Annotated in this window: 48 protein-coding genes and 1 tRNA gene (1 of these 49 cut by a window edge); 24 read left to right on the forward strand and 25 right to left on the reverse strand. The window is 73.2% G+C overall.

What is annotated here, in order from left to right:
* The 6 genes from ACZ67M_RS06155 to ACZ67M_RS06180 all read left to right on the forward strand — a co-directional run.
* Positions 1-762, forward strand: a 762-nt coding sequence (locus tag ACZ67M_RS06155; RefSeq protein WP_469849759.1) for a substrate-binding domain-containing protein, incomplete at its 5' end; no start/stop codon positions are given.
* Between the two features lie 151 nt (positions 763-913).
* Positions 914-2,329 (forward strand): ABC transporter substrate-binding protein, encoded by a 1,416-nt coding sequence (locus ACZ67M_RS06160; RefSeq protein WP_392017877.1) that lies wholly within the window; start codon positions 914-916, stop codon positions 2,327-2,329.
* Positions 2,330-2,396: 67 nt separating this feature from the next.
* On the forward strand, positions 2,397-3,356 hold the full coding sequence (locus ACZ67M_RS06165; protein ID WP_122616397.1) for a carbohydrate ABC transporter permease: 960 nt from the start codon (positions 2,397-2,399) through the stop codon (positions 3,354-3,356).
* Positions 3,357-3,373: 17 nt separating this feature from the next.
* A complete protein-coding gene (locus ACZ67M_RS06170; protein WP_125489809.1) occupies positions 3,374-4,249 on the forward strand; it encodes a carbohydrate ABC transporter permease in 876 nt (291 codons plus the stop codon).
* Positions 4,250-4,374: 125 nt separating this feature from the next.
* Positions 4,375-5,979, forward strand: a complete 1,605-nt coding sequence (locus ACZ67M_RS06175; protein ID WP_469849762.1) for a glycoside hydrolase family 13 protein — start codon at positions 4,375-4,377, stop codon at positions 5,977-5,979.
* 117 nt (positions 5,980-6,096) lie between these two features.
* Positions 6,097-7,878 (forward strand): ATP-binding SpoIIE family protein phosphatase, encoded by a 1,782-nt coding sequence (locus tag ACZ67M_RS06180; RefSeq protein WP_392105119.1) that lies wholly within the window; start codon positions 6,097-6,099, stop codon positions 7,876-7,878.
* Positions 7,879-7,881: 3 nt separating this feature from the next.
* Here ACZ67M_RS06180 and ACZ67M_RS06185 read toward each other — a convergent pair whose 3' ends face one another.
* Positions 7,882-9,762 (reverse strand): ABC transporter ATP-binding protein, encoded by a 1,881-nt coding sequence (locus ACZ67M_RS06185; RefSeq protein ID WP_469849765.1) that lies wholly within the window; start codon positions 9,760-9,762, stop codon positions 7,882-7,884.
* A gap of 198 nt (positions 9,763-9,960) precedes the next feature.
* On the opposite strand from ACZ67M_RS06185, the gene ACZ67M_RS06190 reads away from it, so the two are divergent.
* Positions 9,961-10,860: a lysylphosphatidylglycerol synthase transmembrane domain-containing protein gene (locus ACZ67M_RS06190; protein ID WP_469850677.1), complete on the forward strand. Its 900-nt coding sequence runs from the start codon at positions 9,961-9,963 to the stop codon at positions 10,858-10,860.
* 26 nt (positions 10,861-10,886) lie between these two features.
* On the opposite strand, the gene ACZ67M_RS06195 is transcribed toward ACZ67M_RS06190, so the two are convergent.
* From ACZ67M_RS06195 to ACZ67M_RS06205, 3 genes are all read right to left on the reverse strand, one after another.
* A complete protein-coding gene (locus ACZ67M_RS06195; RefSeq protein WP_469849767.1) occupies positions 10,887-12,110 on the reverse strand; it encodes an NAD(P)/FAD-dependent oxidoreductase in 1,224 nt (407 codons plus the stop codon).
* The gene (locus ACZ67M_RS06200; protein ID WP_469849769.1) at positions 12,107-13,513 is read right to left on the reverse strand and encodes an FAD-dependent oxidoreductase; all 1,407 of its coding nucleotides are present in this window, start codon (positions 13,511-13,513) and stop codon (positions 12,107-12,109) included. The genes ACZ67M_RS06195 and ACZ67M_RS06200 overlap by 4 nt, the downstream gene beginning before the upstream one ends.
* Before the next feature lie 118 nt (positions 13,514-13,631).
* Positions 13,632-15,071 (reverse strand): FGGY family carbohydrate kinase, encoded by a 1,440-nt coding sequence (locus tag ACZ67M_RS06205; RefSeq protein WP_469849771.1) that lies wholly within the window; start codon positions 15,069-15,071, stop codon positions 13,632-13,634.
* Positions 15,072-15,345: 274 nt separating this feature from the next.
* Here ACZ67M_RS06205 and ACZ67M_RS06210 point away from each other — a divergent pair, with 274 nt between their 5' ends.
* From ACZ67M_RS06210 to ACZ67M_RS06230, 5 genes are all read left to right on the forward strand, one after another.
* On the forward strand, positions 15,346-16,347 hold the full coding sequence (locus ACZ67M_RS06210) for a hypothetical protein (protein WP_385798451.1): 1,002 nt from the start codon (positions 15,346-15,348) through the stop codon (positions 16,345-16,347).
* 32 nt (positions 16,348-16,379) lie between these two features.
* Complete coding sequence (locus ACZ67M_RS06215) at positions 16,380-17,924, forward strand: amino acid permease (protein WP_329473443.1); 1,545 nt, start codon at positions 16,380-16,382, stop codon at positions 17,922-17,924.
* A gap of 233 nt (positions 17,925-18,157) precedes the next feature.
* Positions 18,158-19,282: a mechanosensitive ion channel family protein gene (locus tag ACZ67M_RS06220; RefSeq protein WP_392105176.1), complete on the forward strand. Its 1,125-nt coding sequence runs from the start codon at positions 18,158-18,160 to the stop codon at positions 19,280-19,282.
* Positions 19,283-19,319: 37 nt separating this feature from the next.
* Positions 19,320-21,539 carry an NADP-dependent isocitrate dehydrogenase gene (locus tag ACZ67M_RS06225; RefSeq protein ID WP_385798258.1) on the forward strand — a complete coding sequence of 740 codons (2,220 nt, stop codon included), beginning with the start codon at positions 19,320-19,322 and terminating at the stop codon, positions 21,537-21,539.
* Between the two features lie 83 nt (positions 21,540-21,622).
* On the forward strand, positions 21,623-22,420 hold the full coding sequence (locus tag ACZ67M_RS06230) for an N-formylglutamate amidohydrolase (protein WP_469849773.1): 798 nt from the start codon (positions 21,623-21,625) through the stop codon (positions 22,418-22,420).
* Between the two features lie 20 nt (positions 22,421-22,440).
* Here ACZ67M_RS06230 and ACZ67M_RS06235 read toward each other — a convergent pair whose 3' ends face one another.
* From ACZ67M_RS06235 to ACZ67M_RS06245, 3 genes are all read right to left on the reverse strand, one after another.
* A complete protein-coding gene (locus ACZ67M_RS06235; RefSeq protein ID WP_361368301.1) occupies positions 22,441-22,962 on the reverse strand; it encodes a hypothetical protein in 522 nt (173 codons plus the stop codon).
* The gene (locus ACZ67M_RS06240; RefSeq protein ID WP_361368299.1) at positions 22,959-23,534 is read right to left on the reverse strand and encodes an RNA polymerase sigma factor; all 576 of its coding nucleotides are present in this window, start codon (positions 23,532-23,534) and stop codon (positions 22,959-22,961) included. The genes ACZ67M_RS06235 and ACZ67M_RS06240 overlap by 4 nt, the downstream gene beginning before the upstream one ends.
* Positions 23,535-23,605: 71 nt before the next feature.
* Positions 23,606-25,039, reverse strand: coding sequence for a S8/S53 family peptidase (locus tag ACZ67M_RS06245; RefSeq protein WP_392105131.1), 1,434 nt, complete (start codon positions 25,037-25,039; stop codon positions 23,606-23,608).
* Between the two features lie 200 nt (positions 25,040-25,239).
* Here ACZ67M_RS06245 and ACZ67M_RS06250 point away from each other — a divergent pair, with 200 nt between their 5' ends.
* Complete coding sequence (locus ACZ67M_RS06250) at positions 25,240-28,017, forward strand: CHAT domain-containing protein (protein WP_469850679.1); 2,778 nt, start codon at positions 25,240-25,242, stop codon at positions 28,015-28,017.
* Between the two features lie 18 nt (positions 28,018-28,035).
* Here the strand turns inward: ACZ67M_RS06250 and ACZ67M_RS06255 are convergent, their stop codons facing one another.
* A complete protein-coding gene (locus ACZ67M_RS06255) occupies positions 28,036-29,850 on the reverse strand; it encodes a LuxR family transcriptional regulator AbsR2 (protein ID WP_469849775.1) in 1,815 nt (604 codons plus the stop codon).
* 72 nt (positions 29,851-29,922) lie between these two features.
* Here ACZ67M_RS06255 and absR1 point away from each other — a divergent pair, with 72 nt between their 5' ends.
* Complete coding sequence (gene absR1 / locus ACZ67M_RS06260) at positions 29,923-31,002, forward strand: beta-glucuronidase AbsR1 (RefSeq protein WP_392105135.1); 1,080 nt, start codon at positions 29,923-29,925, stop codon at positions 31,000-31,002.
* A gap of 170 nt (positions 31,003-31,172) precedes the next feature.
* Here the strand turns inward: absR1 and ACZ67M_RS06265 are convergent, their stop codons facing one another.
* A complete protein-coding gene (locus tag ACZ67M_RS06265) occupies positions 31,173-31,847 on the reverse strand; it encodes a glutathione S-transferase C-terminal domain-containing protein (RefSeq protein ID WP_469849777.1) in 675 nt (224 codons plus the stop codon).
* Positions 31,848-31,987: 140 nt separating this feature from the next.
* Positions 31,988-32,061, reverse strand: a tRNA-Pro gene (locus ACZ67M_RS06270).
* A 207-nt stretch (positions 32,062-32,268) separates the two neighbouring features.
* Between ACZ67M_RS06270 and ACZ67M_RS06275 the strand changes: the two genes are divergently transcribed.
* A complete protein-coding gene (locus tag ACZ67M_RS06275) occupies positions 32,269-33,228 on the forward strand; it encodes a bile acid:sodium symporter family protein (RefSeq protein WP_385798305.1) in 960 nt (319 codons plus the stop codon).
* Between the two features lie 154 nt (positions 33,229-33,382).
* On the opposite strand, the gene ACZ67M_RS06280 is transcribed toward ACZ67M_RS06275, so the two are convergent.
* The 6 genes from ACZ67M_RS06280 to ACZ67M_RS06305 all read right to left on the reverse strand — a co-directional run bounded on the left by ACZ67M_RS06280 (position 33,383) and on the right by ACZ67M_RS06305 (position 39,049).
* Entirely contained in the window at positions 33,383-34,708 is a 1,326-nt protein-coding gene (locus ACZ67M_RS06280) for an MFS transporter (RefSeq protein ID WP_469849778.1), read from the reverse strand.
* 123 nt (positions 34,709-34,831) lie between these two features.
* Entirely contained in the window at positions 34,832-35,782 is a 951-nt protein-coding gene (locus ACZ67M_RS06285; RefSeq protein WP_361367821.1) for a VOC family protein, read from the reverse strand.
* Positions 35,763-36,878: a 4-oxalomesaconate tautomerase gene (locus ACZ67M_RS06290; protein ID WP_469849780.1), complete on the reverse strand. Its 1,116-nt coding sequence runs from the start codon at positions 36,876-36,878 to the stop codon at positions 35,763-35,765. Before ACZ67M_RS06290 ends, ACZ67M_RS06285 begins: the two co-directional genes overlap by 20 nt.
* The gene (locus ACZ67M_RS06295; RefSeq protein ID WP_392017829.1) at positions 36,875-37,588 is read right to left on the reverse strand and encodes a 4-carboxy-4-hydroxy-2-oxoadipate aldolase/oxaloacetate decarboxylase; all 714 of its coding nucleotides are present in this window, start codon (positions 37,586-37,588) and stop codon (positions 36,875-36,877) included. Before ACZ67M_RS06295 ends, ACZ67M_RS06290 begins: the two co-directional genes overlap by 4 nt.
* Positions 37,585-38,352, reverse strand: coding sequence for a PIG-L deacetylase family protein (locus ACZ67M_RS06300; protein WP_392017826.1), 768 nt, complete (start codon positions 38,350-38,352; stop codon positions 37,585-37,587). Before ACZ67M_RS06300 ends, ACZ67M_RS06295 begins: the two co-directional genes overlap by 4 nt.
* 46 nt (positions 38,353-38,398) lie before the next feature.
* A complete protein-coding gene (locus ACZ67M_RS06305) occupies positions 38,399-39,049 on the reverse strand; it encodes a GntR family transcriptional regulator (RefSeq protein ID WP_361367809.1) in 651 nt (216 codons plus the stop codon).
* A 156-nt stretch (positions 39,050-39,205) separates the two neighbouring features.
* Between ACZ67M_RS06305 and ACZ67M_RS06310 the strand changes: the two genes are divergently transcribed.
* On the forward strand, positions 39,206-39,559 hold the full coding sequence (locus ACZ67M_RS06310) for a cupin domain-containing protein (protein WP_469849783.1): 354 nt from the start codon (positions 39,206-39,208) through the stop codon (positions 39,557-39,559).
* 107 nt (positions 39,560-39,666) lie between these two features.
* A complete protein-coding gene (locus ACZ67M_RS06315; protein ID WP_469849785.1) occupies positions 39,667-40,830 on the forward strand; it encodes a Gfo/Idh/MocA family protein in 1,164 nt (387 codons plus the stop codon).
* Here the strand turns inward: ACZ67M_RS06315 and ACZ67M_RS06320 are convergent.
* Together ACZ67M_RS06320 and ACZ67M_RS06325 are read right to left on the reverse strand one after the other, a co-directional pair.
* Positions 40,808-41,452, reverse strand: a complete 645-nt coding sequence (locus ACZ67M_RS06320) for a TMEM175 family protein (RefSeq protein WP_469849787.1) — start codon at positions 41,450-41,452, stop codon at positions 40,808-40,810. The genes ACZ67M_RS06315 and ACZ67M_RS06320 overlap by 23 nt on opposite strands.
* Before the next feature lie 63 nt (positions 41,453-41,515).
* Positions 41,516-42,550: a LacI family DNA-binding transcriptional regulator gene (locus ACZ67M_RS06325; protein WP_469849789.1), complete on the reverse strand. Its 1,035-nt coding sequence runs from the start codon at positions 42,548-42,550 to the stop codon at positions 41,516-41,518.
* A gap of 181 nt (positions 42,551-42,731) precedes the next feature.
* Between ACZ67M_RS06325 and ACZ67M_RS06330 the strand changes: the two genes are divergently transcribed.
* On the forward strand, positions 42,732-43,736 hold the full coding sequence (locus tag ACZ67M_RS06330) for a Gfo/Idh/MocA family protein (RefSeq protein WP_469849790.1): 1,005 nt from the start codon (positions 42,732-42,734) through the stop codon (positions 43,734-43,736).
* Positions 43,737-43,765: 29 nt separating this feature from the next.
* On the opposite strand, the gene ACZ67M_RS06335 is transcribed toward ACZ67M_RS06330, so the two are convergent.
* The 5 genes from ACZ67M_RS06335 to ACZ67M_RS06355 form a co-directional block, all read right to left on the reverse strand.
* The gene (locus tag ACZ67M_RS06335) at positions 43,766-44,179 is read right to left on the reverse strand and encodes a VOC family protein (RefSeq protein ID WP_392017816.1); all 414 of its coding nucleotides are present in this window, start codon (positions 44,177-44,179) and stop codon (positions 43,766-43,768) included.
* Between the two features lie 113 nt (positions 44,180-44,292).
* Entirely contained in the window at positions 44,293-45,195 is a 903-nt protein-coding gene (locus tag ACZ67M_RS06340) for a sugar phosphate isomerase/epimerase family protein (RefSeq protein ID WP_361367789.1), read from the reverse strand.
* Position 45,196: 1 nt separating this feature from the next.
* Positions 45,197-46,243, reverse strand: a complete 1,047-nt coding sequence (locus ACZ67M_RS06345; RefSeq protein ID WP_469849792.1) for an ATP-binding cassette domain-containing protein — start codon at positions 46,241-46,243, stop codon at positions 45,197-45,199.
* Between the two features lie 5 nt (positions 46,244-46,248).
* Positions 46,249-47,325, reverse strand: coding sequence for an ABC transporter permease (locus ACZ67M_RS06350; protein ID WP_392105158.1), 1,077 nt, complete (start codon positions 47,323-47,325; stop codon positions 46,249-46,251).
* Positions 47,325-48,347, reverse strand: coding sequence for a sugar ABC transporter substrate-binding protein (locus ACZ67M_RS06355; RefSeq protein ID WP_122616427.1), 1,023 nt, complete (start codon positions 48,345-48,347; stop codon positions 47,325-47,327). Before ACZ67M_RS06355 ends, ACZ67M_RS06350 begins: the two co-directional genes overlap by 1 nt.
* Positions 48,348-48,581: 234 nt before the next feature.
* On the opposite strand from ACZ67M_RS06355, the gene iolC reads away from it, so the two are divergent.
* From iolC to ACZ67M_RS06380, 5 genes are read left to right on the forward strand one after another with little or no spacing between them, the layout of a single operon-like run.
* Positions 48,582-49,544 carry a 5-dehydro-2-deoxygluconokinase gene (iolC, locus tag ACZ67M_RS06360; protein WP_361367781.1) on the forward strand — a complete coding sequence of 321 codons (963 nt, stop codon included), beginning with the start codon at positions 48,582-48,584 and terminating at the stop codon, positions 49,542-49,544.
* Between the two features lie 13 nt (positions 49,545-49,557).
* Positions 49,558-50,445, forward strand: a complete 888-nt coding sequence (locus ACZ67M_RS06365) for a Cgl0159 family (beta/alpha)8-fold protein (RefSeq protein ID WP_385798326.1) — start codon at positions 49,558-49,560, stop codon at positions 50,443-50,445.
* A gap of 23 nt (positions 50,446-50,468) precedes the next feature.
* On the forward strand, positions 50,469-51,365 hold the full coding sequence (gene iolB / locus ACZ67M_RS06370; protein ID WP_469849795.1) for a 5-deoxy-glucuronate isomerase: 897 nt from the start codon (positions 50,469-50,471) through the stop codon (positions 51,363-51,365).
* The gene (gene iolD, locus ACZ67M_RS06375) at positions 51,362-53,236 is read left to right on the forward strand and encodes a 3D-(3,5/4)-trihydroxycyclohexane-1,2-dione acylhydrolase (decyclizing) (protein WP_469849796.1); all 1,875 of its coding nucleotides are present in this window, start codon (positions 51,362-51,364) and stop codon (positions 53,234-53,236) included. Before iolB ends, iolD begins: the two co-directional genes overlap by 4 nt.
* 32 nt (positions 53,237-53,268) lie before the next feature.
* The gene (locus ACZ67M_RS06380) at positions 53,269-54,054 is read left to right on the forward strand and encodes a GntR family transcriptional regulator (protein WP_385798332.1); all 786 of its coding nucleotides are present in this window, start codon (positions 53,269-53,271) and stop codon (positions 54,052-54,054) included.
* A 27-nt stretch (positions 54,055-54,081) separates the two neighbouring features.
* On the opposite strand, the gene ACZ67M_RS06385 is transcribed toward ACZ67M_RS06380, so the two are convergent.
* Positions 54,082-55,458 carry a sensor histidine kinase gene (locus ACZ67M_RS06385; protein ID WP_469849798.1) on the reverse strand — a complete coding sequence of 459 codons (1,377 nt, stop codon included), beginning with the start codon at positions 55,456-55,458 and terminating at the stop codon, positions 54,082-54,084.
* Positions 55,455-56,141, reverse strand: coding sequence for a response regulator transcription factor (locus tag ACZ67M_RS06390; protein WP_385798336.1), 687 nt, complete (start codon positions 56,139-56,141; stop codon positions 55,455-55,457). Before ACZ67M_RS06390 ends, ACZ67M_RS06385 begins: the two co-directional genes overlap by 4 nt.
* 138 nt (positions 56,142-56,279) lie before the next feature.
* Between ACZ67M_RS06390 and ACZ67M_RS06395 the strand changes: the two genes are divergently transcribed.
* Positions 56,280-56,455: the start of a UDP-N-acetylglucosamine--N-acetylmuramyl-(pentapeptide) pyrophosphoryl-undecaprenol N-acetylglucosamine transferase gene (locus tag ACZ67M_RS06395; RefSeq protein ID WP_385798454.1), read on the forward strand. It continues 955 nt past the right edge of the window; 176 of the gene's 1,131 nt are visible here — the first part of the coding sequence; its start codon is at positions 56,280-56,282; its stop codon lies off the right edge, out of view.

A 56,455-nucleotide genomic window follows, 5' to 3' on the forward strand; every position in this document is an offset into this window, starting at 1 on the left:
CAGCAGGGGCTGACGCCGGTGCTGTGCACGCAGACCAAGGGCGGCGTCTCCGAGGCCGACTACGTCGAGCTGCTGCTCCAGCAGCAGGTCTCGGGGGTCGTCTTCGCCGGCGGCGGTCTCTTCGCCCAGGCGGACGCGCCGCACGACCACTACCGGCTGCTCGCCGAGCGCAACATCCCCGTCGTGCTCATCAACGCCTCCATCCCGGATCTGGACTTCCCGTGCATCGCGTGCGACGACGCGGTGGCCGTGGAGCAGTCCTGGCGGCACCTGGCATCCCTGGGCCACGAACGCATCGGCCTGGTGCTGGGCCCGTCGGACCACATCCCGTCCCGCCGCAAGCTGGCCGCGGCCCGGGAGGCCGCCGTGGCCGCGCACGCCGAACTGCCGGACGAGTTCGTGGAACGCGCCATGTTCTCCCTGGAAGGCGGCCAGGCCGCCGCCGCCCGCCTCCTGGAGCGCGGCGTCACCGGCATCATCTGCGCCAGCGACCCCCTCGCCCTCGGCGCCGTCCGCGCCGCACGACGACGCGCACTCCACGTCCCCCACGACGTCTCCGTCATCGGCTACGACGACAGCGCCTTCATGACCTGCACCGAACCACCCCTCACCACCGTCCGCCAACCCATCGAAGCCATGGGACGCGCCGCCGTCGACCTCCTCTGCGCCCAGATCCAAGGCACCGAAGTCCCACACAGGGAGCTGCTGTTCGAACCGGAACTCGTCGTTCGGGGATCTACCGCGCAGGTTGGGACCCGGTAGCGGATCCTCAACTTCTTCGGTCGACTGTCAAGCAATTACGAAATCAGCGCGAGATATTGCGTTCACTTGTTCGCGGTGGTTGAGTGAGCGGCGCCCCACAACGCATCGGCGGTGGGGCGCCTTCCACGTTCATGCCCGAAGGGGACCACCCATGAGAAGTGCTCGGTTCCGCCGTACTCGCCGTGCCGGCGCCATCACGCTCGTCTCCGCTCTCACCCTGACCGCTCTGGCCGCCTGCGGCACGAGCAGCAGTGACGACGGCGGCGGTTCCGAAAGCGGCAACGGGTCCTCCGACCCGGCTGCTCCGCTGGACCCGAAGACCAAGGTCACGATCACCATCGACTGCATGCCGCCGACGGCGAAGGCGGCCGAGCTGAAGGAGTGGAAGGAGGACGTCAAGGAGTTCAACAAGACCTACCCCAACGTCACGATCGAGGGCCGCTCCACCCCCGGCCAGTGCCTGGAGCCGCCGCGCTTCACCGCGATGCTCAAGGCCAAGTCGCAGCCCGACGTCTTCTACACCTACTTCACCGACCTGCCCCAGGTGCTGGACAACGACGGCGCCGAGGACATCACGGCGTACGTCAACGACAAGACCGTCCCCGCCCTCAAGGACATCGACCCGAACGTCCTGGGCTCGCTCAAGCACGAGAACAAGCTCTACGGCCTGCCCACCAGCAACTACACGATGGGCCTGCTGATCAACCGCAAGCTCTTCGAGAAGGCCGGACTGGACCCGGACAACCCGCCGCGCACCTGGGACGAGGTCCGCACCGCCGCGAAGAAGATCGCCGGTCTGGGCGACGGCATCGCCGGCTTCGGCGAGTACAGCGCGGGCAACACCGGTGGCTGGCACTTCACCGCCCAGATGTACAGCCGCGGCGCCCAGGTCGTCGACGAGAGCGGCAAGAAGGCGGCGTTCAACAACGAGACGGGCAAGCAGGTCGCCGAGAACCTCCACGCCATGCGCTGGGAGGACGAGAGCATGGGCAAGACCCAGCTGCTCAAGTGGGGCGACCTCCAGAAGCAGATCGCCACCGACAAGCTCGGCATGTTCCTCGCCGCGCCGGACGACATCACCTACATGGTCCAGCAACTCGGCGCCGACTACGCGAACTTCGGCATGGGGCCGATTCCGGGTGAGAAGAACACGCTGGCCGGCGGCAACAACTACATGGTCAAGAAGGGCATCTCGTCCGACAAGATCAAGGCGGCCGTCGCCTGGCTGAACTTCCAGAACCTCACCGTCGGTGAGGGGCAATTCAACTGGGCCCGCAAGAAGACCGACAAGCTCCCGGTCGGCCTCCCGCAGCCCAACTTCTGGCTGAACGAGTCCAAGACGAAGGACGACGGGGCCCGCATCGAGCACGCCACGATGCCGGTCGAGAACTTCAAGAGCTTCATGGACAACCCGGTGCCGGGCATGGCCGAGCCGCCGAAGGCGCAGGAGGTCTACAAGGTCCTGGACAACGTGATGTCCGGCATCCTCACCAACAAGGACGCCGACATCGACAAGCTGCTCTCCAGCGCGGAGAAGCAGGTCGACCAGGTTCTGGCCACGCAGTGACCGGCTCCCTCGGGGGGCGGGCCGCACCGCCCCCCGGGGCCCATGAGATCAGTCCCAAGGAGCGACGATGTCGGCCCCCAGCCTGACCCCGAGCAAGGCGGCGAGAGCCCGCCACGCCCAGCCGCCGGTGGACGGCCCGCCCCCGCGCGGCGGGTCCTTCGGCAGGAGTCTGAAGCGCAACCTGACCGCGCACGGCTTCCTGATCGGAGCGGTCCTCTGCTTCGCGTTCTTCTCCTGGTACCCGATGGTCCGGGAGTTCCTCCTCGCCTTCCAGAAGACGGACCAGGGCGAGGTCTCCTGGGTCGGCCTGGACAACCTGCGAACGGTCTTCAACGACCCGGCCTTCTGGCAGGCGTGGCGCAACACGCTGCTGTTCACCGTGCTGGCCCTCGTCCTCGGCTTCGCGGTGCCGTTCGTCGTCGCGCTCGTCATCAACGAACTCAGGCACGGCAAGGGGTACCTGCGGCTGCTGGTCTACCTGCCGGTGATGCTCCCGCCGGTCGCCGCGGTCCTGCTCTTCAAGTACCTGTACGACCCCGGTTACGGGCTGCTCAACGAACTGCTCGGCTCGGTCGGGCTGCCCGAGCAGCAGTGGCTCCAGGACCCCGACCTCTCGATGCTGTCCGTGGTCATCGCGTCGACGTGGATGAACATGGGCGGCGCGGCGCTCATCTACCTCGCCGCGCTCCAGGGCATCCCGGGCGAGCTGTACGAGGCGGCGGAGCTGGACGGGGCCGGACTGCTGCGCAAGGTCTGGCACGTGACGATCCCGCAGACGCGGCTCATCCTCTCGCTGATGCTGCTGATGCAGATCATCGCCACCATGCAGGTCTTCGTGGAGCCCTTCCTGCTCACCGGCGGGGCCGGGCCCGAGGGCTCGACCACCACCGTCGTCTACCTCATCTACCAGTACGCCTTCAACTTCAACAACTACGGCGCCGCGGCCGCCCTCGGCCTGCTGCTCCTCGTGCTGCTGGCCGGTTTCTCGGCGGCGTACGTGAAGCTCAACCGCGCCGAGGACGAGTAGGCCGGGGGAATCCACCGATGTCCACACGCACGCTCATCTCGCCGGCCCAGCTCGCCCGGCCCCGCGGCAAGGTCCTCTACTGGGTGACGTTCGGCGGTGTGATCACGCTGTTCACCGTGGTCTTCCTGGGCCCCATGTACTGGATGGTCTCCAGCGGGTTCAAGGACACCCAGGAGGTCGTCCGGACGCCGCCGACGCTGGTCCCCGAGTCCTTCGAACCGGACAACTACTCGCAGGCCTGGAACGTCATGGACCTGGCCGGCCTGCTGGGGAACACGCTGTACTACGCGTTCGGCGCGCTCGCCTTCCAGCTGGTGCTCGACGTGGCGGCGGCCTACTCGCTGTCCAAGCTCCGGCCGGTCTTCGGCAAGGCCATCCTCGGCATGATGCTGGCGACGCTGATGATCCCGGCGACCGTCCTGGTCGTACCGCAGTACCTGACGGTGCTCGACGTGCCGATCTTCGAGCGCAACCTGCTGAACACGCCGTGGGCGATCTGGCTGCCCTCGGTGACCAACGCGTTCAACATCTTCCTGCTGAAGCGGTTCTTCGACTCGATCCCCAGGGAACTGCTCGACGCCGCCTCGATGGACGGCGCCTCCCCGATGCGCACCCTGCGGTCGATCGTCCTGCCGATCTCGCGGCCGATCCTCGGCGTGGTGTCCATCTTCGCGATCGTGGGCGTCTGGAAGGACTTCCTCTGGCCCATGCTGACCCTGCCCGACCCGGCCAGGCAGACCCTGAACGTGGGGATCTACTCGCTGTCCAACGGGGTGCCCGTCAACGTGCTGATCGCCGCGCTGACCATGGCCTCACTGCCCACGCTCATCATCTTCCTGATCTTCCAGCGCAACATCATGAGCGGACTCACCGCCGGAGGGCTCAAGGGCTGAGGCAGCGCGCCCCGCCCTCCTCCGCCCCGCCGGCCCGTCCCGTCAACCTTCGCCGCCGGCCCGTCCGACGCCCCGCACTGTCCGGGCCGGCGGCGAAGATCCACCCTGCCCGAAAGGACCGTCACGTGGCAGCCCCCACCTCGCACCGCACCGAAGACTGGTGGCGCGACGCCGTCATCTACCAGGTGTACCCCCGCAGTTTCGCCGACGGCGACGGCGACGGCACCGGTGACCTCGCGGGCGTCCGGGCGCGACTGCCCTACCTCGCCGAACTCGGGGTCGACGCCGTCTGGTTCACGCCCTGGTACGTCTCCCCGCTGGTCGACGGCGGCTACGACGTCGCCGACTACCGCACCATCGACCCGGCCTTCGGCACCCTCGGCGAGGCCGAGAAACTCATCGCCGAGGCACGGGAGATGGGCATCCGCACCATCGTCGACATCGTCCCCAACCACGTCTCCGACCAGCACGCGTGGTTCCGGGCGGCGCTGGCCGCCGGTCCGGGCAGCGCGGAGCGGGAGCGGTTCCACTTCCGGCCGGGCCGCGGCGAGAACGGTGAACTGCCGCCCAACGACTGGCCCTCCCAGTTCTCCGGCCGCACCTGGACCCGGGTCCCGGACGGCGAGTGGTACCTGCACCTGTTCACGCCGGAACAGCCCGACCTCAACTGGGCCCATCCGGAGGTGCGCCGGGAGCATGAGGAGATCCTGCGGTTCTGGTTCGAGCGCGGGGTGGCGGGTGTCCGCATCGACTCCGCCGCGCTGCTCGCCAAGGACCCCGCGCTGGCGGACTTCGTGGAGGGCGTCGACCCTCACCCGTACATCGACCAGGACGAGCTGCACGACATCTACCGCTCCTGGCGGACCGTCGCCGACGAGTACGGGGGCGTCTTCGTGGGCGAGGTGTGGCTGCCCGACGCCGAGCGCTTCGCACGGTACCTGCGGCCCGACGAACTGCACACGGCCTTCAACTTCAACTTCCTGTCCTGCCCCTGGGACGCGGGGCGGCTGCGTCGCACCATCGACGACACGCTGGCCGAGCACGCTCCGGTCGGCGCCCCCGCCACCTGGGTGCTGTGCAATCACGACGTGACCCGGACGGTGACCCGGTACGGCCGCGAGGACACCGGTTTCGACTTCGCGAAGAAGGCGTTCGGGACCCCGACCGACCCGGCCCTCGGCACCCGGCGCGCCCGTGCGGCCGCCCTGCTGACGCTGGCCCTGCCGGGCTCCGTCTACGTGTACCAGGGGGAGGAACTCGGCCTGCCCGAGGCCGATGTCCCGCGCGGGAGCATCCAGGACCCGATGCACTTCCGCTCCGGGGGCACCGATCCGGGCCGGGACGGCTGCCGGGTACCGCTGCCCTGGGTGGCCGACGCGCCGTACTGCGGTTTCGGCTCCGAGACCGAGCCCTGGCTGCCGCAGCCGGAGGGCTGGGCGCGGTACGCGGCGGACCGGCAGGCCGCGGATCCGGGGTCGATGCTGGCGCTCTACCGCGAGGCGCTGCGGCTGCGGCGCTCCGCCGAGGGCTTCGGTGACGGTCCGCTGGACTGGCTGCCCGCCCCCGACGGGGTCCTCGCGTTCCGGCGCCCCGGCGGTCTGGTGTGTGTGGTCAACCTGTCGGCCGCGCCGGTCGAGCTGCCCGCGCACGGCTCCCTGCTGCTCGGCAGCCGGCCGCTGGACGAGGACGGCCGGCTGTCCGTCGACGCGGCGGTGTGGCTGCGCGGCTGAGCCGTCCCCGGGCCGGTTCCCCGGTCGGCGCTCCCCCGCCGATCGGGGCCTCGCCGTCGCCCCTGGACCGGGGGCGAGGCAGAATCAGGGGCAGGAGGCCGTGGGAGGAGGCGAGGCGTGCGGGAGCGACCGTGGCTGAGCGGGGTGCGGCGCCCCCCGAATCCCCTCGTGAGCGGGCACCGGGCGGCGCGGGGGGCGCTGCGGTCGATGACGGAGGCGCTGGGCGCGCGACGCCGGCTGGCCTGGCTGAACGCGGCGGACCTGAGCATCGGCACCACGCTCGACGTGCGGCGGACGGCGGAGGAGCTGGCCGGCTTCGCCGTGCCGGAGCTGGCCGACGGCGCCGCGGTGGACCTGCTGGACTCGGTACTGCGGTTCCAGGAGGGCGACCGGGTCTCCGGAGGGGGCGCGCCGCGGCTCAGGGCCATGGCGGTGTCGGAGGTCGAGGGCCTGAACCTCGCGCCCGATCCGGTGGGCGAGCTGTCGGTGCACACCGCCGACCGGCTGGGGCAGCGGTGCCTCACCACCCGCCGGCCGGTGCTGGTGACCCGGATGACGCGGGCGGACTTCGCCGTGATCGCGCCCTCGCGCGAGTCGTCGGACATCATGCGCCGGGCGGGCGTCCACTCCTACCTGGCGGTGCCGTTGATCGCCCGCGGGGTGCTGCTGGGGCTCGCCGACTTCGTACGGGCGGGCCGCCGGGCGCCGTTCAGCCGGACCGACGTGGCCCTGGCCATGGAGCTGGCGTCCAAGGCCGCCGTGTACATCGACAACGCCCGGCTCTACGGGCGCGAGCGCGAGCACGTGGTGACGCTTCAGCGGGCCCTGCTCCCGCGGTCCAGCCCGAGCACTCCCGGGCTCGACGTGACCTCGTGCTACGACCCGGCGGCGGACCCGGCCGCGGTGGGCGGCGACTGGTTCGACGTGGTCGCGCTGCCCAGCGGGCGTACCGCCCTGATGGTGGGCGATGTGATGGGCCGTGGTCTGGCCGCCGCGGCGACCATGGGGCGGCTGCGGACGGTGGCCCGGACCCTGATGGCGCTGGACATCGCGCCCGAGCGGCTGCTGGCCCGCCTCGACCTGGCCGCCCGCGACCTGGAGGAGGACCAGGTCGCCACCTGTCTGTGCGCGGTGTACGACCCGTACGGCGGCACCTTCCGCGTCTCCAGCGCCGGTCACCCGCCGCCGCTGCTGACCGGGCCCGACGGTGCCTCCGCGTTCCTGGAGGTGCCCGCGGGGGCGCCGCTGGGGGCGGGGGTGATCCCGTACGACGTGGTCGAGCGGCGGGTGCCCGAGCGGACCCGGCTGACGCTGTTCACGGACGGGCTGGTCAGATCGCGTACGGCCGATCTGGGCACGCAGTTGGAGCGGCTGCGCGTGGCGGTCGGCGAGGGCCTGCCCGCCGACGGGACCGAATGCCGGGCGGTCGCCGAGCGGATCGGCGGTGACCGGTCGGACGACGCGATCGTCCTGGCGGCCCTCGCCCTTCCGCTCGGTCCGGAGTGCGACGTGTACGTGCGTCCGCTGCCGCCGGACGGCAAGGCCGCGGGACAGGCCCGTGCGGCGGTGCGCGAGCAGTTGCAGCGGTGGGGTCTGGAGGAACTGGTCGACACTACGGAGCTGGTGGTCAGTGAGTTGGTCGGCAACGCCCTGCGGTACGGGAACGCCCCGGGTGAGCTGCGGCTGCTGCGGCACGAGCGGCTGTCGGTGGAGGTCTCCGACTCCGGCCCCGACCTGCCGCAGATCCAGCACGCGGACGTGAGCGACGAGAGCGGGCGGGGTCTTCAGCTGATCAACATGCTGTGCCGGCGCTGGGGTTCGTGCCGCACCCCTGACGGCAAGGTGGTCTGGGCGGAGCAGGACCTGCCGGTGCGGGCCGGGGTGTCCGGCCCGCGGTAGCGGCTAGGCGGCCTTGTCCATCGTGCGGCGGGCGAACTGGGTGCGGTGCAGTTGGGCGTAGCGGCCCTGGGCGGCGAGGAGTTCCTCGTGGGTGCCGCTCTCCACGATGCGGCCGGCCTCGACGACCAGGATGCGGTCGGCCGCGCGGACGGTGGACAGCCGGTGCGCGATCACCAGGGCGGTCCTGTCCGCCAGGGCTTCGGTGAGGGCCTCCTGGACGGCCGCCTCGGAGGTGTTGTCGAGGTGGGCGGTGGCCTCGTCGAGGATGACGACGCGCTGGCGGGCGAGGAGCAGCCGGGCGATGGTCATGCGCTGGCGTTCGCCGCCGGAGAGCCGGTAGCCGCGCTCGCCGACCACGGTGTCGAGGCCGTCGGGCAGGGACCGGACGAGGTCGGTCAGGCGGGCGCGGCGCAGCGCGTCCCACAGTTCGGTGTCGCTCGCCCCGGGGCGGGCCAGCAGCAGGTTGGCGCGGACCGTGTCGTGGAAGAGGTGGCCGTCCTGGGTGACCATGCCGACGGTGTCGCGCAGCGAACGGGCGCTCAGGTCGCGGACGTCGACGCCGCCGACGCGGACGGTGCCGCCGTCGGTGTCGTACAGGCGCGGCAGCAGGCCGGCGATGGTGGACTTGCCGGCGCCGGAGGAGCCGACGAGGGCGATGGTCTGTCCGGGTTCGGCGCGGAAGGAGAGGCCGTGCAGGACCTCGTCGCCGCCGCGGGTGTCCAGGGAGGCGACCTCTTCGAGGGAGGCGAGGGAGACCTTGTCGGCGGCCGGGTAGCCGAAGCGGACGTCGTCGAACTCGACGGCGACCGGGCCGTCGGGGACCGGGCGGGCGTCGGGCTTCTCGTCGATGAGCGGGGTCAGGTCCAGCACCTCGAAGACCCGCTCGAAGCTGACGAGGGCGCTCATGACCTCCACGCGGGCCCCGGCGAGCGCGGTGAGCGGCGCGTAGAGGCGGGTGAGCAGCAGGGCCAGGGCGACGACGGCGCCGGGGTCCAGGCTGCCGCGCAGGGCGAGGAAGCCGCCGAGGCCGTAGACGAGGGCGAGGGCCAGGGCGGAGACGAGGGTGAGCGCGGTGATGAAGGCCGCCTGTGCGGTGGCGGTGCGCACTCCGATGTCGGCGACGCGGCGTGCCCGGTCGGCGAATTCGGCGGACTCGTCCTCGGGGCGGCCGAAGAGTTTGATCAGGGTGGCGCCGGGTGCCGAGAACCGCTCGGTCATCCGGGTGCCCATCGCGGCGTTGAGGGCGGCGGCCTCGCGCTGCATGCGGGCCATGCGGCGGCCCATCCGCCGGGCGGGGAGCACGAACACGGGGAGCAGCGCGAGGGCGAGCAGGGTGATCTGCCAGGACAGGGTGAGCATCACGGCGAGGGTGAGCACGAGGGTGACGAGGTTGCTGACGACGCCGGACAGGGTGTTGCTGAAGGCGCGCTGGGCGCCGATGACGTCGTTGTTGAGCCGGGAGACCAGCGCGCCCGTACGAGTACGTGTGAAGAACGCGACGGGCATGCGCTGCACATGATCGAACACGGCCGTGCGCAGATCGAGGATGAGCCCCTCCCCCAGCGTCGCCGAGATCCTGCGGGAGAGGATGCCGAGCACCGCCTCGGCGACCGCGATGAGGGCGATGAGCAGGGCGAGGCGGACCACCCTGCCCTCGTCGCCGCCCGACACGATCGCGTTCACGACGCGTCCGGCCAGGACGGGGGTGGCGACGGCGAGGAGTGCGGTCACCACCCCGAGCAGCACGAACCTGACGATGCGGGTGCGGTGCGGGCGGGCGAAGGCGCCGATGCGGCGCAGCGTGGCGCGGGCGAGGGGCCGGCGCTCCTGCTCGGCGTTCATGACGCTGTGCAGTTGGGTCCAGGCTGTGGTCTCCATGCTCATGCGGAGGACGTTAGGACCTCAAGCAACCTTGAGGTCAAGGCGGCGCCGCCCGCGGTCCGTAAGCCGTCGTCCGCGCGTCGGCCATCCGTAGTTGGCGCGGCTGGGGGAATGTCTTGTGGTGTGACGACAGCGGTACGACTCCCACGCCTCCCCGAGAAGCCGCTCCTGCGCCGGGTTCCGGTCCGCCGGATCCTGTGCGTGCTTCCGCTGCTGCTGGTGACCGTGGTCGCGGTGCGGCACCGGTCGGTGCTCGCCGAGGGCTTCGGTCATCTCGCCACGGCCCGCTGGCCGTGGCTGCTGGCGGCGGCCGGTGCGACCTGTCTGACCTGGGTGGCCGCCGCCTGCACCCGGCAGGGCGCGGTGGTGGAACGGCTGCCCCGACGGCGGCTGCTGGCCACGCAGTTCGCGGCGGGCGCGGCCAACCACCTGCTGCCGACGGGCCTGGGCGCCAGCGCGGTCAACCTGCGGTTCATGGCGGTGTGCGGGCTGCCGCTGGCGCGGTCCTCGGCGGCTCTCGCCCTGTATCTGCTGGCGGAGAGCGTGGGCCGGCTCGCGCTGCTGGGCGTGCTGTTCCTCCTGTTCCCCGGCGCGCTGCGGCTCGGCACGCTGCTGCCCGAGGGGGCGGTGGGACCGCTGCTGGCGGTCGCGGGTGCGGTGCCGGTGGTCGCGGCGGGGGTGCTCGTGCTGGTGCCGCGGCTGCGCGGGGCGGTGGTCTCGTTCCTGCGGACGGCGCTCGGCGAGGCCCGCTCGGTGCACCGTCTCCCGGCGCGGGCGGTGGCGCTGTGGGGCGGCGCGTTCGCGTTCCCCGCGCTCCAGGCGTCCGCGCTGGTCCTGGTGGGCCGGTCGCTGGGGCTGCCGGTGCCGGTCGCGCACATGGCGGTGGCGTATCTGGCGGCGACCGTCGCGGTGGCGCTGGTGCCGACGCCGGGCGGTATCGGCTCGGTCGAGGCGGCGCTGGTCGTCGCGCTGGTGGCGGCGGGCGGTCCGGCGGCGGTGGCGACGGCGGTGGTGCTGGCGTTCCGGCTCCTGACGGTCTGGCTGCCGCTGCTGCCGGGGGCGTTGACGCTGGCCGCGCTGGTGCGGATGCGGGTGATCTGAGGGCTGCCGGGCGCTCCGGGTGCCGGTCAGGCGACGGTGACGCGTACCGGTCCGCCGCCGGGGTCGACCCGGTGCGTCCAACGGGCCGTCAGGGTCAGCGGGCGGTGCGGGACGGCGGTGGTGAGCGGGAGGCGGGCGCGGTGCAGCGGGCGGCCGTCCTGGGTGACGTACAGGACGGGGCGGGTCAGTGGGATCGCGGTGCGCAGGAGGTAGGGGAGGCGGTCGGCGGGGGTGACGCGGTTCGGGGTGACGCGGAGCAGGGGTGGTCCGGCGAGGAGGGGGACGGCGGCGGGTCCGTCGTCCGGCGCGGGTGTAAGGAGCCGGTGGTGTACGGCGGTCGCGGCGTGGACGCCTTCGCGGGCCGCGGTGGCGGCGCTCTCGACGGCGTGCAGCACACTGCCGGCGGCGAAGACGCCGGGGCGGGTGGTCCGCAGGGCGCCGTCCACGGCGGGGCCGCCGGTGCCGGGGTCGAGGGTGAGCGCGCCACGCCGGGCGAGTTCGTGCTCGGGGACGAAGTCGCCGGTGAACACGACGGTGTCGCAGCGGAGGGTGGCCGTGCGGCCGTCGCGGTGGCGGACGCGCACGCCCGACAGGCGTCCGTGGCCGAGGAGTTCGGTGACCGTGGTGCCGGTGAGGACCGGAGTGCGGTGCCGCAGCCGGGTGTTCAGGGTGGTCGCGGGGCGGGCCGGGGCCCGGGGCAGTTCCGTGAGCAGTGCCACCACCTCGGCTCCGGCGGCGCGTACGGTGTCGGCGGCGGCGTGCGCGACGGCTTCCGCGCCGACGATCACCGCGCGGTCGCCGATGTGCTGCCCATAGTGGTGCACGGCCCGCTGGAGTTCGCCGGTGGTGTAGACGCCGGCGGGGCGGGTCCCGGGGACGAGGCGGGCGGCGCGGGGGCGTTCGCGGGCGCCGGTGGCCAGGAGGACGGCCCGGGCGGCGATGGTCTCGGCGCCCCGGGGTCCGACGGTGGCGAGGGTGCGGGGCCCCGCCCAGTCGAGGGCGGTGACGCCGGTCCGTACGTCCGCTCCCGCGCGGACCGCCGCGTCGGCGAGCAGCCGGGCGTGGGCGGGGCCGGTCCGCGTGTGCGGCCAGGTGCCGAAGCCGCGGTGCGCGCAGTGGACCGGCGCTCCCCCGGGCCACCGTTCGCGCTCCAGGACCTCGACGCGCGCGCCGGTCGTCGCGAGCCGGGTCGCGGCCACGAGTCCGGCGGGGCCCGCCCCCACCACCAGGACGTCGACCTCGCGCGTCATCGCCGTGCCTCCTCGAACAGTTCCCGGACCGCGGCCCCGCAGTAGAAGCCCTGGCAGCGGCCCGCCCGGGCGCGGGTGCGGCGGCGCAGTCCGTCGAGGCCGCGGGGCGGGATCGTACTGGCGAGGGCGTCGCGGATCTCGCCCCGGGAGACGCGCTCGCAGTGGCAGACGAGGACGCCGTACTCCGGGTCGGCGGCGACCAGGTCGGGCCGTTGGTGGGGGCGCGGGCACGTCTCGCCGAGGGAGGGCATGCGCACCGGCTCCGGGGGGCGTCGCGGTCCGAGGTCGAGTCCGGTGCCGGCGAGGAGGCCGGTGACGTGCTCGGCGATGGCGAGGGAGGCGGTGAGGCCGGTGGAGCGGATGCCGCCCACGGTGACGCAGCCCTGGCCGGGGTGGGCGGTGATCCGGTAGTCGTCGTGCTCGGTGGCGGCGCGCAGGCCGGCGTAGACGGCGGTGACCTCCTCCTCCAGCAGCGCGGGGAGGATCCGGCGGCCCTGCTCGCGCAGGCGGCGCAGGCCCTCGGCGGTGGACTCGGTGGCGGCCTTGTCGTCGAGGTCCTCGGCGGTGGGCCCGAGCAGGACGTTGCCGTGCACGGTGGGGGCGACCAGGACGCCCTTGCCGAGCGCGGTGGGGACGGGGAGGAGGATGTGCCGGACGAGTGCGCGGGCGAACGTGTCGTGGACGATGAGCTGGCCCCGGCGCGGGGTGACGGTGAAGTCGTCGTGGCCGAGTTGCCGGTCGAGGGTGTCGGCGTGCAGTCCGGCGGCGTTGACGAGGCGGCGGGCGCGGACGGTGCCGCGCGGGGTGGTCAGGTGGTGGACGCCGTCGTGGTGTCCGGCGTGTTCGACGGGCGCCTCGAGGTGCAGGTGGACGCCGGCCCGGACCGCCTGGGTGGCGTACGCCAGGGTCGTCGTCCACGGGCAGATGACGCTCTCGCCGGGCACGTGCAGGGCGCCGAGCGCGCCGGGTCCGAGGTGGGGTTCGCGGGCGTAGAGGTCGGCGGGGCCGAGGACGCGGGTGTCGTGGTACTCGTTGCGCGCGGCCTTCTCGGCGAGGCGGGGCAGGGCGGCGAGCTGTTCCTCGTCCCAGGCGACGAGCAGCGCGCCCACGGGCTCGACGGGGATGCCGGACTCGGCGGCGTACGCGGCGAGTTGGCGGGAGCCGGTCCGTACGAGCCGGGCCTCCAGGGAGCCGGGCACGGCGTCGAAGCCGGTGTGCAGGATGGCGGTGTTGGCCTTGGAGGTGCCCTGTCCGACGTCGTCCCGCGCCTCGACGAGCGCGACACGCAGCTCCGGGTGGTGCGCGAGCCGGCGGGCGATCGCGCACCCGACCACTCCGGCACCGACGATCACCACGTCGTACGGGTCCTCGGGGAGAGTGCCGGAGGCGGTGACCGTCGTCATGCGGGGCTCCGTCCGGTACGGGCGCCCGTCCCGAGCGGTTCCCGGCGGGCGTCACGCCGACCGCGGCGGCGCGCGTCGTGCCGGGCCCCCGGCGAGCGGCGCACCCATCCGATGCCCGTCATGCCGGCCCCCGGGCCAGCAGTACGTCGACGGCGCCGCGGAAGCGCGCGCGGCGGGAGGCGGCCTCGTCGGCGGTGACGCGGGGCTCGTAGACGGTGGTCGGGCCGGTGGCGGGCAGTGCGGAGGCGAGCGTCAGGGCCGGGTCCGCGCCGAGGCGGGCCAGCGCTCCCACGCCGAGCGCGGTGGCGTCCGGCAGGGCGGACACCTCCACGGGGAGTTGCAGGAGGTCGGCCTGGGTCTGCATGAGGAGCGCCGAGCGGGTGAGTCCGCCGTCGGCGCGGAGCACCTTCAGGTTGGTGCCGAGGTCGCCGGCCACCGCGTCGGCGAGTTCGGCGACCTGGGCGGCGATGCCCTCGCACAGGGCGCGCACCAGGTGGCCGGGGGCGGTGTCCAGGCCGAGACCGGTGAGCGAGCCGCGCAGGTCGCCGCGCCACCAGGGGGCGGCGAGGCCGGCCAGCGCGGGGACGAAGGTGACGCCGCCGCTGTCCGGCACGGTGGCGCCGACGGGGTCGAGGTCGGCGGCGCCGGTGATGACGCCGAGGCCGGTGAGCCAGCGCACGGCGGATGCGGCCGTGTACACCTGTCCGTCCAGGCAGTACTCGGTGCGTCCGCCCAGCCGCCAGGCGACGCAGCCGGCCAGGCCCGAGGCGCCCCGTCGCGGGGTGTGGCCGGTGTGGGCGAGGAGGAACGCGCCGGTGCCGTAGGTGCACTTGGCGGTGGCGGGCTCGGTGACACGCTGGGCGAGCAGGGCCGCCTGCTGGTCGACGGCGAGTCCGGTGAGCGGGAGTTCTGGTCCGAAGGCGCTGGTCGTGCCGACCGGACCGGCGTTGTCGACGACGTCCGGAAACGGCTCGTCGGCGAGGCCGTACAGCTCCAGGGCGCGGGGCGACCAGTCGGCGCGGTCGAGGTCGAGGAGCTGGGTGCGGGAGGCGGTGGCGGCGTCGGTGACGTGGGCGCCGGTGAGCCGGTGGATCAGCCAGCTGTCGGAGGTGGAGATCCGGCCGTCGCGGGTGAGGTGGCGTCGGATCCAGGCCATTTTCGGCGCGGCGAAGTACGGGTCGAGCGGCAGACCGGTCAGGTGGCGCAACTCGTCGGCCCGGGGTGAGAGTTCGGTGCAGATCGGTTCGGCCCTGCGGTCCTGCCAGACCAGGGCGCGGGTGAGCGGGCGGCTGGTCTCCGGGTCCCAGGCGAGCACGGTCTCGCCCTGGTTGGCCAGGCCCAGCGCGGTGACGGGCCGCCCCGACGCGGCGAGGGCCTGACGACCGGCGTCGACCACCGAGCCGTACAGCTCCTCCGGGTCCACCTCGACCAGGCCGCCCGGCAGGTGGCGGGGGTGGACCTCGGCGAATCCGGTGCCGACGACACCGCGTTCGGGGCAGATCACCAGGGCCTTGGTGCCGGACGTGCCCTGGTCGACCGCGAGCACCGCACCGGTCATCGCGTCCCTTCCCGCCTCCCCCGCCGAGGGGCTCGGCGATCACTGCGGGCCAGCCTGCCGCCGGGCGCGGACCCGCGTCAAGAGTGACTGGTGCGGCGTCAATTCGCCCTGGTAGGCGCGGATTTGCACGGCTGTGCCGAATCCGAACAGAGGCGGAACCTCCGCCTCTATAGTGTCCGCCGACCGCACGACCGCTTCACCGCCGCCCAGGGGAGGGCTGTTTGTCACGCCACGCTGCCGTCCCGCCCGTACCACTCCCGGCAGCGGGCGCATGATGGCCCGGGACGGGGCCCTGCCCGCCTACGACCCCGCGGGCCACGACACCGGACTGCGCTCGGCCCTCCAGGAGCTGCGGGCCGGACGCTGGATGTCGATGCGCGCCCTGCTCGACGAGACCACGTCCTGGTCGCGGTGGACGCAGCGCACCCAGGTGCTGGCCGCGTCCGCCGCCGGTACCGACGTGGTGCGGGCCTGGCTCACCGAGGAGCCGCACAGCGTGCCGGCCGCGGTGATGCACGCCCGGGTCGTCGTGGAGCGCGCGCTGCGGGCGCACCGCGAGGACCACCCGCGCACGCGGGAACTGTGGCTCCAGGCCTGGCACGCCTGCGACGCGGCGACCCGTTCGGCGCCGTACGACCCGGTGCCGTGGGTGTGCCTGCTGGCGCTGGCCCGGCTGGACGAGGAGCAGCGCTGGGACGAGCACCGGATGGCGCCGCCGGAACCCATGCTGCCGGCGGGGCCGTGGGGGCTGCTCGCGCAGGCCGGCAAGCGGGACCCGTACAACCGCGAGGCGCACCACCGCATGCTCCAGTTCCTGTATCCGCGGGGCGGCTCCGAACGGCTCGCGCAGGCCGCGGGGTTCGCGCAGTGGGCGGCGGGGTCGGCGCCGCCCGGCTCGGCGCTGCACGTGCTGCCGCTGTACGTGCGGGTGGAGCGCTACCGGCGCTCGGGCGGGCGGGAGGCCGCCCTCGACCTGCACTGGGTGGCGGAGGACGCCACCCGGGAGGCGCGGCAGGCGTACCACTCCTGGTTCGCCCTGACCCCCCACGACGAGCGGTCCCAGCTGGACATGAACCACCTGGCGCACGCCCTGTGGGGCGCCCTGCGGTTCTCGGAGGCGGACCGGGTGTTCGACGCGCTCGGCCCCTACTGGACGCCGCAGCCCTGGGCCTGCCGGGTCCCGGGGACGGGCTCCTCCCAGCGGGCGGTGGAGGTCTTCCTCCAGGCCCGCACGCGCAGCCGCTCGGCCGCCCACGGCGGTGGCCGCCAACCCTGACCCCCCACACCCTTCCGTTCCGGAGGTTTCGTATGTCCCGCCCTTCCGAACCGTCCGTCCCGGGGCCGCGCGCCGGGTCCGGCGCCGCGACCGACGAGGAGCAGCGCCTGCGCGAACTCGGCTACCGGCCGGTGCTGGCCCGCCGCATGGGCGGCTTCGGCAACTTCGCGATCAGCTTCTCGGTGATCTCGATCCTGTCCGGCTGCATGACCCTGTACGGCTTCGGCATGGGCACCGGCGGCCCCGCCGTGATGCTGTGGGGCTGGGCGGGCGTCGGCCTGTTCGTGCTCTGCGTCGGGATGGCGCTGGCCGAGGTCACCAGCGCGTATCCGACGTCCGGCGCGCTGTACTACATGGCCGACCGGCTCGGCGGGCGCCGCTGGGGCTGGTACACGGGCTGGCTGAACCTGCTGGGGCTGCTCGGCGCGATCGCCGGGATCGACTACGGGGCGGCCCTGTTCACGGGCGCGTTCCTGAACCTCCAGTGGGGCTTCGAGCCGACGCCGGAGAAGACGATGCTGATCTTCGTCGTGATCCTGATGCTGCACGCCACCCTCAACCTCTTCGGCGTGCGGCTGGTCAGCGTCCTCAACTCGGTGAGCGTGTGGTGGCACCTGGCCGGTGTGGCGCTCATCGTCGGCGCGCTGGTGATCGTCCCCGACCACCACCAGTCGCCGTCCTTCGTCTTCACCGAGTTCGTCAACGACACCGGCTGGGAGAACCCGCTGTACGTCGCGGCGATCGGGCTGCTGCTCGCCCAGTACACGTTCTCCGGCTACGACGCCTCGGCCCACCTGTCCGAGGAGACCTCGAACGCGTCGGTGTCGGCGGCGCGCGGCATCGTGCGGGCCATCTGGGTGTCATGGCTGGCGGGCTTCGTGCTGCTGGCCGGACTGACCTTCGCGATCCAGGACTACGCGGCCACGCAGAACACGGCGACCGGGGTGCCGCCCGCGCAGATCCTCCTGGACGGCCTGGGCACGGACGGCGCGAGCGCGCTGCTGCTCGTGGTGATCGTGGCGCAGCTGTTCTGCGGCAACGCCGAGGTGGCCGCCGCCAGCCGCATGGTGTTCGCGTTCAGCCGGGACGGCGCCCTGCCCGGCTCGGCCCTGTGGCGCAAGGTCTCCGCGCGCACCCAGACGCCGGTGGCCGCGGTGTGGCTGTCGGTGGTGGTGGCCGGTCTGCTGGCCGTGCCGTCCCTGTACTCGGCGACGGCGTACGGCGCGGTGACCGCGATCAACGTCATCGGCATCACCCCGGCGTACGCCATCCCGGTGCTGCTGCGGCTGCGGGCGGGCGACCGGTTCACGCCGGGGCCGTGGAACCTGGGCCGGTGGAGCAGGCCGGTGGGCTGGGTCGCGGTGGTGTGGGTGGCGTTCGTCACCGTGCTGTTCTGCCTCCCCCAGTCGTCGCCGGTGACGGTCGACACGATGAACTACGCGGCCGTCGCCCTGGTCGTCGTACTGGTTTTGGCCACGGTGTGGTGGTTCGTCGCCCGTCGGTCGTACGGCACTCCGACGACCGCGGCGTACGGCGACGACCGTGAGCAGGCGGAACTCGCCGAGGGGATCGTCTGAAACGCCTCTCCCCGCCCCTGTGCGCGGTACGGAACACCGCTCGGGATACGGCAGGATGAGCCCTCGCGCCGGTCGAACTGCCTTGCGACCGGCGCGAGCGCACATCCCGGAATCCAGTAGCCATCGAGTGATCGAGCAGGTGACGACGTGACGCGAGCTCACATCAGGCCGTCGGCGGGGAACTTCGCCGCGGCCGAGTCCCGTGGAGGTGGCCGGTGACCGGTGACCTGACCATGGACCACCTGGTGCCCGCGGGCATCGCGCTGGGGTCGGGCCTGCTGGGTGCGTTCCTGCTGCGGATGCTGCTGCGCTGGCTGGCCGGACACGCGGGGCGCACCCGCTGGGGCGGCGACGACGTCATCGTGGCCGCGCTGCGCACGATGGCGCCGTGGGTGGCGGTCTCCGCCGGTGCGGCGGGTGCGGCGGCGGCGCTCCCACTGACGCGGGCGGTGCAGCACAACGTCAACCAGGTACTGACGGTCCTGCTGATCTTCGTGGCGACGGTGACGGCGGCGCGGCTGGTCGCCGGTCTGGTGCGGTCGGTGACGACGTCCCGTTCCGGGGTGGCCGGGTCGGCCACGATCTTCGTCAACATCACCCGGATCCTGGTGCTGGCCATCGGCTTCCTGGTGATGCTGCAGACGCTGGGCATCTCCATCGCGCCGCTGCTCACCGCACTGGGCGTGGGTGGTCTGGCGGTCGCGCTGGCCCTCCAGGACACGCTGGCCAACCTCTTCGCGGGCATCCACATCCTGGCCTCGAAGACCGTGCAGCCGGGTGACTACATCCAGCTCAGCAGCGGCGAGGAGGGGTACGTCGAGGACATCAACTGGCGGCAGACCACCGTCCGCGACCTGTCCAACAACCTGGTCGTGATCCCGAACGGCCAGCTCGCGCAGTCCAACATGACCAACTTCATGCGGCCCGAGCAGCAGCTGACCATCCTGGTCCAGGTCGGCGTCTCCTACGACAGTGACCTGGAACACGTGGAGCGGGTGACGATCGAGGTGGTGGCCGAGGTGATGGCGGAGATCACCGGCGCGGTGCCCGAGCACGAGCCCGCGGTGCGCTTCCACACCTTCGGCGACTCGCGCATCGGCATGACGGTGATCCTCGGCGTCGGCGAGTTCAGCGACCAGTACCGGATCAAGCACGAGTTCATCAAGCGCCTGCACCGGCGCTACCGCGCGGAGGGCATCCGCATCCCGTCGCCCGCCCGGACGGTCGCGCTCCAGCAGGGGGCCGTGGTGTTCCCGCAGCAGCGGACGGGAGAGCCCGACGACGCCCCGCACGCCGGATTCGTCCGGAATCTCCCGTCGAACCCCAGTCGAGTCGACGCCGAGCACGAGATATCTTGATGTCGAGCAATGTTGCAGACGTGGAGCGGAGCACCCGGTGACTGACTCGACCATCATCTACACACACACTGACGAGGCCCCGGCCCTGGCGACGTATTCGTTCCTGCCGGTGATCCGGGCGTACGCCTCGCAGGCGGGTGTCGCCGTCGAGACCCGCGACATCTCGCTGGCCGGCCGCATCATCGCCGTCTTCCCGGAGTACCTGGCCGAGGACCAGCGCGTCCCGGACGCCCTCGCGGAACTCGGTGAGCTGGCCAAGACGCCCGCCGCCAACATCATCAAGCTGCCGAACATCTCGGCGTCCATCCCGCAGCTCAAGGCCGCCATCGCCGAGCTCCAGGGCCAGGGCTACGCGCTGCCGGCCTACCCGGACGACCCGAAGACCGACGAGGAGCGCGACATCCGCGCCCGCTACGACAAGGTCAAGGGCTCCGCGGTCAACCCGGTCCTGCGCGAGGGCAACTCCGACCGCCGCGCCCCGGCCTCGGTGAAGAACTACGCCAAGACCCACCCGCACCGCATGGGCGCCTGGACCGGCGACTCCAAGACCAATGTCGCGACCATGGGCGAGAACGACTTCCGCTCCACCGAGAAGTCCGTGGTGATCGCCGAGGACGGCGCGCTGCGGATCGAGCTGGTCGGCGACGACGGCACCACCACGGTGCTGCGCGAGTCGGTACCCGTGAAGAAGGACGAGGTCGTCGACGCCTCCGTGCTGCGCGTCGCCGCGCTGCGCGAGTTCCTGACCGCGCAGGTCGCCCGCGCCAAGGCCGAGGGCGTGCTGTACTCCGTGCACCTCAAGGCCACGATGATGAAGGTCTCCGACCCGATCATCTTCGGCCACGTGGTCCGCGCCTTCTTCCCGAAGACCTTCGCGAAGTACGCCGACAAGCTCGCCGCGGCCGGCCTCACCCCGAACGACGGCCTGGGCGGCATCTACAAGGGCCTGGAGTCCCTGCCCGAGGGCGCCGAGATCAAGGCCTCCTTCGACGCGGAGCTGGCCGAGGGCCCGGAGCTGGCCATGGTCGACTCCGACAAGGGCATCACCAACCTGCACGTGCCCTCGGACGTCATCATCGACGCCTCCATGCCGGCCATGATCCGCACCTCGGGCCACATGTGGGGCGCGGACGGCCAGGAGCACGACGCCCTCGCGGTCATCCCGGACTCCTCCTACGCCGGCGTGTACCAGGCCGTCCTCGACGACTGCCGCGCCAACGGCGCCTACGACCCCTCCACCATGGGCTCGGTCCCGAACGTCGGTCTCATGGCGCAGAAGGCCGAGGAGTACGGCAGCCACGACAAGACCTTCGAGATCCCCACCACCGGCACGGTCCGCCTGGTCGACGCCGACGGCAACGCCGTGCTGGAGCAGACGGTCTCCGCCGGTGACATCTTCCGCGCCTGCCAGACCAAGGACGCCCCGATCCGCGACTGGGTGAAGCTGGCCGTCACCCGCGCCCGGGCCACCGGCGACCCGGCCGTCTTCTGGCTGGACGAGGGCCGCGCCCACGACGCCAACCTGATCGCCAAGGTCAAGGCCTACCTGCCGGAGCACGACACCGAGGGCCTGGACATCAAGATCCTCTCCCCGGTCGAGGCGACCAAGCTGTCGGTGGAGCGCATCCGCCGCGGCGAGAACACCATCTCGGTCACCGGCAACGTGCTGCGCGACTACCTGACCGACCTCTTCCCGATCCTGGAGCTGGGCACCAGCGCCAAGATGCTGTCGGTCGTCCCGCTGATGGCGGGCGGCGGCCTCTTCGAGACCGGTGCCGGCGGCTCGGCCCCCAAGCACGTGCAGCAGCTGGTCAAGGAGGACTACCTGCGCTGGGACTCCCTCGGCGAGTTCTTCGCCCTGGTGCCGTCCCTGGAGCAGTACGCCGAGGCCACCGGCAACACCAAGGCCCGGGTCCTCGCCGACGCCCTCGACCGCGCCACGGCGACCTTCCTCAACGAGGACAAGTCCCCGACCCGTCGCGTCGGCGGCATCGACAACCGCGGCAGCCACTTCTTCCTGTCCCTGTACTGGGCGCAGGAGCTGGCCAAGCAGACCGACGACGCGGAGCTCGCCAAGGCCTTCGCCCCGCTCGCCGAGACGCTCACCGCCGCCGAGCAGAAGATCGTCGACGAGCTGAACGCCGTCCAGGGCAAGCCCGCCGAGATCGGCGGCTACTACCAGCCCGACCCGGCCAAGGCCGCCGCGGTCATGCGCCCGTCGGCCACCTGGAACGAGGCGCTGGCGTCCCTCGCCTGATCCTCAGACGTTCCCCGGCACCCCGTCTCCTTCCCCGGGAGGCGGGGTGCCCGTCTGTCCCGTCCGAGTCCTGGAGCCGCCCCGTGACCGACGCCCCGCCCGCCTTCGAGCTGCTGCCCGGCGCTCCGGGGTCCCCCGTGATCCTCCACGTGCCGCACTCCTCCCGCCGGATCCCCGCCGACGTCCGCGCCGGCCTCGCGCTCGCGGACGCCGCGCTGGAGCGGGAGCTGGACCACCTGACCGACGCGCACACCGCCGAGATCGCCGAGCGGGCCGCGGGACTGGCCGCCCTCACACCCTGGCGGTTCGTGAACCGGACGTCGCGGCTGGTCGTCGACCCGGAGCGGTTCCCGGACGAACGGGAGGAGATGGCCGCCGTCGGCATGGGCGCCGTGTACACGCGGACCTCGCACCGCGAGGTGCTGCGCGCCGCCGGCACCGACCCCGGGCCGCTGGTCGAGCGGTACTTCCGGCCGTACGCCCGGGCGATGACCGAGGCGGTCGCCGACCGGCTGGCGGCGACCGGGCGGGCCGTGATCATCGACGTGCACTCCTACCCCACCGAGCCGCTCCCCTACGAGCTGCACGGCGAGGGCCCGCGCCCGGCGGTCTGCCTCGGTACCGATCCGTTCCACACCCCGCCCGGGCTGCTCGCGGCGGCCCGGGCGGCGTTCGAACCGTGCGGGGAGACGGGCCTGGACAGCCCCTTCGGCGGGACGTACGTACCCCTGGACTTCTACGGGCGGCGGCACGAGGTCCGCGCGCTGATGGTGGAGATCCGCCGGGACACCTACATGACCGAGCCCGGCGGCCCGGCCGGACCCGGCCTGCCCCGCCTCGCGCGGTCACTCGCGGCACTGGTGGACGCCGTGCCGGCCTGACCCGGCGACCGCCGCCGGGGTCAGGCGCGCAGCCACTCGGTGACGACCACCTCGCCGCCGGTCCGCAGCCGCAGCGCGAACGGGCCCGCGGGCGGGGCGTCGCCGGTGAACCGGCCCATGTCGTCGGCGGTCAGCCGGGCGTGCGCCCGCGGGCCGCTCAGCACCTCGATCCCGGCCGGGCCCGGCGGCAGCAGCTGGCCGATCAGCCCGTCCGCGGTGACCTCCACGTCGACGGTCACCCCGTCGCTGCGGAACGTCAGCATCCGCGGCGGGTCCGTCTCCCCCCGGACCGGGATGGCGTCGACCAGCGAGTCGAAGGTCAGCTCGGCGACGCGGGCGTCGAGGTCGTGCAGCGCGAAGGCGTCGACGGCGACCTGGCGCAGGCCGGCCGGAACCGGGTCCAGGATCGCGGCCGCCTGCCGCAGCTCCTCCTCCAGCAGGCCGTCGTCCGGGTCGTCGTCCGCGAACGCCCCCTCGGGAAGTCCGTCGCGGGGCTCGGCGAAGTCGTCGAACCCGTCGAAGTCGTCGTGCCGGTCGCTCATGCCGTCCCCCGTGTCTCCAGCCGGGCCCGCAGCCGGCGCAGACAGCGCTGGCGCATGGGTCCGATGCTGCCCACCGCGATCCCCAGCGCCGCGGACACCTCCTGATAACTGGGCGGCGGCGAGGCGATCAGCACCCGCAGCAACTGGCGGCACCGCTCGCCCAGTTCCTCGAACTCCTGCCACAGCCGGCGCACCCGCTCGGTCTGCGCGGCGGCCTCCTCGGAGTCGAGCACCGACTCCTCCGGCGTACGGTCCTCGCTCGGCCGGTCGAGCAGCTGCGGGTCGTCCGTCGGCGTCCACCGCTTCGAGGCCCGCAGCAGCTTCAGGCACTCGTGGCGTGCCGTGCTCGCCAGCCAGGAGCCGGTCTTCTCCGGTTCGCGGATCCGCCCCAGGTGCTGGGCGAACCGGAACCAGGCGGTCTGGTACACCTCGTGCGCGTCGGCGTCGGACAGCCCGTGCGCCCGCACGACGGACCACACCAGCGGGCCGAGCCCCTCCACCAGTGACTTCCAGGCCGCCGCGTCCCCGTCGGCGGCCGACTGGACGAGCGCCCCGACATGTGCACGGTCCACGGTCCCACCCCTCGTGTACGACACGTCATCGTACGCCGTGGAGCGAGTGCTTCCGGCCGCCGTCAGGACGTTCACGACCCGCCGGCCGACGGGTCGACGGTGACCGGGTGCCAGGTGGGCGGCAGCAGCGCGGGGACGTGCGCGCCCCGCACCTCCGCGTACTCGGTGTTGGCCGCGAGGAGCTGCGTCCGGGCCGCGCGCGGGTCGGTCTCCTTGTGCGCCGTCATGTGGGCGGCGACGAGACCCGCGACCACGGGGGTGGCGAACGAGGTGCCGCTCCACTGCGCGTGCCCCTCGAACATCACCTGGTCCGGCTTGGCGGGCGCCTCGCCGGGCTCGCTCAGCACCCCGTTGTGCCGGGGGTACTGGCAGGTGCAGGGATAGGCGAACCCGAACCGGCAGGCGTCGTAGGTGGAGTGCTGGTAGACGTACGGCACGGGGGTCCCGAAGCCGGTCAGCGCGCTGGTGAGGCGCTCGCCCGGGGCGTAGACCTTGACCCAGCCGCCGTGGTTGGAGAAGCAGGCGCCGAACTCGCCGTCGGAGCGCAGCGCGCCGACCGACAGCACCGAGTTCTCCCAGCCGGGCAGGTCGGCGTAGGCGGCGGGCCAGAACGGCGTGGCGCTGGCGTTGTTGCCGGCGGCGGCGACGAGCAGGGTGCGCTGGTCGCGCAGTTCCTCCATGAAGGCGTGCACCCCGAGCAGGCCGTCCACGCGGCCGTTGGAGGTGCCGGCGGAGAGGCTGAGGACCTCGGGCCAGCCGCCGCGGTCGACGGCCTCGAAGAGCTTCTCGCCCAGCTCGGACTCCAGGATGGCCCCGGCGTCGTTGAGCGTGCCCAGGACGGTCACGTCGGTGTTGGGGGCGACGGCGGCGACAAGCCCGGCGATGAAGGTGCCGTGGCCGACGTACTGGAGCAGGACGCCGTCGTCGTCGCACTCCTTGAGCTGGGCGTCGCCGCCGGTGTGGGCCAGCAGCGGGTAGGAGCGGTAGTCGTTCATGAGGCCGGTGTCGATGACGAGGACGCCCACGGCGGTCTCCTCGTCGTACGGCGTCCCGGCGGCGGCCGGGTTCGGCGGCTCGCTGACCGGGACGGGTACGGGTTCGTCGCCGGGGCAGGCGTTGACGGCGATGGAGACGACGTGGTTGCGGCTGATCAGCCGGCGGCCCGCGCGGCCCTCCACGGTCCGCAGGGAGCGCAGGGCGTGGGCGACGGTGGAGTCGGTGCCGCGGTCGCCCTCGTCCGCCTCACCGACCCGGATGCGGGTGATGCCGGTGCGGTTGGTCTCGGGGCCGGCGCGGCGCACGGAGTCCGAGGTGAGTCCGGACATCGCGGTGAAGTGGTCGCGCACGGTGTCCTCGACGATGCGCGCCTCCTCGCCGTCGCGGGCGAGGACGACGCCCTTCTCGTAGAAGAACTCGGCGGAGTCGTCCGGGCCCATCGCCAGCGGGATGTCCGGCATCGAGCGCTGGATCTGGTCGAACTGCTCGTGGAATCGCTGTGGTGCCATGGCATGTCCTCCACGTCGGCGGCGGTGACGGCGGTCGTCGCCGCGTCCGGCTGCGGTCTGGCCGCGATCGGGGCCGGCTTCGTCAATCAGAGTCCCGGGGTGGCCGATTGATACAGACTCGAACCTGTGGGGTGTGGTTCCGGAGCACTACCATCCGTGGGGTGACGGCGGGAAACGACTCGGTTCTCCAACTGCTGCCCATGGTGTTCGCCGCCCCCAACGAAGCGCTGGCGCGGGCGGAGGAACTGCTCGCGGCCGATCCGTCGCCGCTCCACGCCTCGGTCGCCCACCAGGTGATCGGCATCTGGCAGCGGGACTTCGGCGACACCCGGCTGGCCCTGGCCCACCTGCGGCGCGCCCGGGATCTGGCCTCCCGCGCGGACTCGCCCGAGCGGGAGGCGGACGTACTGGCCACGCTCGGGGTCGCGTTGGTGCATTCCGGGCGCACGCGGGAGGGGCTGGCCGCGTTCGAGCGGGGCGTGGCGCGCGGGACCGGGCACACCAGGGCGCGGGTACTGTTCCGGCGGGCGTACGTCTGGTGGGTGCTCGGCCGGCACGGCGAGGCGCTGGAGGACGTGCGGCGGGCGATCCCCGTGCTGCGGCAGGCGGACGACGTGATCTGGACGGCGCGGGCGCTGACGCTGCGGGCGACCGTGCACCTGGCGCTGGGCTCGGTGGAGCGCGCGGACGCCGACTTCACCGCGGCGGAGCGGCTGTGGGACACGACCGGCCAGGAGCACGACAAGGCGGACGCGGTGGAGAGCCGAGGGCTCGCGGCGTTCCGGTCCGGTGACGTGCCGGCGGCGCTGCGGCTGCTGGACGAGGCGGAGGAGCGGTACGCGAAGCTGGGCACGCCGACGTTCATGCTCACCATCCGGCGGTGCGAGGTGCTGATGGCGGCGGGGCTGACCACGGAGGCGCTGGCCGAGGCGGACGCGGCGACGGCCGCGCTGGACGGGATCGGCGGGCAGTCCACCCGCAGGGCCGAGCTGCTGCTGGTCGCCGCGCGGGCGGCCCGGCTGGCGGGCGAGCCGCGGACCTCGCTGGCGCGCGCGGCCCTGGCGGTGCGGCTGTTCGCCGGGCAGCGGCGCACCTGGTACGAGACGCACGCCCGGCTGGTGCTGCTGGAGGCGCGGGTCGCCACGGGGCGCGCGTCGGGGCGGCTGGTCGCGGACGCGGCGGCGGTGGCCGAACGGCTGACCGCCTTCGGGGCGCCGGCCGCGCCGGAGGCGTCGCTGCTCGCGGGCCGGATCGCGCTCGGTCTCGGCTGGACGGCGGACGCGGAACGGCATCTGGCCGTCGCCGCGCGCAGCCGGCACAGCGGTCCGCCGCTGGCGCGGATGACCGGCTGGGCGGCGCAGGCGCTGCGGGCCCGGGCGGCGGGGTCGGCGCGCGGGGTGCTGGAGGCCTGCCGACGGGGCCTGGACGTGCTCGACGACCACCGGATGACGCTGGGCGCCTCGGAGCTGCGGGCCCGGGCCACGGCACAGGGGGCCGAACTGGCGGCGCTCGCGCAGGAGGCCAGTCTGGTCTCGGGCGGGCCGCGGCGGCTGCTGGTGTGGAGCGAGCGCTGGCGGGCGACCGTGCTGACGGCGCCGCCGACCCGGCCGCCGGCCGATCCCGCGCTGCTGAGCGGCATGACGGCGTTCCGGGAGATCGCCGCCCGCGCGGAGGAGGCCCGCACGGACGGCGGCCGGCCCGTCCCCGCGCTGGAGCGTGAACAGCGGCGCCTGGAGCGGGAGATCCGCTCCCGCACCCTGCACATGCGGGGCGGCGCGCCCGGCGACGGCGATCGGTTCGACGTCGGGCGGCTGCTGCGGCGGCTGGGGGACGACGTACGGCTGGTGGAACTGGCCGTGCTCGACGGGCGGGTGCACGTGCTGCTGTGCGGACAGGGGCGGGTACGGCGGTTCGCGGCCGGTCTGCTGGCGGAGGCGGAACGGGAGGTGGAGCACGTGCAGGCCGGGCTGCGTCGGCTGGCCCATCCTGGGGCGGAGGCGCGGCTGCCCCTGGTGGAGGCGGCTGGCGCGCGCCTCCAGGAGCTGCTGCTCGGCCCCGCCGCGGCCCACCTCGGTTCCGGTCCGGTGGTGATGGTCCCGCCCGGCCGCCTGCACCGGGTGTCGTGGGCCCTGCTGCCCGCGCTGCGCGAGCGGGTGCTCAGCGTGTCGCCGTCGGCGAGCAGCTGGCTGCGCGCGAGCGGTACGGCCCCACCGCCCGGCGGCCGCCAGGTCCTGGTCCGCGGCCCGGGACTGGCGAGCGGCGGGGCCGAGGTGACGGAGCTGGCGCAGCGGTACGGGGCGGCTGGGGCGCCGGGGAGCGCAGCTCCGGGCGTGGCGGCACCGGACGCGCCCGCAGTCGGCGCGTACAGGGGGCCGGCGGGCCGGACGGACGAGCCTCCGGGCCGCGCCGGCGGGACGCCCGGCCGCACGGGCCGGGCGGTCGGCCCGGCCAACGGGTACGGCGTCCCGGGCGGCGGGGCCGGGGCGCTCGGCCGTCCCGTGCCGCGGCCCACCGTGCTGGAGGGCGACGCGGCGCGGGTGCCGCGGGTGTTGCGGGAGCTGGACGGGGCCGCGTTGGCGCACATCGCCGCGCACGGCACCTTCCGTGCGGACAGCCCGCTGTTCTCGTCGCTGCGCATGGCGGACGGGCCGCTCATCGTGCACGACCTGGAGCGCCTCGACCGCAGCCCGTACCGGATCATCCTGTCCTGCTGCGACACCGCGCGGTTCGCGTCCGTCGGCGCGGACGAGCTGCTCGGGCTGGTCACCGCGCTGCTGCCGCTGGGTACGGCAGGCGTGGTGGCGTGCAGCGCGCCCGTCAACGACGCCGCGGTGGTGCCGCTGATGCTCGCCCTGCACAAGGGCCTGGACGCCGGTCTGTCGCTGGCGGAGGCGCTGCGCGACGCGCGGGCCGCGCTGCCGGGCGACGCGGTGCACCAGGCCACCGGCTGGGCGTTCTCGGCGTTCGGGGCGGCCTGAGGCATCGCCGCCGGCGCGTCAGGCGGGCTGGGACTCGGGCAGGTCCGTCAGCCAGGGCAGGGCGCCGCGGTCGCCGGCGCCGAGGCGGGTGTAGGCGCCGTAGAGGTGGTTGCCGACGGTGCGGACGGAGAGGGTGAGGCGCTCCGCGATCTGCCGGTTGCTCAGACCCGAGGCGGCCAGTGTGACGATCTGCCGCTGGCGGGCGGTGAGTTCGCCGAGGACCAGTCCGGCCAGGGCCGGGGTGCGGGCACCCTGGCAGCGCCTGGCGAGGGCGGCGGCGCGGGTGCGGGCGGTACGGGCGGCGCGCGGGTCGCGGTGGGCGGGCACCGCCTGGGCGTGCGCCTCGGCCGCGAAGAGCAGGAAGCCGCGCCGCTCCAGCTCCTCGGCCACCCGGTCGAGCGCGGGTCCGTCCTCGCGCGCGAGGGCGTCGGCGTGCTCGGCGAAGACGCCGGTCAGCCGCCCGGCGGCACGGTCGGGGGCGCCGAGCCGTACGGCGTCGTACGGGTCGTCGGAATCGGCCGCGCGGACGGCCTCGTCGAGGTCGCCGCGCGCGGCGGCGGCCCAGGCGGCCGTGGCGTGGCTCTCCGTCGGCGTCTCGCCCGACTGGGCGGTGGCCAGGGCGAGTTCAGTGAGGCAGGAGGAGTCGTCGAGGCTCGTCCGCAGTCCCTCCCGGGCCCACGCGGCGGCCTCGCTCAGCCGCCCGCGCAACCGGGCGAACCGGGCGCGCAGCGCTGCGTACCCGGCATGCAGCGGCGCTCCCTCGGCCGCCAGCCACTCCCCCACGGGCGTCTCCAGCTCCCGTACGTCGGCCTGTTCGATGCGCAGCGCGAGGGCGGTCCGCTCCGCCTCCAGGGCGGGGCCGCACTGGTCGGGGGTGCGGCCCAGGCGCCGGGCCCGCAGCCGGCCCGCGGCGGCGCGCAGGACCGGGCCGTGCAGGGGGTGGGCGAGCCGGGCGGTGCCCCGGTCGTCGGCCGTGACCAGGCCGTCCGCCTCCAGGCGCTCCAGGATCCGTGCGTCGAGGTCGTCCGGGTCGACGGGCAGGGGCTCGGCGAAGGCCAGGCGTTCGAGCGTCTCGCGCTCCTCGGGGCGCTCGCGGTGGAGGAGCTGCGCGGTGCGTTCCCGCACCGCCGCGGTGATCGGTACGGGCCCCCGCCAGGCCCGCTGGTCCGTACCGGGCACCGGCACGAGCAGGCCGTGCTCCCGTACGGCGGTCAGCAGGTCGCGCAGCAGCCGCAGGTCCCCCCGGCACAGGCGGTGCAGCCGGTCGGCGGTGAGGGGTTCCAGGCGGGTGCCCGCCTCCGCGGTGAGCAGTTCGGCGGTCTGCTCGGCCGGCAGCGGTTCCAGGGCGAGGCGCGGCAGCAGTTCACCGGACCACAGCCGGGACACCGCGCCCGGTACGGCGGGGCCCTCGGTGGCGACCACCAGGAGGCGGGTACGGCCGTGCACGGCGAGTTGGTGCACCAGGGCGGCCGAGGCGCTGTCGAGCAGGTGCGCGTCGTCGACCAGCAGCAGCCGTACGCCGGACAGCAGGTGTACCGCGCGGTGCAGGGTGACGCCTTCGGGCAGCAGGTGGGCGAAGGCGGCGAAGGGGATGTCCCGGGCCTCGGGCGTGCCGGCCGCGCGGGCGCAGTCCAGTCCGCGCAGGGCCTCGGTCACCAGCCGGGTCTTGCCGAAGCCCGCCGGGCCCGTCACCACGAGGCCGCCCCGTCCGGCGGCCACGGACCGGCGCACCAGCTCCAGTTCGTCCGTCCGCCCGGTGAAGGGCCAGGGCGTCCGCAGCGTCTTCGCGTCGCGCAGAGAAGTCGTCACGACAACATGAGCCGGCTTGCTCATCCCTGATACAGGGTGACTTGAGTACCCCTCGACTCAGGCGCCGGGTCCCGGCCGGACGGCACGCTGGGGGCCATGACCGCACGCTACTGCTCGCTCGCGCAGCAGCCGCTCCCCGCGTTCACGCCGGGGCTGGCCGCCGAGCGTGTCGCCGCGCTCGTCGGCGGGCAGCGGATGTGGGTCGACGGAACCGTTCTGCACTACTGCTTCCTGGGCGGCGACACCGACGACTCGGTGGTCCCGATGCGGGGGTCCGGCCGGCCGCGGCGGGAATCGTGGGTGGGGACCGAGGAGCAGCGGGACGTGGTGCGCGACTGCTTCCGGGAGTGGCGGGACCTCGGCATCGGGGTTGTTCTCACCGAGGTGCGGGACCGCTCGGAAGCGGAGCTGCGCATCGGCTTCCAGCCCGGTGACGGATCCTGGTCGGCGATCGGCAAGGACGCCCTCCGGGTCGGTCTGAACGACCGCACGATGAACTTCGGCTGGGACCTGACCGCGCCGGGTGAGCGCGCGACGGCCCTGCACCAGATCGGGCACGCGCTCGGCATGCTGCACGAGCACCAGAGCCCGTTCGCGGGCATCCTCTGGGACGACGAGGCGGTCTACGCGGAGCTGGCGGGCCCGCCCAACCACTGGAGCCGGGAGCGGACCTTCCACAACATCCTGCGCAAGCTCGACGGCGACGAGGCCAACGGACCGGTCTGGGACCCGCAGTCGATCATGGAGTACCCCTTCCCGTCGGGCCTGATACTGGAGCCCGAGCACTACCGCTCGGGACTCCAGCCGCCCGGCACCCTGTCCGCCGCCGACAAGGAGTTCGCCCTGCGCTGGTACCCGCCCACCGGCCGGCCGGGTCCGCTGGTGCCGTTCCGTTCGGTGCCGCTGGGCCTCGGGCCGGGCGAGCAGGCCGACTTCCGGCTGGACCCGCCGGAGACCCGCGAGTACACCGTGGGCACCTTCGGGGACAGCGACGCCGTCGTCGTGGTCTTCGAGGAGCGGGACGGCGTGCCCCGCTTTCTCGTGGGGCAGGACGACGGCGGCACCTCCCGCAACGCCACCATCAGGGCCCGATTCGTCAAGGGCCGCCGCTATGTCGTCCGGGTGCGCCTGTACTCCTCGTGGGGTGCGGGCGAGACCGCGGTCATGTGCTGGTGACCGCGCGGCTCCGCAAGCACCCGGGCGCCGCGGCCACAGTCCGGCGCCGGGGGCCGGCCGCGGACGCCACCTTCGGGGGAGGGTGACGTCCGCGGCACATGCCGTGTCCGCCGCTGGGGGGCGGCGGACACGGCCACTTCCGTGGTCCGGCGAGCGCCGACTGCCTTGTGTCAGACGGGACGGCCCGCCAGGTGCCGCCCGAAGGCGGGGTGCGCGGTCAGGTTCCGCAGGTGGGACCGGAGAGCCGGGTGGCCGGCCCCGTGACCGGGACGGTCGCGCCGGACGAGGGCCGCCCACACCTGGACGTCGGCCGCGGTGAGCCGGTCGCCGACGACGTGGGAGTGCGCGGTCAGGCGCCGCTCCAGACGGTCGAGTACGCCGGGCAGCGCCGCGGGCTCGGCGGCCCGGGCGCACAGCTCCTCGACGGCCGCCAGCTCCGCCTCGGCACCGGACGGGTACAGCACCGGCCCCGCGGCGGGGGTGAAGGAGCGGGCGAGGTCACGCATGATGTCGCGCGCGTGCGTGGACACGATCCGGCCGGACCAGCCGTCGCTGAGCACCGGCGCGACGGCCGGACCCCGGTAGTGGTGGGCGCTCGCCTCGTAGAGGGGGCGCAGGACGGAGTGGCCGCCGTCGGCCCGGTCGGGGACCGGGTCCAGGAGGGTGACCGGACAGATCTCGTCCAGGGCGAGAAGGCTGTGCACGACGGCGATGCCCAGACAGTCGTCGTGACCGGGCGACAGGTGGAGGCGGTAGCGTCGCGGCACGGCGTAATGCCCGCTGCGCGGGTCGCGGCCGATCCGGCCCCGGAAGGCGGGAGCGGGGGTGAGCGGTGTGACGGACATGGTTCTCCCCACGGTTCCCTACCTATTCACTAGGATTACCCGGGAAGTGTCGACCGGGGTCCGGGGCGCGTCAAGGGGGCGTCCGCCCATCAAGAAAAGGGCCCCCGCGAGCTGTCGCCCGCGAGGACCCTTCACCACCGTCGGGACGACAGGATTTGAACCTGCGACCCCTTGACCCCCAGTCAAGTGCGCTACCAAGCTGCGCCACGTCCCGGTGCGCGATCCGCGGATTCCCGTGATCGCGCTGGTCAACCCTACCTCATCCGGGGGACGGTGCGGAGACGGGCCGGACGGTGGAACACCTGCCGGAGCGGGACCGGATGGGCCGCGACTGAACGCGGTCGCCTGCACGCACCCGTACCGATGATCACATCGCGAGACGGTTTTGCGTCATGTGCCCGACCAGGCGTTACCTCGCACGGTGCGAACCGAACGACCCGAACAGGCCAGTACCGACGTCACCGCCGACCGCTCCGCGCGGCGGGCCGTGACCGTCTTCCCCATCCTCGTCCTCGTGGCCGGCGCGCTCGGCCTGCTGCTCCCCGGCGGTTTCACCGGGTGGAGCGGGGCCGTGCCGTACCTGCTGGGCGTCGTGATGTTCTGCATGGGCATCACCATGACCCCGGAGGACTTCCGCGGGGTCGCCAGGCGTCCCTGGGCGGTGGCCCTGGGGCTGGTCGCGCACTACGTCATCATGCCCGGGCTCGGCTGGGCCGTGGCCCACCTGCTCGACCTCCCCCCGCAGCTCGCGGCCGGCGTGATCCTGGTCGGCTGTGCGCCCAGCGGCACGGCCTCCAACGTGGTGACGTACCTCGCTCGCGGCGACGTCGCCCTCTCCGTCTCCGTCGCCACCGTCTCCACGCTGGTCGCGCCGCTGGTCACCCCGCCGCTGACGCTGCTGCTGGCCGGCGAGTACCTGCCGGTGGACGCCGGGTCCATGGTCACCGACATCCTCAAGACGGTCCTGCTGCCGGTCCTCGCGGGCGTCGTCGTACGGCTGCTCGCGGGGCGGTACGTGCAGCGGGCGCTGCCGGCGCTGCCCTGGCTGTCGGCGCTGACGATCGCCGTGATCGTCGCGGTGGTCGTGGCGGGCAGCGCGGACGCCATCAAGTCGGCCGCCGGGCTGGTGTTCGTCGCGGTGGTCCTGCACAACGGCCTCGGCCTGGCCCTCGGTTACGGAGCGGGCCGCCTCGGCCGCCTCGGTGAGCCCGGCAGCCGGGCGATGGCCTTCGAGGTGGGCATGCAGAACTCCGGCCTCGCGGCATCCCTGGCCACGGCCCACTTCAGCCCCCTGGCGGCCCTCCCCGCGGCGGTCTTCTCCGTCTGGCACAACATCTCCGGCGCCCTGACGGCCGCGTGGCTGTCACGCCGGGGGCGATAGGGCGGACGTTCGGCCCTCCCTCCGGGTCGACCGTACGGCGGCCCCGCCGCGGCTTCCGTCTCCGGGCACGTACCGGGGGCGGCCGCCACCGGCGGGACCCGCCACCCCGGTCGCGCCGCGCCCCCTCGGCTCCCCCGGCCTCCGCCGCGGGCGTTCAGTGCGCGGCGATCAGATCCTTGTCGCCCTGACTCACGGCGGCCTCGTGCCGTGACGTGCGCAGCGCCGCGATGCCGATGAAGACCATCGACGAGAAGCCGGCGAGTGCGAAGGCGGTGAAGCCCCAGTCGCCCTTGTTCGCGGCGAGGAGCTGACCGCCCAGCCAGGGACCGAAGACCGCGCCGAAGCGGCCCATGCCGGAGGTCCAGCCGACGGCGGTGGCGCGGTTGGCCGGGGCGGAGCCGATGGAGACGGTCGCGTAGATCATGGTCTGCGCGCTGTTGAGGAAGACTCCGGTGAGGAAGACGACCACGAAGGTCAGCGCCGTCGGCATGTGGACGCTGAGCAGGAAGACGCCGCAGGCGGTCAGCGCGAACCAGATCGCCGAGATACGCGGGGCGCCGAACCGGTCCGAGGCACGGCCCGCGACCAGCATGCCCACGATGCCGCCGAGGTTGAACAGCACGACGAAGGTCAGCGCGGAGCCCAGCTCGTAGCCCTCGCCGCGCATCAGGGTCGGGAGCCAGGTGGCGACGCCGTAGACGAGCAGCAGCCCGCCGAAGGAGGCCAGCCAGTACAGCAGCGTCTGGATCCACTCGCGGCCCCGGAACAGCCCGGCCAGGTTCTCCCACCGGCCGGTGGCGGTGGCGGCGGGGGCCGCGGGGAGTTCGACGGCGTAGCGGGCGGCCAGCTCGCGGGCCCGGTCGGTCCGGCCCTGGGCGACCAGGAAGCTCAGCGACTCGGGCAGGTACCTCAGCAGCACGGGGACGAAGAGCAGCGGGACCACGCACACCCAGAAGGCGGCGCGCCAGCCGAGCGGTTCCACGATCCACAGGGCCACGTAGGCGGAGAGGATGCCGCCCGCGTGGTGGGCGGTCATCAGCAGGCCGATGACGAGGGCGCCGCGCCCGCGCGGGGCGTAGTCGGAGACCATGCTGATCGCGGTCGGCAGCAGACCGCCGAGGCCGACGCCGGCCAGGGTCCGGCCGAGGCCGAACACGGCGACACCGTCCGCGATCGCGCAGAGCCCCGAGGCCAGCGAGAACAGCGCGACGCAGGAGACAATCAGCTTCTTGCGGCCGATCCGGTCGGCCACCGTGCCCGCGGTGAGCGCGCCGAGCAGCATGCCGAAGGTGGCGTAGCTGCCGAGGTCGCCGGCCTGCCCCGAGGTGATGCCGAGCGCCTTCTCCTCGAGCATGTGGGGCAGCACCGAGCCGTAGATGAACATGTCCAGGCCGTCGAAGAGCACGGCGAGCCAGCAGAGGCCGACGACCAGCAGGGCCAGTCTGCTGCCGCGGGCGGACAGCGCGGGTGAGGAGGACATCGTTGTTTCCTCTCGTCCAGGAGGCGGTGCCTGGAGGGGACTGTGTGGGGGCGACGCTAAGGACCCCACTCCAAAGTGTCAACGCTTTTGTTGACAATCCCCGCCCGCGCTGTGCGCCCCCTGTCAGCCGACTGTCGGAGTGCCGTGGGTGTGGAAGGACGCGATGGTCCGCAGGCCCCACGCCTGCCCCTTGGCGCGCTCGGCCTCGGTCCAGGTGACGAGCGGCCAGTCGGGCGCCAGCACCAGCCGCGTGAGCGGGTTGCACAGCTCGATGCGGTTGCCGCCGGGCTCGTAGACGTACAGGAAGAACGTCTGCTGGATGGCGTGCTTGTGCGGTCCCGTCTCGATGAACACACCGGTGTCGACGGCGAGGTCCGCGGCGCGCAGGATGTCCTCGCGGGTGTCGGCCGCGAAGGCGATGTGGTGCAGGCGCCCGGAGGTGCCGGTCCAGTCCTCGGTGTAGACGACGTCGTACGACTTGTCGGTGAAGGTCAGCCAGCGGGCGGCGATCCGCCCGGAGTCGAGACGGATCTGCTCGGTGGGCCGGGCGCCGAGGAGCTGTTCCTGGAACTCGGCGTTGGCGAGGACGTCGGCGGCGAGGAAGTTGACGTGGTCGAGCCGGCGTACGCCCACGCCCCGGTTGGGTTTGGCCTGCGCCTGGTTCTTCAGCGCCGGCCGCAGTTCCTCCGGGGCCCGGTAGTGCTCGCTCTCCCAGTACAGGGCGTGTTCGTGGCCGTCGGGGTCGGTGGTGACGTAGAGCGGGCCGAGGCCCGGTTCGTCCTCCACCCACTTCCCGGGGCGGCCGGCGGCCTCCAGGGCCGCCACCCGGCGCCGCAGCGCCTCCTGGCAGGAGGCGCGCAGGGCGAGGCGGCCGAGGCCGGCCCGCTCGCGCGCGGTGAGCACCAGGCTGTGGTGCTCGTAGTCGTCGAACGTGCGCAGGTAGACGGTGTCACCGTCCTGGCCGTTGACGGTGAGGCCGAGGTAGTCCGTGAAGAAGGCGACGCTGGCGTCCAGGTCGGGGGTGAACAGCTGGGCGTGGCCGACATGGGCGATGTCACGAAGCGGCGGAGTCATGGTGCCCTCCAGGGCGTTGTGCGGGGGTCGGCGCCGCCGCGGCGGACCGGGGGAAGACGGTGCCGTCGAAGATCTTGCGCGCGGTGCGTACGACGGCGGTACGCCGGACCACGGGGGTGCCGGGGTCGACCTGGACGTCGACCTCCAGGAAGCCCGTGGGGTGTTCCACGCGTACGCGGTCGCCGGATCCGGGGAGTCGCGCTATCCCCTCCCCCACCCCGCCGGGCAGCCGCAGGCCCGCGGCGACGCTCGCCGCGCCGAGGACGCCGATGGAGGTGTGGCAGCGGACGGGGATGAAGGTGCGGGTGGCGACCGCGCCGCCGTCCCGGGGCGGGGCCAGCAGGGTGAGCTTGGGCACGGTGGTGCCCTCGACGTCGCCGAGGCCCATCAGGCGCCCGGCGGCCGACCGTATCTCGCGCAGGCGGCCGGCGAGCACCGCGTCCCCCTCCAGTTCCGCGGGCGTCTCGTGGCCGCCGACCCCGAGCGCGGCGGCCGGGATCAGCACGACCGGCATGCCGTTGTCGACGCAGGTCACCTCGGTGCCGGCGACGGTGTCGCGGACGTTGCCCGTGGGCAGCAGCGGGCCGGTGCCCTGCGGGAACTCGATGACGACCGCGGCGGCGGTCCCGGGCACCCCGGATATCGCCGCGGTGCCGGTGGGGTCGACCCGCCCGCCCGGGGTCGGGAAGGTCGCGACGGCGAGTTCACCCGTGTTGAGCATCCGGATGCGCACGGACGTCTCGGTGTCCCCGGCCGGGACGAGTCCGCGCTCCACGGCGAACGGGCCCACCCCGGCGAGGATGTTGCCGCAGTTCTGCCGGTCGGTGACCTCGGGCGCGTCCACGGCGACCTGGAGGAACAGGTAGTCGACGTCGGCGTCCGGGTCGGCCGAGCCGGACACCACGGCGACCTTGCTGGTCAGCGGGTGGCCGCCGCCGAGCCCGTCGATCTGGCGCGGGTCGGGGCTGCCCATGACGCGCAGCAGCAGGGCGTCGCGGGCGGCGGGGTCCGCGGGCAGGTCGCCGGCGAGGAAGTAGGCGCCCTTGGAGGTGCCGCCGCGCATCAGGGTGCAGCGCACCTCCTCGGGGGCGCTCATGACGGCTCCCCGGCGGCGGACGTGTACTCCTCGTACGACTGGTAGGTCACGCCGAGCTGCTTGAGCTTCTCGCGCAACCCGTAGCGGTCCAGACCCAGTTGGCCGTCGAGGAAGGCGGCGCGGGCACCGGCCTCCTTCGCCTCGCGCGCCTCGGACGCCTCGGCGGTCCGCCTGGCCCGTTCGCGGGGGACGACCACCACACCGTCGTCGTCGGCCACGATCACGTCGCCGGGGCGGATCACCTGGCCGTCGACGGCGACCGGGACGTTGACGGAGCCCCCGGTGGCCTTGACCGTGCCCTGGGCACTGACCGCGCGGGACCATGCGGCGAAGCCCATCTCCCGCAGCTCCTGGGTGTCGCGGATCCCGGCGTTGATCACCAGGCCGCGTACGCCGCGCCGTTGGAGGGCGGTGGCGAACAGCTCGCCGAACATGCCGTCGGTGGAAGGGGAGGTGGTGGTGACGACCAGGACGTCGCCCTCGCCGCACTGCTCGACGGCGGCGTGGATCATCAGGTTGTCGCCGGGCCAGCCGAGGACGGTGACGGCGGTGCCGGCGATCCGTACGCCCTGCTGTACCGGGCGCAGTTCCGGCCCGAGCAGTCCGGTGCGGCCCATCGCCTCGCCGACCGTGGCCACGCCGTACCCGGCGAGCGCCTCGACGTCGGCGGCGTCCGCCTTCGGGGGGTTGGTGACGACGACGCCGCTCATGCCAGCTCCTTCGCGATCTGCGGGTAGGGGCGCATGTACGCCTCGGCCATGGTCGTGTGGGCGAGTCCCAGGTTGGGGCCCGCGTTGCGCTTGAGCTGGACGCCGCGGCGGACGGCGAGGTCGGTGTAGTAGTCCCACAGGTGCCGCTGGGCGGCGAGGCACTCCATGGCCTCGCGCTTGGTCTCCCACACATCGGTGATGTCGAGCAGCACCTCGGGCCGGAAGCCGCTCATCTCGGGCTGGTGGGGCTCGAAGTAGAAGACGGGCGGGGCGCCGATGATCTCGCCCTGGGCCGGGTAGCCGATGGCCTGGGCGAGGACGCGGGCCTGGAGGGCGAGGCGGTTGGCGGCCGGGTGGTCGCCGTTGTAGGGGTCCTCGACGGGGTGGGTGAGCACGACGTCGGGCTGGGTGGCGCGGTAGACCTCGACGAGCCGGTCGGTCAGTTCGGGGGTGGCGGTCAGCGGGTAGTCGCCGGCGTCGAAGAAGCGGACCTCGGCGCCGAGGGCGGCGGCGGCCCGCTCGGCCTCGTCCCGGCGCAGTGCCTTGATCTCCGCCAGCGTCCTCCCCTCCCGCCAGGCCTTGGCGGACTCGCCGCGCTCGCCGAAGGTCAGGCAGACGATGGTCACCTTCTCCCCGCGTGCGGCGGCCAGGGCGATGGCGCCGCCCGCCCGCCACACGAAGTCACCGGCGTGCGCGGTGACGACGAGGGTCGAACGGGCGAGTGCCGAACGGGGGACGGCGGCGGGCGCGTTGCCGTGGGTCATGCTCGGGTCTCCTTGCTGGACAGGGGCGCCCGCCTCGGTGTGTGCGTCAGTCGCGCAGCGCCTCGATCACACTGGTGAGGTGGGCCCGGACGGCCGCCTCGGCGGCCTGGGGGTCCCTGGCCTCGATCGCCTCGATCATGGCCAGGTGCTCGTTCAGGGATTGCTGTGGCCGCCCGGGGCGCAGCGCCAGCTGGAAGCGGTGGCGCACCAGTTGGGCGTTGAGCCGTTCCAGCAGTTCCACCGCCGTGTGCTGGCCGGAGAACTCCCGGATCCTGGCGTGGAGTTCGTGGTTGAGATCCGAGTAGGTCAGCGGTTCGCCCGCGGCCACGGCCTTGCGCATCGCCGAACCCAGCTCCTTCAGCTGGGCGAGTTGCCCGTCGTCGACGGCCGCGGCGGCCTTGGCCGCGCAGAGCCCTTCGAGGACCAGGCGGCATTCGGTGATGGCGACCGCCTCCTCCACGGTCACCACCCGTACGCGTGAACCGCGGTTGCGGATGCGCTCGACGAGCCCCTGGGCCTCCAGGTCGATCAGCGCGGCCCGGATACTGGCCCGGGTCACGCCGAACTGCTCGGCGAGTTCGTTCTCCACCAGCCGCTGCGCGGGTGCCATGTCGCCGCGCAGGATCGCCTGCCGCAGCTGGCCGAGCGCAAGCTGTTTGGCCTGCTCCCCGGTGCCCGGACGGGCTTGGTTCGGCATGGTCGCCCTCCCTGAGTGAGTGCCTGTCGAACGTAAATCTAGCCAAACAAGATTGTCAACAATTTTGTTCGCGTTGACGGAGTGTCGTAGCAGCCGGCCGGTTTCCGCACACCCTGTCTCCCCCGCGCCGCCGTGCGCCCCGGCTAGCGTCGCGGCATGACCCACAGCTTCGTCGTCCACGTGCCCGACGCGGAACTCGAACCCGAGCCGCTCTCCCCCGACCAGATCGTGTCCGGTGACCCCGAGGTGACGGGCAAGGTGGTCTGGGAGTCGGCGGACGGCAGGCAGGTGCGGGGCATCTGGCAGATCACGCCGGGCGTGGTCACCGACACCGAGGCGGACGAGCTGTTCGTCGTGCTCAGCGGCTCGGCCACCATCGAGGTCGAGGGCGGCCCGACGCTGAGGGTCGGGCCCGGCGACCTGGCCGTGCTGCGCGAGGGCGACCGTACGACGTGGACGGTGCACGAGACGCTGCGCAAGGCGTACGCGATCAACCTCAGCGGCTCCTGAGGTCCAGTGGTTGCCCGGAGCTTTGTCCTGTCAAAAGGTTGACATGATGCCGACGCCCGCCCAGGGTGGCCTGGACAGATCACGGACAGGTCCGAAGAGGGGCTCTCATGGTCGACGCACTCGGGGTCGCCGTCGTCGGTTTCGGCTGGATGGGCCGGGTGCACACCCAGGCGTACGCCCGGGTCCGGCACCACTACCCGCGGCTCGCCCTGCGGCCGGAACTGGTCGCCGTCGCGGAGGAGGTGCCGGGGCGGGCCGAGGAGGCCGCCGAGCAGTTCGGGTTCGCCTCGACGACCCGTGACTGGCGGGAGGTGGCCGCAGACCCGCGCGTGGGCGCGGTCAGCATCACCGCACCGAACTTTTTGCACCGCGAGATCGCCGTGGCGATGGCGGAGGCCGGCAAGCACATCTGGATCGAGAAGCCGGTCGGTCTGACCACCGGCGACGCCCGCGCGGTCGCGGACGCGGTCGCCGCTGCGGGCGTCCAGGGCGCGGTCGGCTTCAACTACCGCAACGCGCCCGCCGTGGAGGCCGCCCGCGACCTGATCGCCACCGGCGGGATCGGCACCGTCACGCACGTCCGCATCCGCCTCTTCAGCGACTACGCCGCCCATCCCGAGTCCGCGCTCACCTGGCGCTACGAGCGCGAGCGCGGCGGCAGCGGGGTGCTCGGCGACCTGGCCTCGCACGGCGCCGACCTGGCCCGTTTCCTGCTCGGCGACATCACGTCCCTGACCGCCGACACGGCGGTCTTCCTGCCCGAGCGGGCCCGGCCCACGGCCGCGACGGCGGGTCACTCACGGTCCGCGGGCGGCGAGTTGGGGCCGGTCGAGAACGAGGACTACGTCAACTGCCTGCTGCGCTTCGCGTCCGGCGCCCGGGGTGTCCTGGAGGCCTGCCGGGTCTCGGTCGGGGAGCAGAACAACTACGGCTTCGAGGTGCACGGCACCACGGGCGCGGTGTTCTGGGACTTCCGCCGCATGAACGAACTGGGCGTCAGCCGGGGCACGGAGTACCAGGACCAGCCGGTCTCCACGGTGTACGTCGGGCCCGGGCACGGCGAGTTCGCCGCCTTCCAGCCCGGTGCCGCGAACGCCATGGGCTACGACGACCTCAAAGTGGTGGAGGCGTACCGCTTCCTGCGCTCGGTCGCGGAGGGCGTGCCGCACGGCGCCGGCCTGCCGGACGCCGTGCACAGCGCCGCCGTACTGGAGGCGATGGCGCGGTCGGCGCTGAGCGGCGGCTGGGTCACTCCCGAGGTTCCCGCCTGACCGCGGGCGGGCGGCTCGCCCGCACCGCCCACCTGCCGATCAGGACCTTCACCGGGGGCAGGACGAGCCAGCCCCACATGGCCGCGGGGCCGACCGCGAGGGCGAGCGGGACGCTGAGCGCGAACACCACGACCGAGGCGGCGAGATCCAGGCCGTAGATCAGGAAGCCCTCCTCGGGGACGGTGTCGCCGCGCAGCCAGGGCCGGGCGGCCAGTAGCGCGACCAGGGCGAGGTGCGAGGCGCCCAGGGAGGCCACCGCCGCCGCGTAGATGGCGACGGAGGCCGGCTCGTGGCCGTACTCGGAGATGAGCGTGGTGGGGAAGGGCACGAGGGCGGCGACGCCGAGGCCGAGCAGCGACAGGGTGATCACCTGGCCGTCGACCCGCTCGACGAAGCGGAAGATGCGGCGGTGGTCGCGCCAGAAGACACCGAGCACGACGACGCTCAGCGCGTACGCCCCCAGGTTGGGCACCATCTCCCGCAGCGCGTCGCGGTACGCCGCCGGATCGAGGCCGCGGGGCATGGAGAAGTCGAGGACGAGCAAGGTGATGGCGATCGCGAAGACGCCGTCGGCCAGCGCCACCACCCGCTCGGGTCCGCCGACCGGAGTCGATTTCCACATGCCCCCGACGGTAGGAGCGGCACCACGCGGGGCGGCGTCACACGCCCGGGACGCCACTCCACGTCACACGGCCGCGGTGCCGGGCGGCATGTTGTAAGGGGTGACGACCTGGATCGCGGAGCGCAGGGGCGGGCCCGCGGGCGGCAGTGCGCCGTGGGCCCGCATCACCGTGCGGCAGGCCTCGCGCAGGTCCTGCCGCAGGTCGTGGTGGAGTACGGCGGACAGGCGGTGCTCGCGCAGCAGGCGGGTGTTGTCCTGGTCGAGGTCGTGGGCGACGAAGACCGCGCAGGTGCGGCCCAGGTCGGCGAAGGCCCGCAGGGTGGCGATGTTTCCGCCGCCGATCGAGTAGACCGCGCGGATCTCCGGATCGCGTTCCAGCGCGGCCCGGACCAGGTCGTACTGGGTGGCGTCCAGTCCCTGGCCCCCGGCGATCTCCACGAGGGCGCGCTCCGGGTGCCGGGCGCGCATGACGGCGCGGAAGCCCATCTCGCGCTCCTCCTCGTTGCGGAAGAAGCCGCTGCTGAGACTGGTGAGGACGTTGCCGGGACGGTCGCCGAGCCACTGGCCGGTCAGATGGGCGGCGGTCGCGCCCGCCGCCCGGTTGTCGATGCCGACGTAGCCGAGCCGGGAGGCGGCGGGCAGGTCCGTCACCAGGGTCACGACGGGCACCCCCGCCGCGGTCAGGCGGCCCACCGCGGCGGCGACCTCGGGGACGTCCGGCGCCTTGAGGATCACTCCCTGCGAGCCGCGCCGGGCGATCCGGTCCAGGACCGCGGTCAGCCCGCCGGCCGGGCCGGTCTCCCGGAAGTGGAAGCGCGAGCGCACGACGGCGGGGTGCAGGGAGGGCAGTTCGGCCTCCAGCGCGGCGCGCACGGCGGTTGAGAAGCGCTCCGGGGACTGCATCACTATGTCGATCATGAAGGTGCGGCCGACCAGCCGGACCTGGGTGCGCTGCCGGTCCAGGTCGGCGATGGCCCGGCGCACCTCGTCCGCCGTGGACGCACGCACCCCGCCGCGACCGTTGAGCACCCGGTCGACCGTGGCCTCGCTCAGCCCCGCCTGACGTGCGATCTCCCTGATCGGGAAGGGATGACCCATGTCCGGCTCCTTGGTGACCCGCTCAGTCCCGCGCGGACGTCTTGAGGGGTTTTTGATGGCTGGCTGCTGGTTGTTCGCGCTGTTTGTCAGGACAAGAATGACAGCACCGTGCCGCCGCTGTCAGCGAGAGGACGACCGGGTACCGGCCACGGCAACCACGCACAAGGAGCAGCGAAAGAACATGCGTATCGGAATCCTCGGCCTCGGCCGCATCGGCGCCTTCCACGCCGAGACCCTCTCCGGACTCGACGCCGTCGACTCGCTGGTCGTCGCCGACCCGTTCGCGGACGCCGCGCGGGCCGCCGCCGACCGGTTCGGCGCCGAGGTCGCCGCCTCGCCGGAAGCGCTGCTGGCCGCCGGTGTGGACGGTGTGGTGGTCGCCGCGGCGACCGACGCCCACCCCGATCTGATCGTGGCCGCGGTCGAGGCCGGCGTACCGGTCTTCTGCGAGAAGCCCGTCGCCCGGACCATGGCGGAGGGCGTAGACGTGCTCAAGGCGGTCGCCGGCCGCGACGTGCCGGTGCAGATCGGCTTCAACCGGCGCTTCGACGCCGGGTTCACCGCCGCCCGGGAGGCGGTGCTGGGGGGCGAGCTGGGCAAGCTGCACACGGTGCGGTCGACCACGCTGGACCCGGCGCCGCCGCCCGCCGCGTACGTCGCCGCGTCCGGGGGCATCTTCCGGGACTGCTCGGTGCACGACTTCGACATCATCCGGTGGGTGACCGGCCGCGAGGTGACGGAGGTCTACGCCGTCGGCGGCAACCGGGGTGCCGAGTACATCAGGGAGGCGGGCGACGCCGACACCACCGGCGCGGTCCTCACCCTGGACGACGGCACGATCGCCGTGGTCTCCAACAGCCGTCACAACGCGCGCGGCCACGACGTCCGCATGGAGCTCCACGGCTTCGCCGACTCCATCGCCGTCGGTCTGGAGGACAGGCTGCCGCTGCGGTCGGTCGAGCCCGGCGTGACCTTCCCGGCGGGTACGCCGCACGACTTCTTCATGGACCGGTTCACCGCCGCCTACCGCGCCGAACTCGCCGCGTTCACCGAGGTCGTCGCGGGCGGGCGGCCCTCGCCCTGCACGATCGAGGACGCGCTGGAGGCGGGCTGGATCGCCGAGGCGTGCACCCTGTCGCTGCACGAGCACCGCCCCGTGACGATCGCGGAGGTGCGGCGGGGCTGAGCCCGGACGGGCCCGGCGAGCCGGCGGGGTCAGCCCGTCGGCTCGCTGATGTTCACCATCCAGGGGATGCCGAACCGGTCGGTGCACATGCCGAAGACGTCGCCCCACATCTGCTTCTCCAGCGGCACGGCGACGGACCCGCCGGCGGACAGCTTCTCCCAGTAGCCGCGCAGCTCGGCCGCGTCGTCGCCGCTGAGGCTCACCGAGAAGTTGGTCCCCGGCGTGTGGTCCATCCCGGGCGGGGTGTCGGCACCCATCAGGGTGAAGCCGCTCGGGGTCTCCAGCATGGCGTGCATGATCTTGTCGGTGTAGGCGGGGTCGGGCATGCCGGCCGAGCCGAAGGTGTTCAGCGCGAGGGTGCCGCCGAACACCTGCTCGTAGAACTCCATCGCCTGTCGGGCGTCGCCGTCGAAGCTGAGGTAGGGGTTGAGTCGCGAGGTCATGACGCCTCCCGGGTCGGGACGAAAGTGCCAGTGCTGCGCACGCTAGCGCGCACCACCGACAACGGCCCGCCGAGCGGCGCACCGGCGGGACCCGCCCGCCGGCGCGGCCGGTCTCAGGCGCCGCAGGAGCGCAGGAACTTCCGGGTGCGCACCGCGATGGGCAGCGGCTTGTCCGGCTCGCAGGGGTACATGTCCTGCTCGACGATGGCGAACAGGTCCACGTCCAGCTTCTGGGCGGCGGTCAGCACCGGGCCCAGCTCCGGCACACCGGCCGGCGGTTCGCACATCACCCCGCGCTGCACGGCCGGCCCGAAGGGCACGCCGCCCGCCCGCACCTCGGCGAGGATCTCGGGGTCGACCTGCTTGAGGTGCAGGTAGCCGATGCGCTCGCCGTAGGTCTCGATCAGTTTGACGCTGTCGCCGCCGCAGTAGGCGTAGTGGCCGGTGTCCAGGCAGAGGTTGACCAGGCCGGGGTCGGTGGCGTCCAGGAAGCGCTCGACGTGCTCCTCGGTGTCGATGTGGGTGTCGGCGTGCGGGTGGACGACGATGTCCAGGCCGTAGGTGTCGCGCACCTCGCGGGCGAGACGTTCCATGCCCTGGGTCAGGTGGGTCCACTGCTCGCCGGTCAGCTCCGGCGGCTCCAGGATCTCGGCGGTCTTGTCGTCGCGCCAGAAGGACGGGATGACGACCAGGTGCTCGGCGTCCATGGCCCGCGTCAGGGCGGCGACGCGGCCGACCTGTTCCCAGGTGGCGTCCCACTCGGAGGGGCCCCGGTGCAGCCCGCAGAAGATGGTGCCCGCGGAGACCTTGAGCCCGCGCCGGGCCACCTCGTCGGTGAGCCGGGCCGGGTCGGTGGGGAGGTAGCCGTAGGGGCCCAGCTCGATCCAGTCGTACCCGGCCTCGGTGACCTCGTCCAGGAAGCGTTCCCAGGGCACCTGCTGAGGGTCGTCGGGGAACCAGACGCCCCAGGAGTCGGGGGCCGAGCCGACGCGGATGCGGTCCAGGGCAGCGGGCATATCAGGTCTTCCCTTCGACGGTGTGCGGTGCGTCGGTGACGGGTGGCGTGTCCCCCGGCACCGTGTCCTGCGCCTTCTCCTCCTTCGGCATCTTCCCCTCCGGCTTCTTCCCCTCCTCCGGCTTCTCCCCCTCCGGCTTCCCGCCCTCCGGCTTCTCCCCCTCCGGTTCCCCGTCCTTCGGCTCCGCGTCCGGCAGCGCCTCCACGTCCACACCGCCGACCTGGGCAAGTTCGTGCTTGAGGGCGGCCAGTTCGGCGCCGCCCGCCATGTGGTTGGTGAGCTGTTCGAGGGTGATGCCCGCGCGGGCGGCGCTGAGTTCGAGGGTGCCCAGGCGCAGCACGCTGAAGTGGTCGCCGACCATGTAGGCGTGGTGGGGGTTGTGGGTGATGAAGATGACGCCGAGGCCGCGTTCGCGGGCGGCGGCGATGTACTTGAGGACCACGCCGGACTGCTTGACGCCGAGGGCGGCGGTGGGCTCGTCCAGGATGAGGACGCGGGCACCGAAGTAGACGGCCCGGGCGATGGCGACGCTCTGGCGCTGGCCGCCGGAGAGGGTGCCGATGGGCTGCTCCAGGTCGTCCAGGACGATGCCCATGTTGCGCAGTTCCTCGTCGGCGGTCCGCTTCATGCGGGCGATGTCGAGGCGGCGCAGCGGCCAGGGGCCCCTGGTCATCTCGGAGCCGAGGAAGAAGTTCCGCCACACCGGCATCAGCGGGATGGTGGCGAGGTCCTGGTAGACGGTGGCGATGCCCCGGGCGAGGGCGTCGCGCGGGGTCGTGAAGCGCACCGGCTCGCCGTCGACGAGGAACTCGCCCTCGGTGTGCTGGTGCAGCCCGGAGATGATCTTGATCAGGGTGGACTTGCCCGCGCCGTTGTCGCCGAGCACGCAGGTCACCCGGCCGGGGTGGACGGCGAGGTCGACGCCGTGCAGGGCGCGGACGTTCCCGTACGCCTTGCCCGTGCCGCGCAGTTCGACGATCGGGCCGCCCTGCCCGGGTGCGGGGTCCGTGCGGACGGCACCGTCGGTGCCGGTGGTCTTGGTGGTCATTTCCGTCACCTCCGGGTCGCCGCACGGCGGACGTACAGGTTGATCAGGACGGCGCCGAGCAGCATCACGCCGAGGAAGGCCTTGAACCAGTCGGGGTTCCAGCCGGCGAAGACGATGCCCTGGTTCACCATGCCGAACATGAAGGCGCCGAAGACCGGGCCGATGGCGGAACCGTAGCCGCCGGTGAGCAGACAGCCGCCGATCACGGCCGCGGCGATGTAGATCAGCTCCTGGCCGACGCCCTCGCCGGACTGCACGGTGTTGAAGGAGAACAACTGGTGCATGCCGACGAACCAGGCGCCGAAGCCGACCAGCATGAACAGCGTGATCTTGGTGAAGGTGACGGGCACCCCGACCGCGCGGGCGGAGTCCTGGCTGCCGCCGACCGCGAAGATCCAGTTGCCGTACTTGGTGCGGAGCAGCACCCAGGTGGCCAGGGCGGCGAAGACCAGCCAGTAGAAGACGGTGATCTTCACCTCGACGCCGCCGATGTCGAAGGACGAGGCGAAGACGGCCTTGGCCTGGTCGAAGCCGTCCATGTCGCTGATGTCGTCGGTGGCGACGTTGCCGGTGACGAGTTTGGTGACGGCGAGGTTGACGCCCTGGAGGATGAGGAAGGTGGCCAGCGTCACGAGGAAGCTCGGCAGGCCGGTCTTCATCAGCACCCAGCCGTTGAACGCGCCGACGGCGAGGGAGACGACGAGGGCGACGATCACGCCCATCCAGACGTTCACGGTCAGCTGGTAGCTGAGCATGCCCGCGGTGAGCGAGGAGGCGACCACGGCGACACCGGCCGACAGGTCGAACTCGCCGCCGATCATCAGCAGGGCCACCGGCAGCGCCATGATGCCGATGGTGGACGACTGGTACAGGACCGTCGCCATGGAGCCGCCGTCGCGGACCGAGGGGGCGGCGATCAGGAAGAAGACGAACACGGCGACGGCGCCGAGGAAGACCCCGACCTCGGGCCGGGCGAGCACCCGCACCGCCACCGGGCGCTCGCGGGTGCGCCCGTCGGTCTCCCTGGGGCCGGGGGCCGGCGGTGTGGTCACCGCCGGCTCAGCCTGTTGGGCCATGCTCATCACCGGGTGCCCTTCGAGGCGAACTCGGCGACGGCCTTCACGTTGGACTCGTCGACGAAGGCCGGGCCGGTCAGCACCGGCTGCTCACCGCCGCCGCTGTAGTTGCCGTTGTTCTTGTAGAGCCAGAGTCCGTCGACGGCCAGGTAGCCCTGGAGGTAGGGCTGCTGGTCGACGGCGAACTCGATGTCGCCCTTCTCGATGGCGCCGGTCAGCTCCTTGTTGAGGTCGAAGGTGGCGACCTTGGCCTCGCTGCCGGACTCGTCCACGGCCTGCACGGCGGTCATGGCGAAGGGGGCGCCGAGCGTGACGAGGTGGTCGATGTCGCCGTCCTGCTTGAGCTTGGCGGTGACGGTCGACTTCACCGAGGGCATGTCGGTGCCGTTGACGTAGAGGTTCTCGATCGAGCCCTCGAAGGTCTTCTTCACGCCCTCGCAGCGCTGGGTCAGGCCGACGTTGCCCTGCTCGTGGATCACGCAGACGGCGTTCTTCGCGCCGTCCTCGTTGAGCCGCTTGCCGAGCGCCTCGCCGGCCACGCTCTCGTCCTGGCCGAAGAACTCCATCAGGCCGAGCTTCTTCCAGTCGGCGAGACCGGAGTTGAGCCCGACCACGGGTATGCCGGCCTTCTCCGCCTTGCCGAGGACGCTCTTCAGGGCGTCCGGCTTGGCGAGGGTGACGGCGATGCCGTCGACCTTCTGGTCGATCGCGTTCTGCACCAGGTTGGCCTGGTTGCCCGCGTTCGGGTCGGCGGAGTAGACGAGCTTGACGTTGTCCTTGGCGGCCGCGGCCTCCGCGCCCTTGCGGACGATGTCCCAGAAGGTGTCGCCGGGCGCCTGATGGGTCACCAGGGCGACGGTCATACGGGGGGTGTTCGCCTTGCCCGCGGAGGCGCCCGAGTCTCCCTCCTCGTCGGCCTTCTTCCCGCCCGAGCTGCTGGAACAGCCGGCGAGGGTCAGGGCCGCGGCGGCGGCGAGGGCCACGGCGGGGGCGAATCTGCGGGAGCGGGCGTGCGAAGAGCGGTCCATCTTTCCTGCACCTCACTGTGCGACTGTGCGACGGGAAGCCGTGTGCCAGACCGGAGAAGAACGGCTGTGGCGCTGGGACCGGATACAAGTCCTTGGGGCGCCCGCTGTCAATACTTTGTCAAGACATCATTTCACTCACAGGTCCGAATGTAAGTACAAACTATTGACAGCGTCGTCCAGGAGTCATACACCTGGGAGGCGGCAGGCCCCCGCCCAGCCCGAGGAGCGTCGCACATGGCCGAGTCAGTCCCGCGTTTCGATCTGATCACGATGGGCCGCATCGGGGTCGATCTCTATCCCTTGCAGACGGGCGTACCCCTGGCGGAGGTTGAGACCTTCGGCAAGTTTCTCGGCGGCTCGGCCTCGAACGTGGCGGTCGCCGCCGCCCGCCTCGGCCGCGCCACGGCCGTCATCACCCGGACCGGGGACGACCCGTTCGGCGGCTATCTGCACCGCGCGCTCCAGGAGTTCGGCGTCGACGACCGCTGGGTCACCCCCGTGGCCGCCCACCCGACCCCCGTGACCTTCTGCGAGATCTTCCCGCCGGACGACTTCCCCCTGTACTTCTACCGCCGCCCCAAGGCCCCCGACCTGGAGATCCACCCCGAGGAGCTGGACCTGGACGCGATCCGCGCCGCCCGCATCTTCTGGATCACCGGGACGGGGCTGAGCGAGGAGCCGAGCCGCGCGGCGACCCTGGCCGCGCTCGCCCACCGCGCCAAGTCCGGCACCACCGTCTTCGACCTCGACTGGCGGCCGATGTTCTGGGCCGACCCCGACCAGGCCCGCCCGTACTACGCCGAGGCGCTGCGGCACGCGACCGTCGCGGTCGGCAACCTGGACGAGTGCGAGATCGCCACCGGCGTCCGCGAGCCGCGGGCCTGCGCCGAGGCGCTGCTGGCCGCCGGTGTGGAGCTGGCCGTCGTCAAGCAGGGGCCGAAGGGCGTCCTGGCCGTGCACCGCGACGGCCGCGACGCCGAGGTGCCCCCGGTACCGGTCGAGGTGGTCAACGGCCTCGGCGCGGGCGACGCGTTCGGCGGCTCGCTGTGCCACGGTCTCCTCTCCGGCTGGGAGCTGGAGCGGATCATGCGGTACGCCAACGCGGCCGGCGCCCTCGTCGCCTCCCGACTCGCCTGCTCCTCCGCGATGCCCACCGGGGCCGAGGTCGACGACCTCCTCGCGCGAGCCACTCCCTGAACGGAGCAACCCCTTGTCCTTCAGCATCCCCGACCTCACCGCGGTCAGAGCCCGGCGTCCGGAGGCGGTCGCCGAGGCCGCGGCCCGCCGTACCCGCCGGCCGCTGATCGGCGACTCCGGCCGGCTGATGATCGTGGCGGCCGACCATCCGGCCCGCGGCTCGCTCGGCGTCGGCGACCGGCGGCTCGCCATGGCCAACCGGGCCGACCTGCTGGAGCGCCTGTGCACCGCGCTGTCCCGGCCGGGCGTCGACGGCGTGCTCGCCACCGCCGACGTGCTGGACGACCTGCTGCTGCTCGGGGTGCTGGAGAACAAGGTCGTCATGGGGTCGATGAACCGCGGAGGTCTCGCGGGCGCCGCCTTCGAGATGGACGACCGCTTCACCGGTCACCGCGCCGAGGACATCGCCCGGCTGCGCTTCGACGCGGGGAAGCTGCTGCTGCGCGTCGACTACGACGATCCGGGCTCGCTGGCCACCATGGAGGCCGCCGCCCGCGCCGTGGACGCCATGGCGGAACGCCGGCTGCCGCTGTTCGTGGAGCCCTTCATCTCCCGGCGGGTCGACGGCCGGGTGCGCAACGACCTGTCCGCCGAGGCCGTCACCCGCTCCGTCGCCATCGCCTCCGGTCTCGGCGGCACCTCGGCCTACACCTGGCTGAAACTGCCCGTCACCGACGACCCGGAGGACATGGGTGAGGTCCTGGAGACCTCCACGCTGCCCGCCGTACTGCTCGGCGGCGACATAGGCGGCTCGCCCGCCGACCAGACGGCGGCCTACGAGCGCTGGCGCAAGGCGCTCAGGCTGCCCACCGTGCAGGGCATGGTCGTCGGCCGCTCGCTGCTCTACCCGGCCGAGGGCAGCGTCGAACAGGCGGTGGACACGGCCGTCGGACTGCTGTGACCGAAGAGACGGAGGAGCGGACGATGACCCATCACCTTCCCGCCGGCAAGGCGGCCGCGGACGGCCCGTACACCGTGGAGGTGACCCCCGAGAGCGCCGGCTGGGGCTACTCCGGACTGCGCGTGCTGACCCTGCCGCCCGGCGGCGGCCACACCTTCGACAGCGGCGAGAGCGAGTGGATCGTCCTGCCGCTGAGCGGCGGCTGCACCGTGGCGACCGCCGACGACTTCGGTCAGGAGACCTTCGAACTCACCGGCCGCGACAGCGTGTTCAGCGGGGTGAGCGACTTCGCCTACGTGCCGCGCGACGCCCGTACGACCGTGACCTCCCCGGGCGGCGGCCGCTTCGCCCTCACCGGCGCCCGCTGCACCCGCCGCCTGCCCGCCCGATACGGCCCGGCGTCCTCGGTCCCGGTGGAGCTGCGCGGCAGCGGGAACTGCTCGCGGCAGGTCAACAACTTCGGCGCGGCCGGGGTGTTCGAGTGCGACAGGCTGATCGCGGTCGAGGTGATCACCCCGGGCGGGAACTGGTCGTCGTTCCCGCCGCACAAGCACGACGAGCACCGTCCGGGCGAGGAGTCGGTGCTGGAGGAGATCTACTACTTCGAGTTCGCGGAACACGAGGGGACCCCCGGTCTCGGCTTCCAGCGGGTCTCCCCGTCGGGGCGCGGACAGGGCACGGACGTGCTCGCCGAGGTGCGCGACGGAGACGTGGTCCTCATCCCGGACGGCTGGCACGGACCGTCGATGGCGGTCCCCGGCCACGACATGTACTACCTGAACGTCATGGCGGGCCCGGAGGCCGAACGCGCCTGGCTGATCTGCGACCACCCCGGGCACGCCTGGATCCGCGACACCTGGCCGGACCAGGCCGTCGACCCCCGACTCCCCCTCTACACCGCACCGGAGAGGTCCGCATGAGCGCCACCGGCACCCGCCGACTGACCACCGCCCAGGCCCTGGTGCGCTTCCTGGCCGCGCAGTACACCGAACGCGACGGCGTACGGCACCGCCTGATCGCCGGCACCTGGGGCATCTTCGGCCACGGCAACGTGGCGGGCGTCGGCCAGGCCCTCGTCGAGTACGGCGGCGTCATGCCCTTCCACCAGGGGCGCAACGAACAGGCCATGGTGCACGCCGCCGTCGGGTACGCCCGGCAGCTCAACCGCCTCTCCGCACAGGCGGTGACGACGTCCATCGGCCCCGGCGCCACCAACCTGGTCACCGGCGCGGCCCTGGCGACCGTCAACCGCCTGCCGGTCCTGCTCCTGCCGGGCGACTACTTCGCCTCGCACGCCGCGGACCCGCTGCTCCAGCAGCTGGAGCACCCGGTCGAGGCCGACGTGTCGGTCAACGACGCCCTGCGTCCCGTCTCCCGGTACTTCGACCGGATCGGCCGCCCCGAGGCGCTCCTCGCCTCCGCGCCGCGGGCGATGCGGGTGCTGGCGGACCCGGCCGAGACCGGCGCGGTCACCCTCGCGCTGCCGCAGGACGTGCAGGCGGAGGCGTTCGACTGGCCGGAGGAGTTCTTCGCCGACCGCGTCTGGCGGGTACGGCGGCCGGCACCCGACCCCGAGGAGCTGGCCGAGGCCGTCCAGGCGCTCCGCGCGGCCCGGCGCCCGCTGATCGTCGCGGGCGGCGGCGTCCACCACAGCGAGGCCGAAGCGGCGCTGAAGGCGCTGGTCGACGCCACCGGCATCCCGGTCGCCTCCACCCAGGCCGGCAAGGGCGCCCTGCGCCACGACCATCCGGCCGACCTCGGCGGCATCGGCCACACGGGCACCGCCGTCGCCGACGACCTGGCCCGCACCGCCGACGTGGTGATCGGCGTCGGCACCCGCTACTCGGACTTCACCACGGCCTCCGGCACCCTCTTCCAGAACCCTGGCGTCCGCTTCCTGAACCTCAACATCACCGCCTTCGACGCCCACAAGCTCGCCGCCCGCACCCTGGTCTGCGACGCGCGGGCCGGGCTCACGGCGCTGACCGAGGCGCTGTCCGGCCACCGGGTGCCGTCGTCGTACGAGGACGAGTACCGGGCCGGCCGGACCCGCTGGGAGGAGAAGGTGCGGGCCGCCCTCCGGGCCGACGACGACAGCGCCGTGCCGACCCAGACGCAGGTGCTGGGCGCGCTGGACGAGGTGGTCGGCGACGAGGACGTGGTGATCAACGCGGCCGGTTCGCTCCCCGGCGACCTGCACAAGCTGTGGCGGTCCCGCTCACCGCGCCAGTACCACCTGGAGTACGGCTACTCCTGCATGGGCTACGAGATCCCGGCCGCGCTCGGCGTCCAGCAGGCCGCGCCCGGCACGGCGGTGTGGGCCCTGGTGGGCGACGGCACGTACCTGATGAACCCGACCGAGATCGTCACCGCCGTGCAGGAGAACCTGCCGGTCAAACTGGTCCTGGTGCAGAACCACGGCTACGCCTCGATCGGCGGCCTGTCCGAGTCGGTGGGCGCCGAGCGGTTCGGCACCGACTACCGCCACCGCGCCGCCGACGGCACCTTCACCGGCGCCCCGCTCCCCGTCGACCTCGCTGCCAACGCGGCCAGCCTCGGCATGGACGTGCTGCGCGCCAAGACCGTGCGGGAGCTGCGCGAGGCGCTGGCCACTGCCCGCGCGGCGACCCGCCCGACCTGCGTCCACGTCGAGACCGCGGCGGCCCGCGACGCCCTCCCGGCCGAGGCCTGGTGGGACGTGCCGGTGGCCGAGGTGTCGGCCCGCGAGCCCGTCAACGACGCCCGCGCACGGTACGAGCACGCGGTCGCCGACCGCCGCCACCACCTCTGACACCCCGTCATCCACGCAACGGAGGTACGTCCATGGCGAAGACCGGCGACCGGGCACGTGCCGTGACCGCCCCCGCGCTGAGCACCCTGGACTTCGCCCTCGACCGGAGCAGTCCCGTGCCGCTCTACTACCAGCTGGCCCAGCAGCTGGAGGGGGCGATAGAGCACGGGGTCCTCGCGCCGGGGAACCTGCTGGGCAACGAGGTCGATCTCTCGGTCCGGCTGGGCCTGTCCCGGCCGACCGTCCGGCAGGCCATCCAGTCCCTGGTCGACAAGGGCCTGCTGGTCCGGCGGCGCGGCGTCGGCACCCAGGTGGTGCACAGCCAGGTCAAGCGCCCGCTGGAGCTGAGCAGCCTGTACGACGACCTGGAGGCGGCCGGGCAGGGTCCCGGCACCGTGGTGGTGCGCAACGAGGGCGTCCCGGCCCCCGCCGAGGCGGCGGCGGCGCTCGGCGTCGCGGAGGGCGACGAGGTCACCGTCCTGGAGCGGCTGCGCCTCACCCACGGCCAGCCGGTGGCGCTGCTGTGCAACTACCTTCCGGCGGGGCTGCTGGAACTCGACGCCACACGGCTGGAGTCGACCGGCCTGTACCGGCTGATGCGCGCGTCCGGGATCACCCTGCACAGCGCCCGCCAGACCGTCGGCGCCCGCATCGCCACCCGCGAGGAGGCCGAGCGCCTCGACGAGCGGGAGGGCGCCGCGCTGCTGACCATGCGGCGCACCGCGTACGACGACACCGGGCGCCCGGTCGAGTACGGGACGCACGTCTACCGCGCGTCCCGGTACGCCTTCGACTTCCAGCTGCTGGTCAGGACCTGACGTCTGACGCGGGCGCGTGGGCCGGTCTCAGAAGCTGAGCCGGAACAACGCCCCCGCGCCGGGGGCGCGTTCGGCGGTGAGTTCGGCGCCGTGGGTGCGGGCGATCTGGCGGGCCATGGCCAGTCCGAGGCCCGAACCGGGCAGCGCGCGGGCGGAGGGTGCCCGGTAGAAGCGGTCGAAGATGTGCGGCAGGTCCTGGCCGGCGATGCCGGGGCCGTGATCGCGCACGGTCAGCTCCCGTTCGGTCAGGGCGACCTCGACCGTGCCGCCGGGCGGGCTGAACTTGGCCGCGTTGTCCAGCAGGTTGCCGAGCAGCCGGGCCAGCCGGGCCGGGATGCCGGGGCGCAGCAGGCCGGCCGCGCGGTCGGTGACGTCCAGGGTGAAGGTGATGCCGGGCCAGCGTTCGCGGGCGCGGGTCAGGGCGTGCCGGGTGAGCGCGGCGAGGTCGATCTGTTCGAGGAGCGGCTGCGGTTCCTCGTCCCGGGCCAGCTCGATGAGGTCGTTCACCAGGGTGGTGACGTCCTCCAGTTGCCGGACCAGGGCGCCGGCCGCCCGTTCGCGCCGGTCGGCGGGCAGGCGGTCGGCGCGGGTGAGGAGTTCCGCGTTGGTGCGCAACGCGGTCAGCGGGGTGCGCAGCTCGTGCGAGGCGTCGGCGATCAGCCGGCGCTGTGCCGTCACCGACCGCTCCAGCTCGTCGAGCATCGTGTTGAAGGTCGTCGCGAGCCGGGTGATCTCGTCGTCCCGGTGCCGGCCGGGTCCCGGACCGGCGGGCAGGTCGATGCGGTGGCGCGGGTCGCGGGTGGCGGCGACCCGCTCCGCCGTGGCCGTGAGCCGGGTGACGGGGGCGAGGCCGGTCCGGGAGACGGCGTAGCCGAGCAGTCCGGCGACGACCACGCCCGCCGCGCCGATGCCGCCGAGCAGCCACGCGGCCTGGTGCACGCCGCGCTCGGCCACGTCGGAGCGGAGCGCGACCTGGACGGCGGTGCCGTCGCCGAACGTGGTGGTCAGCATGCGCGCGGGGTGCCCGTCGACGGTGATGTTCCGGTAGTAGGGCGCGTGGCGGCCGGCCGCCACCTCGCGGACGGCCGGGGACACGGGCAGGACGTACGGCTCGGCCGGGTCGTCGGCCGGATCGGGCGGCACGGTCTGGGCACAGGCGGGAGCGCCCAGGAAGCGGCACTCGCCGCGGTGCACGGTGGGCCCGGCCTCCCGGCTCTGCTGGGCGACGAGGGTGGCCGACTGGGCGAGGTTCTGGTCGACCTGCTGGTAGAGCTTGTAGCGCAGGACGAAGAAGGCGGCCGTGCACACGCCTACGGTCACGAGGACGACGGCCGCCGACGCCGCCAGTGCCAGCCGGGAGCGCAGCCGGCGCGGGCGCGGCAGGAGGCGCCACGGCCCGTTCACGCCGCGCCCAGGCGGTAGCCGACCCCGTGCACGGTGTGCACGAGACGCGGCTCGCCCTCCGCCTCCAGCTTGCGGCGCAGGTAACCGACGTAGACGGCGAGCGAGTTGGAGCCGGGGCCGAAGTCGTGTCCCCAGACCCGTTCGAAGAGGGTCTCCCGGGTGAGGACCTGCCCGGGGTGGAGCAGCAGCTGCTCCAGCAGCGCGCACTCGGTCCGGCTGAACTCGATGGCCCGCTCGCCGCGCCGTCCGGTCCGGGTCTCCGGGTCCACCACCAGGTCGGCGTACGACAGGAGGCCGGCCGGCTGCTGGGCGCCGGTGTCCGCCCGGCGCAGCAGGGCCCGCACCCGGGCGGTCAGCTCGTCCAGCGCGAACGGCTTGACCAGGTAGTCGTCGGCGCCGGCGTCCAGGCCGTCGACGCGTTCGCTCACCGAGTCCAGCGCGGTCAGCACCAGCACCGGGGTCCGGTCGCCGACGCCGCGCAGGCGGCGGCAGAACGCCAGGCCGTCCAGTACCGGCATCATCACGTCGACGACCACGGCGTCCGGCTGCCAGGCGGCGACCTCGGAGAGGGCCGCGAGGCCGTCGGCGGCGCCCCGCACGGCGTAGCCCTCGACGGTGAGGCCGTCCTCGACGGCGGCCCGCACCTCGGGCTCGTCGTCGACCACCAGAATTCTTCTCAGCACGCGCCCAGCCTGCCAAAGGAGTGTCTTAAAACCTTCTTAGGCCGGCTTGTGACCGTGGCGGCCATGTTCGGATCCTCCTCCGGCCCGGCCCACGTGCCGCCCGCCGGACCTCACAGTCCTCCGCCCCGGCTGTCCGTGGTGATCGGCGCGGGCGGTACCGGTGGGCACATCTACCCCGGTCTCGCCCTCGCCGACGCGCTGCGCCGCGCCGTACCGGCCGCGGAGATCTCCTTCGTCGGCACCACCCGGGGCCTGGAGACCCGGCTCGTCCCGCAGGCCGGTTACCGGCTGCACACCGTCGACATGATCCCCTT

The sequence above is a fragment of the Streptomyces sp. NPDC107500 genome, from assembly GCF_055582785.1.

Coding starts and splice junctions, on each gene's coding strand:
- ACZ67M_RS06340 (WP_361367789.1), bottom strand. CDS start 45,195: ATGCCCGCTGCCCTGGACCGCATCCGCGTCGGCTCGGCCCCCGACTCC.
- ACZ67M_RS06165 (WP_122616397.1), top strand. CDS start 2,397: ATGTCGGCCCCCAGCCTGACCCCGAGCAAGGCGGCGAGAGCCCGCCAC.
- ACZ67M_RS06315 (WP_469849785.1), top strand. CDS start 39,667: ATGGTCGACGCACTCGGGGTCGCCGTCGTCGGTTTCGGCTGGATGGGC.
- ACZ67M_RS06310 (WP_469849783.1), top strand. CDS start 39,206: ATGACCCACAGCTTCGTCGTCCACGTGCCCGACGCGGAACTCGAACCC.
- ACZ67M_RS06285 (WP_361367821.1), bottom strand. CDS start 35,782: ATGACTCCGCCGCTTCGTGACATCGCCCATGTCGGCCACGCCCAGCTG.
- ACZ67M_RS06345 (WP_469849792.1), bottom strand. CDS start 46,243: ATGACCACCAAGACCACCGGCACCGACGGTGCCGTCCGCACGGACCCC.
- ACZ67M_RS06170 (WP_125489809.1), top strand. CDS start 3,374: ATGTCCACACGCACGCTCATCTCGCCGGCCCAGCTCGCCCGGCCCCGC.
- iolD (WP_469849796.1), top strand. CDS start 51,362: ATGAGCGCCACCGGCACCCGCCGACTGACCACCGCCCAGGCCCTGGTG.
- ACZ67M_RS06215 (WP_329473443.1), top strand. CDS start 16,380: ATGTCCCGCCCTTCCGAACCGTCCGTCCCGGGGCCGCGCGCCGGGTCC.
- ACZ67M_RS06325 (WP_469849789.1), bottom strand. CDS start 42,550: ATGGGTCATCCCTTCCCGATCAGGGAGATCGCACGTCAGGCGGGGCTG.
- ACZ67M_RS06210 (WP_385798451.1), top strand. CDS start 15,346: ATGGCCCGGGACGGGGCCCTGCCCGCCTACGACCCCGCGGGCCACGAC.
- ACZ67M_RS06245 (WP_392105131.1), bottom strand. CDS start 25,039: ATGGCACCACAGCGATTCCACGAGCAGTTCGACCAGATCCAGCGCTCG.
- ACZ67M_RS06200 (WP_469849769.1), bottom strand. CDS start 13,513: ATGACGACGGTCACCGCCTCCGGCACTCTCCCCGAGGACCCGTACGAC.
- ACZ67M_RS06290 (WP_469849780.1), bottom strand. CDS start 36,878: ATGAGCGCCCCCGAGGAGGTGCGCTGCACCCTGATGCGCGGCGGCACC.
- ACZ67M_RS06185 (WP_469849765.1), bottom strand. CDS start 9,762: ATGAGCATGGAGACCACAGCCTGGACCCAACTGCACAGCGTCATGAAC.
- ACZ67M_RS06320 (WP_469849787.1), bottom strand. CDS start 41,452: ATGTGGAAATCGACTCCGGTCGGCGGACCCGAGCGGGTGGTGGCGCTG.
- ACZ67M_RS06380 (WP_385798332.1), top strand. CDS start 53,269: ATGGCGAAGACCGGCGACCGGGCACGTGCCGTGACCGCCCCCGCGCTG.
- ACZ67M_RS06330 (WP_469849790.1), top strand. CDS start 42,732: ATGCGTATCGGAATCCTCGGCCTCGGCCGCATCGGCGCCTTCCACGCC.
- ACZ67M_RS06355 (WP_122616427.1), bottom strand. CDS start 48,347: ATGGACCGCTCTTCGCACGCCCGCTCCCGCAGATTCGCCCCCGCCGTG.
- ACZ67M_RS06160 (WP_392017877.1), top strand. CDS start 914: ATGAGAAGTGCTCGGTTCCGCCGTACTCGCCGTGCCGGCGCCATCACG.
- absR1 (WP_392105135.1), top strand. CDS start 29,923: ATGACCGCACGCTACTGCTCGCTCGCGCAGCAGCCGCTCCCCGCGTTC.
- ACZ67M_RS06305 (WP_361367809.1), bottom strand. CDS start 39,049: ATGCCGAACCAAGCCCGTCCGGGCACCGGGGAGCAGGCCAAACAGCTT.
- ACZ67M_RS06265 (WP_469849777.1), bottom strand. CDS start 31,847: ATGTCCGTCACACCGCTCACCCCCGCTCCCGCCTTCCGGGGCCGGATC.
- ACZ67M_RS06205 (WP_469849771.1), bottom strand. CDS start 15,071: ATGACCGGTGCGGTGCTCGCGGTCGACCAGGGCACGTCCGGCACCAAG.
- ACZ67M_RS06280 (WP_469849778.1), bottom strand. CDS start 34,708: ATGTCCTCCTCACCCGCGCTGTCCGCCCGCGGCAGCAGACTGGCCCTG.
- ACZ67M_RS06255 (WP_469849775.1), bottom strand. CDS start 29,850: ATGAGCAAGCCGGCTCATGTTGTCGTGACGACTTCTCTGCGCGACGCG.
- ACZ67M_RS06250 (WP_469850679.1), top strand. CDS start 25,240: ATGGTGTTCGCCGCCCCCAACGAAGCGCTGGCGCGGGCGGAGGAACTG.
- iolC (WP_361367781.1), top strand. CDS start 48,582: ATGGCCGAGTCAGTCCCGCGTTTCGATCTGATCACGATGGGCCGCATC.
- iolB (WP_469849795.1), top strand. CDS start 50,469: ATGACCCATCACCTTCCCGCCGGCAAGGCGGCCGCGGACGGCCCGTAC.
- ACZ67M_RS06300 (WP_392017826.1), bottom strand. CDS start 38,352: ATGACCCACGGCAACGCGCCCGCCGCCGTCCCCCGTTCGGCACTCGCC.
- ACZ67M_RS06220 (WP_392105176.1), top strand. CDS start 18,158: ATGGACCACCTGGTGCCCGCGGGCATCGCGCTGGGGTCGGGCCTGCTG.
- ACZ67M_RS06195 (WP_469849767.1), bottom strand. CDS start 12,110: ATGACGCGCGAGGTCGACGTCCTGGTGGTGGGGGCGGGCCCCGCCGGA.
- ACZ67M_RS06295 (WP_392017829.1), bottom strand. CDS start 37,588: ATGAGCGGCGTCGTCGTCACCAACCCCCCGAAGGCGGACGCCGCCGAC.
- ACZ67M_RS06335 (WP_392017816.1), bottom strand. CDS start 44,179: ATGACCTCGCGACTCAACCCCTACCTCAGCTTCGACGGCGACGCCCGA.
- ACZ67M_RS06235 (WP_361368301.1), bottom strand. CDS start 22,962: ATGAGCGACCGGCACGACGACTTCGACGGGTTCGACGACTTCGCCGAG.
- ACZ67M_RS06350 (WP_392105158.1), bottom strand. CDS start 47,325: ATGAGCATGGCCCAACAGGCTGAGCCGGCGGTGACCACACCGCCGGCC.